At 55.0% G+C, this 57671-nt stretch carries 62 protein-coding genes (2 of these 62 cut by a window edge); 18 read left to right on the forward strand and 44 right to left on the reverse strand.

Annotation, left to right across the window (positions count from 1 at the left end; all coding sequences use genetic code 11):
• The 5 genes from CBW65_RS22160 to CBW65_RS22180 all read right to left on the reverse strand — a co-directional run.
• Positions 1-266: the beginning of a DMT family transporter gene (locus CBW65_RS22160; RefSeq protein ID WP_087458732.1), read on the reverse strand. Its footprint begins 631 nt before the window's first position; the window shows 266 of its 897 coding nt (coding positions 1-266); the start codon lies at positions 264-266; its stop codon lies off the left edge, out of view.
• A 65-nt stretch (positions 267-331) separates the two neighbouring features.
• Positions 332-790 carry a Fur family transcriptional regulator gene (locus tag CBW65_RS22165; protein ID WP_087458733.1) on the reverse strand — a complete coding sequence of 153 codons (459 nt, stop codon included), beginning with the start codon at positions 788-790 and terminating at the stop codon, positions 332-334.
• Between the two features lie 122 nt (positions 791-912).
• Positions 913-1368: a Fur family transcriptional regulator gene (locus tag CBW65_RS22170; RefSeq protein ID WP_087458734.1), complete on the reverse strand. Its 456-nt coding sequence runs from the start codon at positions 1366-1368 to the stop codon at positions 913-915.
• 96 nt (positions 1369-1464) lie between these two features.
• Positions 1465-2868 carry a Na+/H+ antiporter NhaC family protein gene (locus CBW65_RS22175; protein ID WP_087458735.1) on the reverse strand — a complete coding sequence of 468 codons (1404 nt, stop codon included), beginning with the start codon at positions 2866-2868 and terminating at the stop codon, positions 1465-1467.
• The gene (locus CBW65_RS22180) at positions 2865-3440 is read right to left on the reverse strand and encodes a DUF502 domain-containing protein (RefSeq protein ID WP_087458736.1); all 576 of its coding nucleotides are present in this window, start codon (positions 3438-3440) and stop codon (positions 2865-2867) included. Before CBW65_RS22180 ends, CBW65_RS22175 begins: the two co-directional genes overlap by 4 nt.
• 91 nt (positions 3441-3531) lie before the next feature.
• Here CBW65_RS22180 and CBW65_RS25210 point away from each other — a divergent pair, with 91 nt between their 5' ends.
• A complete protein-coding gene (locus tag CBW65_RS25210) occupies positions 3532-4155 on the forward strand; it encodes a lytic transglycosylase domain-containing protein (RefSeq protein ID WP_087458737.1) in 624 nt (207 codons plus the stop codon).
• Positions 4156-4315: 160 nt separating this feature from the next.
• On the forward strand, positions 4316-4444 hold the full coding sequence (locus CBW65_RS25215) for a hypothetical protein (RefSeq protein ID WP_269768027.1): 129 nt from the start codon (positions 4316-4318) through the stop codon (positions 4442-4444).
• A gap of 60 nt (positions 4445-4504) precedes the next feature.
• Here CBW65_RS25215 and cax read toward each other — a convergent pair whose 3' ends face one another.
• Entirely contained in the window at positions 4505-5551 is a 1047-nt protein-coding gene (gene cax / locus CBW65_RS22190) for a calcium/proton exchanger (RefSeq protein WP_087458738.1), read from the reverse strand.
• Between the two features lie 175 nt (positions 5552-5726).
• Here cax and CBW65_RS22195 point away from each other — a divergent pair, with 175 nt between their 5' ends.
• A complete protein-coding gene (locus tag CBW65_RS22195; protein WP_087458739.1) occupies positions 5727-6368 on the forward strand; it encodes a helix-turn-helix transcriptional regulator in 642 nt (213 codons plus the stop codon).
• A gap of 65 nt (positions 6369-6433) precedes the next feature.
• Here CBW65_RS22195 and CBW65_RS22200 read toward each other — a convergent pair whose 3' ends face one another.
• Complete coding sequence (locus CBW65_RS22200; protein WP_087458740.1) at positions 6434-6703, reverse strand: GIY-YIG nuclease family protein; 270 nt, start codon at positions 6701-6703, stop codon at positions 6434-6436.
• Positions 6704-6769: 66 nt separating this feature from the next.
• Between CBW65_RS22200 and CBW65_RS22205 the strand changes: the two genes are divergently transcribed.
• Both CBW65_RS22205 and CBW65_RS22210 read left to right on the forward strand, forming a co-directional pair.
• A complete protein-coding gene (locus CBW65_RS22205; protein ID WP_087458741.1) occupies positions 6770-8527 on the forward strand; it encodes an ABC transporter ATP-binding protein in 1758 nt (585 codons plus the stop codon).
• An 11-nt stretch (positions 8528-8538) separates the two neighbouring features.
• The gene (locus CBW65_RS22210; RefSeq protein WP_087458742.1) at positions 8539-10587 is read left to right on the forward strand and encodes an ABC transporter ATP-binding protein; all 2049 of its coding nucleotides are present in this window, start codon (positions 8539-8541) and stop codon (positions 10585-10587) included.
• A gap of 484 nt (positions 10588-11071) precedes the next feature.
• Here CBW65_RS22210 and CBW65_RS22215 read toward each other — a convergent pair whose 3' ends face one another.
• Positions 11072-11416 (reverse strand): 2Fe-2S iron-sulfur cluster-binding protein, encoded by a 345-nt coding sequence (locus CBW65_RS22215; RefSeq protein WP_087458743.1) that lies wholly within the window; start codon positions 11414-11416, stop codon positions 11072-11074.
• Positions 11409-11843, reverse strand: coding sequence for a DUF309 domain-containing protein (locus tag CBW65_RS22220; protein ID WP_157722124.1), 435 nt, complete (start codon positions 11841-11843; stop codon positions 11409-11411). Before CBW65_RS22220 ends, CBW65_RS22215 begins: the two co-directional genes overlap by 8 nt.
• A 115-nt stretch (positions 11844-11958) precedes the next feature.
• Between CBW65_RS22220 and CBW65_RS22225 the strand changes: the two genes are divergently transcribed.
• Entirely contained in the window at positions 11959-12744 is a 786-nt protein-coding gene (locus tag CBW65_RS22225; protein WP_087458745.1) for a hypothetical protein, read from the forward strand.
• A gap of 42 nt (positions 12745-12786) precedes the next feature.
• On the opposite strand, the gene CBW65_RS22230 is transcribed toward CBW65_RS22225, so the two are convergent.
• Entirely contained in the window at positions 12787-13668 is an 882-nt protein-coding gene (locus tag CBW65_RS22230; RefSeq protein WP_087458746.1) for a GNAT family N-acetyltransferase, read from the reverse strand.
• Between the two features lie 208 nt (positions 13669-13876).
• Between CBW65_RS22230 and CBW65_RS22235 the strand changes: the two genes are divergently transcribed.
• On the forward strand, positions 13877-14872 hold the full coding sequence (locus CBW65_RS22235) for an HD-GYP domain-containing protein (RefSeq protein WP_232463567.1): 996 nt from the start codon (positions 13877-13879) through the stop codon (positions 14870-14872).
• Between the two features lie 77 nt (positions 14873-14949).
• Here the strand turns inward: CBW65_RS22235 and CBW65_RS24435 are convergent, their stop codons facing one another.
• Positions 14950-15123, reverse strand: a complete 174-nt coding sequence (locus CBW65_RS24435) for a hypothetical protein (RefSeq protein ID WP_157722125.1) — start codon at positions 15121-15123, stop codon at positions 14950-14952.
• A gap of 171 nt (positions 15124-15294) precedes the next feature.
• On the opposite strand from CBW65_RS24435, the gene gerPC reads away from it, so the two are divergent.
• On the forward strand, positions 15295-15546 hold the full coding sequence (gerPC, locus tag CBW65_RS24440) for a spore germination protein GerPC (protein ID WP_157722126.1): 252 nt from the start codon (positions 15295-15297) through the stop codon (positions 15544-15546).
• Between the two features lie 49 nt (positions 15547-15595).
• On the opposite strand, the gene CBW65_RS24655 is transcribed toward gerPC, so the two are convergent.
• Entirely contained in the window at positions 15596-16426 is an 831-nt protein-coding gene (locus tag CBW65_RS24655) for a hypothetical protein (protein ID WP_198299695.1), read from the reverse strand.
• Positions 16427-16774: 348 nt separating this feature from the next.
• On the opposite strand from CBW65_RS24655, the gene CBW65_RS22250 reads away from it, so the two are divergent.
• Entirely contained in the window at positions 16775-16969 is a 195-nt protein-coding gene (locus tag CBW65_RS22250; RefSeq protein ID WP_087458749.1) for a 2-hydroxymuconate tautomerase, read from the forward strand.
• Positions 16970-17024: 55 nt separating this feature from the next.
• Here CBW65_RS22250 and corA (CBW65_RS22255) read toward each other — a convergent pair whose 3' ends face one another.
• From corA (CBW65_RS22255) to CBW65_RS22275, 5 genes are all read right to left on the reverse strand, one after another.
• Entirely contained in the window at positions 17025-18008 is a 984-nt protein-coding gene (gene corA, locus CBW65_RS22255; protein ID WP_087458750.1) for a magnesium/cobalt transporter CorA, read from the reverse strand.
• A 144-nt stretch (positions 18009-18152) separates the two neighbouring features.
• Positions 18153-19265: a Ger(x)C family spore germination protein gene (locus CBW65_RS22260; RefSeq protein ID WP_157722127.1), complete on the reverse strand. Its 1113-nt coding sequence runs from the start codon at positions 19263-19265 to the stop codon at positions 18153-18155.
• Positions 19262-20365 carry a GerAB/ArcD/ProY family transporter gene (locus CBW65_RS22265; RefSeq protein WP_087458752.1) on the reverse strand — a complete coding sequence of 368 codons (1104 nt, stop codon included), beginning with the start codon at positions 20363-20365 and terminating at the stop codon, positions 19262-19264. Before CBW65_RS22265 ends, CBW65_RS22260 begins: the two co-directional genes overlap by 4 nt.
• A 10-nt stretch (positions 20366-20375) precedes the next feature.
• Entirely contained in the window at positions 20376-21902 is a 1527-nt protein-coding gene (locus CBW65_RS22270) for a spore germination protein (protein WP_087458753.1), read from the reverse strand.
• 84 nt (positions 21903-21986) lie between these two features.
• A complete protein-coding gene (locus tag CBW65_RS22275) occupies positions 21987-23324 on the reverse strand; it encodes a hemolysin family protein (protein WP_198299696.1) in 1338 nt (445 codons plus the stop codon).
• A gap of 257 nt (positions 23325-23581) precedes the next feature.
• Here CBW65_RS22275 and CBW65_RS22280 point away from each other — a divergent pair, with 257 nt between their 5' ends.
• Positions 23582-24064, forward strand: coding sequence for an inorganic diphosphatase (locus CBW65_RS22280; protein WP_087458754.1), 483 nt, complete (start codon positions 23582-23584; stop codon positions 24062-24064).
• Positions 24065-24118: 54 nt separating this feature from the next.
• Here the strand turns inward: CBW65_RS22280 and CBW65_RS22285 are convergent, their stop codons facing one another.
• Positions 24119-24382, reverse strand: a complete 264-nt coding sequence (locus CBW65_RS22285) for a hypothetical protein (protein WP_087458755.1) — start codon at positions 24380-24382, stop codon at positions 24119-24121.
• A 71-nt stretch (positions 24383-24453) separates the two neighbouring features.
• Between CBW65_RS22285 and CBW65_RS22290 the strand changes: the two genes are divergently transcribed.
• Both CBW65_RS22290 and CBW65_RS22295 read left to right on the forward strand, forming a co-directional pair.
• On the forward strand, positions 24454-25242 hold the full coding sequence (locus tag CBW65_RS22290) for an ABC transporter substrate-binding protein (RefSeq protein WP_087458756.1): 789 nt from the start codon (positions 24454-24456) through the stop codon (positions 25240-25242).
• An 18-nt stretch (positions 25243-25260) separates the two neighbouring features.
• Positions 25261-25743 (forward strand): NUDIX domain-containing protein, encoded by a 483-nt coding sequence (locus CBW65_RS22295; protein WP_087458757.1) that lies wholly within the window; start codon positions 25261-25263, stop codon positions 25741-25743.
• Between the two features lie 136 nt (positions 25744-25879).
• Here the strand turns inward: CBW65_RS22295 and CBW65_RS22300 are convergent, their stop codons facing one another.
• The 3 genes from CBW65_RS22300 to CBW65_RS22310 form a co-directional block, all read right to left on the reverse strand.
• Complete coding sequence (locus CBW65_RS22300; protein ID WP_087458758.1) at positions 25880-27406, reverse strand: long-chain-fatty-acid--CoA ligase; 1527 nt, start codon at positions 27404-27406, stop codon at positions 25880-25882.
• A gap of 95 nt (positions 27407-27501) precedes the next feature.
• On the reverse strand, positions 27502-28284 hold the full coding sequence (locus tag CBW65_RS22305; RefSeq protein ID WP_087458759.1) for an enoyl-CoA hydratase-related protein: 783 nt from the start codon (positions 28282-28284) through the stop codon (positions 27502-27504).
• 106 nt (positions 28285-28390) lie between these two features.
• On the reverse strand, positions 28391-28585 hold the full coding sequence (locus CBW65_RS22310) for a hypothetical protein (RefSeq protein WP_087458760.1): 195 nt from the start codon (positions 28583-28585) through the stop codon (positions 28391-28393).
• 194 nt (positions 28586-28779) lie between these two features.
• Here CBW65_RS22310 and CBW65_RS22315 point away from each other — a divergent pair, with 194 nt between their 5' ends.
• Both CBW65_RS22315 and corA (CBW65_RS22320) read left to right on the forward strand, forming a co-directional pair.
• Positions 28780-30351, forward strand: a complete 1572-nt coding sequence (locus tag CBW65_RS22315) for a nitrite/sulfite reductase (protein ID WP_087458761.1) — start codon at positions 28780-28782, stop codon at positions 30349-30351.
• A gap of 65 nt (positions 30352-30416) precedes the next feature.
• Positions 30417-31367 carry a magnesium/cobalt transporter CorA gene (gene corA / locus CBW65_RS22320; RefSeq protein ID WP_087458762.1) on the forward strand — a complete coding sequence of 317 codons (951 nt, stop codon included), beginning with the start codon at positions 30417-30419 and terminating at the stop codon, positions 31365-31367.
• A 1-nt stretch (position 31368) separates the two neighbouring features.
• Here corA (CBW65_RS22320) and CBW65_RS22325 read toward each other — a convergent pair whose 3' ends face one another.
• The 8 genes from CBW65_RS22325 to CBW65_RS22360 all read right to left on the reverse strand — a co-directional run bounded on the left by CBW65_RS22325 (position 31369) and on the right by CBW65_RS22360 (position 37008).
• Positions 31369-32307 carry a magnesium transporter CorA family protein gene (locus tag CBW65_RS22325; RefSeq protein ID WP_087458763.1) on the reverse strand — a complete coding sequence of 313 codons (939 nt, stop codon included), beginning with the start codon at positions 32305-32307 and terminating at the stop codon, positions 31369-31371.
• A 64-nt stretch (positions 32308-32371) separates the two neighbouring features.
• Entirely contained in the window at positions 32372-32737 is a 366-nt protein-coding gene (locus CBW65_RS22330; RefSeq protein ID WP_087458764.1) for a hypothetical protein, read from the reverse strand.
• 55 nt (positions 32738-32792) lie between these two features.
• Positions 32793-33215, reverse strand: a complete 423-nt coding sequence (gene nifU / locus CBW65_RS22335) for a Fe-S cluster assembly scaffold protein NifU (protein ID WP_332457825.1) — start codon at positions 33213-33215, stop codon at positions 32793-32795.
• Positions 33216-33245: 30 nt separating this feature from the next.
• Positions 33246-34430 (reverse strand): cysteine desulfurase NifS, encoded by a 1185-nt coding sequence (gene nifS / locus CBW65_RS22340; RefSeq protein ID WP_087458766.1) that lies wholly within the window; start codon positions 34428-34430, stop codon positions 33246-33248.
• Between the two features lie 48 nt (positions 34431-34478).
• Positions 34479-34931 carry an RrF2 family transcriptional regulator gene (locus CBW65_RS22345; protein WP_087458767.1) on the reverse strand — a complete coding sequence of 151 codons (453 nt, stop codon included), beginning with the start codon at positions 34929-34931 and terminating at the stop codon, positions 34479-34481.
• A gap of 218 nt (positions 34932-35149) precedes the next feature.
• Entirely contained in the window at positions 35150-35407 is a 258-nt protein-coding gene (locus tag CBW65_RS22350) for a hypothetical protein (RefSeq protein WP_087458768.1), read from the reverse strand.
• 22 nt (positions 35408-35429) lie between these two features.
• Complete coding sequence (locus CBW65_RS22355; protein ID WP_157722128.1) at positions 35430-36290, reverse strand: DUF72 domain-containing protein; 861 nt, start codon at positions 36288-36290, stop codon at positions 35430-35432.
• Positions 36291-36336: 46 nt separating this feature from the next.
• Positions 36337-37008, reverse strand: coding sequence for a DUF2225 domain-containing protein (locus tag CBW65_RS22360; protein ID WP_157722129.1), 672 nt, complete (start codon positions 37006-37008; stop codon positions 36337-36339).
• A 208-nt stretch (positions 37009-37216) separates the two neighbouring features.
• Here CBW65_RS22360 and CBW65_RS22365 point away from each other — a divergent pair, with 208 nt between their 5' ends.
• Entirely contained in the window at positions 37217-37531 is a 315-nt protein-coding gene (locus tag CBW65_RS22365; protein ID WP_087458771.1) for a YolD-like family protein, read from the forward strand.
• A gap of 260 nt (positions 37532-37791) precedes the next feature.
• Here CBW65_RS22365 and CBW65_RS22370 read toward each other — a convergent pair whose 3' ends face one another.
• From CBW65_RS22370 to CBW65_RS22410, 9 genes are all read right to left on the reverse strand, one after another.
• Complete coding sequence (locus CBW65_RS22370) at positions 37792-38178, reverse strand: hypothetical protein (RefSeq protein ID WP_087458772.1); 387 nt, start codon at positions 38176-38178, stop codon at positions 37792-37794.
• Between the two features lie 16 nt (positions 38179-38194).
• Positions 38195-44845, reverse strand: a complete 6651-nt coding sequence (locus tag CBW65_RS22375) for a DNRLRE domain-containing protein (protein WP_087458773.1) — start codon at positions 44843-44845, stop codon at positions 38195-38197.
• A 395-nt stretch (positions 44846-45240) separates the two neighbouring features.
• Entirely contained in the window at positions 45241-45471 is a 231-nt protein-coding gene (locus CBW65_RS24445) for a hypothetical protein (RefSeq protein ID WP_157722130.1), read from the reverse strand.
• Between the two features lie 33 nt (positions 45472-45504).
• Complete coding sequence (locus tag CBW65_RS22385; protein ID WP_087458775.1) at positions 45505-45885, reverse strand: hypothetical protein; 381 nt, start codon at positions 45883-45885, stop codon at positions 45505-45507.
• A gap of 143 nt (positions 45886-46028) precedes the next feature.
• Complete coding sequence (locus CBW65_RS22390; RefSeq protein ID WP_087458776.1) at positions 46029-46415, reverse strand: hypothetical protein; 387 nt, start codon at positions 46413-46415, stop codon at positions 46029-46031.
• Between the two features lie 64 nt (positions 46416-46479).
• Positions 46480-46956, reverse strand: coding sequence for a hypothetical protein (locus tag CBW65_RS22395; protein ID WP_198299698.1), 477 nt, complete (start codon positions 46954-46956; stop codon positions 46480-46482).
• Positions 46957-46960: 4 nt separating this feature from the next.
• On the reverse strand, positions 46961-47338 hold the full coding sequence (locus CBW65_RS22400; protein WP_087458778.1) for a hypothetical protein: 378 nt from the start codon (positions 47336-47338) through the stop codon (positions 46961-46963).
• 86 nt (positions 47339-47424) lie between these two features.
• The gene (locus tag CBW65_RS22405; protein WP_087458779.1) at positions 47425-47799 is read right to left on the reverse strand and encodes a hypothetical protein; all 375 of its coding nucleotides are present in this window, start codon (positions 47797-47799) and stop codon (positions 47425-47427) included.
• A 28-nt stretch (positions 47800-47827) separates the two neighbouring features.
• Positions 47828-48310 carry a hypothetical protein gene (locus CBW65_RS22410; RefSeq protein WP_157722132.1) on the reverse strand — a complete coding sequence of 161 codons (483 nt, stop codon included), beginning with the start codon at positions 48308-48310 and terminating at the stop codon, positions 47828-47830.
• A 214-nt stretch (positions 48311-48524) separates the two neighbouring features.
• Here CBW65_RS22410 and CBW65_RS22415 point away from each other — a divergent pair, with 214 nt between their 5' ends.
• A complete protein-coding gene (locus tag CBW65_RS22415) occupies positions 48525-50198 on the forward strand; it encodes a PhoX family protein (RefSeq protein ID WP_087458781.1) in 1674 nt (557 codons plus the stop codon).
• Between the two features lie 12 nt (positions 50199-50210).
• Positions 50211-50372, forward strand: a complete 162-nt coding sequence (tatA, locus tag CBW65_RS22420) for a twin-arginine translocase TatA/TatE family subunit (protein ID WP_087458782.1) — start codon at positions 50211-50213, stop codon at positions 50370-50372.
• Between the two features lie 42 nt (positions 50373-50414).
• Here the strand turns inward: tatA and CBW65_RS24450 are convergent, their stop codons facing one another.
• The 4 genes from CBW65_RS24450 to CBW65_RS22435 form a co-directional block, all read right to left on the reverse strand.
• Positions 50415-50570: a hypothetical protein gene (locus tag CBW65_RS24450; RefSeq protein ID WP_157722133.1), complete on the reverse strand. Its 156-nt coding sequence runs from the start codon at positions 50568-50570 to the stop codon at positions 50415-50417.
• Positions 50571-50602: 32 nt separating this feature from the next.
• Positions 50603-52102 carry an HD domain-containing phosphohydrolase gene (locus CBW65_RS22425; protein WP_087458783.1) on the reverse strand — a complete coding sequence of 500 codons (1500 nt, stop codon included), beginning with the start codon at positions 52100-52102 and terminating at the stop codon, positions 50603-50605.
• Positions 52103-52190: 88 nt separating this feature from the next.
• A complete protein-coding gene (locus CBW65_RS22430) occupies positions 52191-52874 on the reverse strand; it encodes a sulfite oxidase-like oxidoreductase (RefSeq protein ID WP_087458784.1) in 684 nt (227 codons plus the stop codon).
• 48 nt (positions 52875-52922) lie between these two features.
• Positions 52923-54728 (reverse strand): ABC transporter ATP-binding protein, encoded by a 1806-nt coding sequence (locus CBW65_RS22435; protein WP_087458785.1) that lies wholly within the window; start codon positions 54726-54728, stop codon positions 52923-52925.
• 107 nt (positions 54729-54835) lie between these two features.
• On the opposite strand from CBW65_RS22435, the gene CBW65_RS22440 reads away from it, so the two are divergent.
• Positions 54836-55777 (forward strand): beta-ketoacyl-ACP synthase III, encoded by a 942-nt coding sequence (locus CBW65_RS22440; protein WP_087458786.1) that lies wholly within the window; start codon positions 54836-54838, stop codon positions 55775-55777.
• A 32-nt stretch (positions 55778-55809) separates the two neighbouring features.
• Here the strand turns inward: CBW65_RS22440 and CBW65_RS22445 are convergent, their stop codons facing one another.
• Positions 55810-56364, reverse strand: coding sequence for a GNAT family N-acetyltransferase (locus CBW65_RS22445; RefSeq protein ID WP_087458787.1), 555 nt, complete (start codon positions 56362-56364; stop codon positions 55810-55812).
• A gap of 176 nt (positions 56365-56540) precedes the next feature.
• Positions 56541-57671: the 3' portion of a methionine gamma-lyase gene (megL, locus tag CBW65_RS22450; RefSeq protein WP_087458788.1), read on the reverse strand. The gene runs 60 nt beyond the window's last position; the window shows 1131 of its 1191 coding nt (coding positions 61-1191); its start codon lies beyond the right edge, outside the window; it ends in the stop codon at positions 56541-56543.

Raw genomic sequence — 57671 nt, forward strand, 5'->3', positions numbered from 1 at the left:
GACGTCATCTGCACCGCCTGGAAAAAGAAGATCCAGTTCAGCGCCAACACCACGCCGCCAAACAGCACCCAGCCGTACTGCCCGGCTCCTTCTTGCCACGCGCGGCGCAACCCGCCGCCGCGCACAATTTGATACAGCCCCAAAACGGCAAACGCGGACAGCACGCGGTACAGCACGATCACCGTCGCCGGCTGGTCGGCCCAGCGCCCAAAGATCCCCACGCTGCCCCAGATCAGCATCGCGGCGACCACAAACACGTATCCCATCCTCGCCTGCTCCTTTCTACTCACAAAGCTTTCCGATAAAAAACGCCCCGCACAGACGGGACGCTTTAGTTGAGCTCAGACTCCTGCGGATGCACCTCATGCGCCTGGCAGCTCGGGCAAATGCCGTAAAACTCCAGCCGGTACGATCCGACCGCATAGCCAAGCGCGGCCAGCTCCGGCATCTCCAAGCTTGATTTCGGCGGGCACGGCACGTCGCTGACTTTGCCGCAGCCTTCGCAGACCAGATGGGCGTGCTCCGAGTCGTTGCCGTCATAGCGGCTCGACATGTCGCCATAGGACAGCTCGCGGATCACGCCAAGCTCCTTCAGGCGGTGCAGGGTATTGTAAACGGTCGCCATGCTGATTCCGGAAAACTCCTGGCAGACCTGATGATAAATCTGTTCGGCTGTTGGATGTTCGTGCGTCTCTTTCAAATAACGCAGGATCATCTGCCGCTGCGGAGTCAGACGCACACCGCGAGACTTCAGATCCGCGAGCGATTCGGTAAACGTGCTTCTCTGCATCTCGCTTCACCTCACCAGTATGTGAATTCTTATAATGATTCCATTGTACCAGAAAACGCGCACACAAGAAAAGAGCCTGCACACCCCTGTGCAGGCTCTTTCATGCATATGGAATCATGTGCTTACGAAGCGTGATCCTTTTGGTACGGTGTGCTCTGCACGCACGACCCACAAGTTCCATAGTACTCCAAGCGATATGAAGACACCGTAAATCCGGCTTGTTGTATATTCTGGGTGATGACCGCCTCTTCAGGCGGAGTTGCGATGTCCAGCACTTGGCCGCAGTGTTCGCACACCAGGTGTGCATGCTCCGAATCGTTGCCGTCGTAACGGCTGGAGACATCTCCATACGACAATTCGCGGATTACCCCTAACTCCTTAAGCATGTTCAAGGTGTTGTACACAGTCGCCAGCGAAATGCCTGGGAACTGCTCCCCTATTTTCTGGTACACCTGCTCCGCTGTCGGATGTGCCTCGGTTTCCTTCAGATACTGCAAGATGACTTGTCTCTGAGGTGTCAGACGAATACCGCGGCTTTTCAGATCAGCGAGCGACTGACTGTAGCTTTTCCTTTTCATTTGTACCCCCCTCTTTCTCTCCCTTGCAACAAAAAATTGTCTATTACAAAAGATAACCCCATCCACTTTAAATATTACTAACTCTACAATCGCTTGTCAATTGAGAATCGTCATAATCCTGTTAGAATTCAATCGATTCTTCCAAATGGACAATAAAAGAGTTAAAACCGGGAGGCCCCAGAGATAAAAGGCATACGGAAAATACGTCGTCGTCGCGATCCCCATCGCGGCCGAGCATAAGATGCCATGCAGGTTCCACGGGATCAGCGCCGAAGCGACCACCCCGGAATCGCCAAGCGCGCGCACCAGTTCAGTGGGTGGCACCTGCAGACGGTCATAGACGGGACGCAGCGCACGGCCCGGCACGATGATCGCCAGCGCCTGGTTGCAGGCGAGCAAGGCCATCGACACCGACAAGAGCACCGAGGAGAATATCAGCCCCAGGTAGCGCTGAATGCGTCCGAGCAGCTTTTGCAACAGGGTCTGCATCATGCCGGTCGCTTCCATCACCCCATTGAGCATCCCGGCGCAGAAGATCAGCAGCACCTGGTTCAGCATCGGCCACACCCCGCCGCCGTGCAGCAGCGCCGCTCCGCCTTGTTTCAGCTCATAGCCGAGCCACACCGCGCGCAGCACCGCCGCCCAAGATTCGCCCTGCACCCAAACGGCCAACACAGCGCCGATCAGGATGCCAAGCGACAGGTTCCAGCGGATCGGCACTCGCAGCGCCGCCAAGAGCAGCACGAGCGCCGGCGGGATCAGCACGTACCACGGCAACTCGTATTGACCGGTCAAGGCGCTGACCAGCGGCGTGTTTAACGGATCGGCCGGCGCGCCCGAACCTGCGCCGTGCCCAAGCCAGAAAAAGAGCCCCGTGCAGATCAACAGCATCGGCAGCCCGGTCGACAACAGCGGCTTATAATTGTCTTCCGCCTTCGTCGAGGTCATCGCGGAGAGCAGATGAAACGCGCCCGACACCGGCGACATGCGGTCGCCGACCATCGCCCCGGAGATCAGCGCGCCGCCGATCAGCGCAGGCGAGATGCCAAACACCATCCCAAGACCGGCGATCGCCGCCCCCATCGTGGACAAGGTGCCGACCGACGACCCCAGCACGACCGACGTGCCTGCCGTCAGCAAAAATGCCATCACGACGAGATATTCCGGCCGAATAAACTGCATGCCGTAAAAGATCAGCCCCGGCACCGTCCCGGCGATCAGCCAGGACGAGATCAGTCCGGCGATCAAGAGCAGAATGCCGATGACGATCAGCGTGCTCTTCATGCCCTGCCAGCTGCCGCGCAGCACCATTCGCCACGAAAAGCGGTGGAGCGCAGCGATCGCCACCGCCACACCCCACCCCAGTAACAACGCCAGATACAGCGGCAGCCTCAGCACATAGATGCAGAGCAACAGCCCGGTGATGCTGCACAGAAACGGCAGCGCCGCCATGCCAAACGAAAAACTCCGTCCTGCTGCTTGTGCTTCCCCGGAACTCATGAGCCGGATACACCGCCCGACAGAATAAAGCGCATCGCTTCTTCCGGCGGCACGTCGAGAATCTGTACATGCTCCTTGGGCACGAGGAACGTCACGCCCGCGACCTGGAACGTCTGCGGCACATAGATCGCGATGTGGTCGGCCAGTTTGTCGCTGAGTTTGGCCACGTTTTCGGTGGTGACGAAGCCAAGCATCTTCATCGGGTTGTTCGGCAAGGTGACGAGCGCCACTTTCGAAAACGATTTTTTCTCGCCGACAAACGACTCGATCGTTTCGCGGATCACTTTATAGAGCGTTTTGACAAAGGGAATGCGCTGCAAGATCGATTCGACGATCCCGATCAGCTGCGCGCTGAACCAGTGCGTGGTCAGCCAGCCGACCAGCGTGATCAGCACGAGAGTCAGCAAAATGCCAAATCCCGGCACGTACACATCGCCGATCTTCGCCCGCAGCGTGTTCCCGAGCAGACTGTCCAGAAACTGAAAGCTCTGCACTACTACATAGACCACCAGGCCGATCGGCACGATGGTCAAGATCCCGTTCATGAAAAATTTCAACAAACTACGCCACATGACTTTCTCCTCCTCCGACTGTCTCTGTTTCCAGTTTACCGAAGGGAAGATTTCGAGTAAACTAAAAACAGCAGTGGAAACGAGGTGCACCATGGACGTTAAATTACTCGCTGCCCTGATGCGGTCGCAAATGGCGTCACCGCTCGGCACAACTTCGACAACTACATCTGCCACCGGCACAGATTTCTCCATGCTGTTTGCTGAACTGCTCGGCGGCATGAATGCTTCCGCCACCGATAGCGCGACAGCAACTGATCTCCTCAAGCGTTCGGTCAATCTGCCGTTTTCCTTGGGCACAGCCCAGCAGCTCGGTCATTTCAGCGCCAATTTTGGCGCTTCCGATTATGACGATCTGATTCAGGAGACCGCAGAGCGCCACGGCGTTGATCCGCAGCTCGTGCGCGCCGTCGTGCGCCAGGAGTCCGGCTTCAACCCCTATGCGACATCTCCGGTCGGAGCAGGCGGTCTGATGCAGCTGATGCCAGCTACCGCGAGCGGCCTTGGCGTTGAAAACGTCTATGACCCGGCACAAAACCTCGACGGCGGCGTCCGCTACCTGAAGCAGATGCTCGACCGCTATGACGGCGATGTGGGAACGGCGCTGGCTGCGTACAACGCTGGCCCCGGCAACGTGGACCGCTATGGCGGCATTCCCCCGTATGGCGAGACACAGCGTTATGTCCGCAACATCTTGGGCAGTTTGCAAACCGTATAAGACATCATCCCGCACCCCGTTTGGGGTGCGGTTTTTTCATGCTGCAAATTAGGCGCGCCCGCTAGACGTTTATCCTTTACAAAAACAGCCCCTCTTGCATGTACTATCACTGTAAGACAGCAACACTCAAAAACACAAACACTCAATGGAGGGATGCAACATGTCAGGTCAACAAATGGGCGGTTACGGTTTTGGTGTCTTCGGTGGCTACACCCGTTGGGCGGTCGTGTTTCTGATCATCTTCGTTCTGTTCTTCCTGCTCGTTCCGGGCTTTGAGGGCGGCTACTAAGCCGTAAACAAAAAGGCGCGCACCTGACGGTGCGCGCCTTTTGCTGTCTTACAGGCTATCTTACAGATAATAGAAGCCGATGCCGATGATCACATAAGCGCCCAGCGCCATCGCGCCTTCCAGCCAGTTCGACTCGCCGTCCTGGGCGAGGAAGTTGATCAGGAAGACCGACAAGACCATCGCGGCCAGCTCCGGCCAGGAGAAGACGAGCGTCATCGGGTTGCCGAGGATCAGCGACAGGAAGACGAGCACCGGGGTGACGAACATCGCGATCTGCAGCGACGAGCCGACGGCGATCTCCAGCGCCAGGTCCATCTTGTTGCGCCACGCCATCAGGATCGCCGAGGAGTGCTCGGCCGCGTTGCCGATGATCGCGACGATGATCACGCCGATAAACACTTCCGACCAGCCAAACTGCAGCGACACCGCTTCGATGGTGTGGACGAGCAGTTCCGATTCGAAAGCGACGGCTGCCGTGGCCAGCGCGAGGATGCCGACCGCCTTGCCGACGCTCCACTCCGCTTCCTCTTCATGCATCTCCTCTGTGTAGTTAAAGAGGCTGCGGTGCGTGAAGAGCGAGAAGAACAGGCCCAGCAGATACAAGATCATCACGACGATCGAAACGCCGATCGAGATCTTCAGGTCATCCCCGCCCGGGTTGGACAGGCCAAAGATCGCCGGAATGACCAACGCGATCACCACGCCGAGCAGCATCATCGCCGCGTTGGTGCCGGCGATCGTGCGGTTGAACTTTTGCTGCGGGTGTTTGATGCCGCCGACCAGCATCGACAAGCCGGCGACCAGCAGCAGGTTCCCGATGATCGAACCGGTCAGCGAGGCTTGCACGACCCCGATCAAGCCTTCGCGCAAGGCGAAGAACGCGATGATCAGTTCCACCGCATTGCCGAAGGTCGCGTTCATCAGACCGCCGATCTTTGGACCGCTGTGGATGGCGATGCTTTCGGTCGCGCGCCCCATCACGCCGGCCAGCGGAATAATTGCGGCACAGGCGATCGCAAAGAGGGCGACTTCGCTCCAGTGCATAAATTTGCCGATCACGCTGAGCGGAAGCGTGATCGCAAGCAGGATCAGCATAATTCTCTGCATGTACAATTCCTCCTATTTCAGGTACCAAAAAAGAGTCTAGCATGGAGCCTCTTAAAATGCAAAACCTTCCATTTGCAAGGTGCTTTTCCCATTTTCTAACCTTTTATATATAGAAATTTACTTCGGGCAGGAAAACGTATATACTGTTCATAATAGTTCCGGAAGGGTGACGTTTATGTCCATTCAAGAGACCAACACCCGCAAAACGATCATCACGATCCTGCGGACCGAAGGCCCGATGAGCGCGGGCGATCTGGCCGAACGCATCGGGATCACCGAGATGGCGATTCGCCGTCACATCGCCACGCTGGAGCGCGACAGCCTGATCTATCCGACTACCATTCGCCAGCCGATGGGCCGCCCCGCCAAAGTGTACCAGTTGACGGAAGAAGCGGATGATCTCTTTCCTAAGAATTATCATTCCCTGATGCTGGACATTTTAGAAGACATTGTCCGCGTCGACGGGGAAGACAAGATCAAGGAGATTTTCGACCAGCGCGAAGAACGCCTGTCTGCGCATTTAAACGAATTGCTCGACGGCAAATCGCTGGAAGAAAAGGTGCAGACGCTCGCCGAGATGCAAAACAGCAAGGGCTACCTTGCCAAATGGGAGCGCAAAGACGACGGCTCCTATGAGATCGTCGAGTACAACTGCCCGATCGCGCAAGTGTCAAAAGTTTACCCGGAGACCTGCTCGTGCGAGACCAACGTCTTTCGCCGCGTGCTGGGCACCGATGTGAACCGCTCGCAATGCCTCGCCGAAGGTGGCAGCTGCTGCGTGTTCAAGATTCACGAAATTGAAGAACCACAAGCTTAATCCTGCTGCCAATTCCGATGCGCTCTGCACCTGAGAGCGCATTTTCTCCGGACGTTTATTTCGCTTCACGAACGTTCTGGCGGCGGCAGCAGACAGATCCCGGCAATCAGGAGCTCTTTTTTCGCCCGCGTGAAGCGTTTGATCTGGCGCTCGCGGCGCAAGGCGCTGCCAAGGTCCGGCTGGACCTCCACATAGCGCAGCGTGAGCGGGCCGCGTCCGCGTGTGTACTTGGCGCCTTTGCCCTTTTCGTGGAGGAGAATGCGCTTCCACAGATCGGGTGTAATCCCGGTGTAGAGCGACCCGTCCCCGCATTCTAAAAGATATACGTAGACCATACAATACCTCTGAACTTTGACTTTTTACTCTCAATTGTCCAAATGTTAGCATAAAGGAAGATGATGATGAAAGAATTTATTACACTCAAAGAATTTTTCATCGCGCACAAAAGTTCCTTTCTCCTCGGCATCTTCTGGGTTTTCTTCGTCGACGTGATCGGATTGATTACACCGAAAGTGCTTGGATTGTTCGTCGATGACTTGCGAGAAGGCGGGCTTGACCGCTCCGGGATTCTGACCTATGCAGCGATCATCCTCGGCGCTGCGGTGTTCTCAGCTCTGGCCCGGTACTATTGGCGCATCTACATCATGGGGAACTCCCGCAAAGCGGAAGTCTATCTGCGCGACAAGTTTTATCAGCATCTGCAGTCGCTGTCCCCGAACTACTTCAACCACCACAAGACCGGCGACCTGATGGCGCACGCGACCAACGACTTGGGCGCGATTCGCCAGGCGCTTGGCCCGGGCTTCCTCTCGGCGGTGGACCCGTTTTTCGTCCTGACGTTCACGATCATCATGATGATCTACACCGTCGGCTGGCAGCTGACCTTGGCGGCGCTGGCGCCGATGCCGTTCCTCGCGCTGATCGTCACTTTGTTCGGCCGGGTGATCCACCGCCGTTTCGGGCAGGTGCAGGCGGCCTTCGGGTCGCTGACCGACCGCGTGCAGGAGAACTTCGCCGGCGTGCGCGTCGTCAAGTCGTTTGTGCAGGAAGAGAAAGAGATCCACAAGTTCACGGCGGAAAACACTGAGAACTTCAACGCCAACCTCAACCTGATCAAAGTCAACGGGATCTACAACCCGATCGTGCAGCTGGTCACCGCATTGTCCTTCCTGATCGCGCTGTCCTACGGCGGCATCCTCGTCGTGCGCGGCACGATTACGCTGGGCGAATTCGTTGCTTTTAACACCTATCTCGGCCTGATGACGTGGCCGATGATGGCGATCGGCTGGGTTATCAACATGTGGCAGCGCGGCGCGGCTTCGATGAAACGCATCAATGAAGTGCTGCACACCTTGCCGGAGATCACCGACGGCGAGCACACCACCGACAAAACCGACCTCGACGGCAACATCGAGTTCCGCAACCTCTCCTTCACCTACCCGGGCTCGGTGCAGCCGGTGTTGAAGGACATCAACATCTCGATTCAAGCGGGCAAGACGGTCGCGATCATCGGCCGCACCGGCTCGGGCAAATCAACGCTGATGAACCTGCTGCTGCGCCTGTACAACGCCCCGCAAGGCGCCTTGTACCTCGACGGCGTGGACATCAACCAGGTATCGCTCGCCACCTTGCGCGAGAACATCGGCTATGTGCCGCAGGAGAACTTCCTATTCTCCAAGACGATCCGCGACAACATCGCCTTCTCCGGCGCGGCCAACAGCCACACGCAGGAGCAGGTCGAAGCGGCCGCCGCACTGGCTCAGGTGCACGGCAACATCGTCGAATTTGAACACGGCTATGACACGATGCTCGGCGAGCGCGGCGTCACGCTGTCCGGCGGACAGAAGCAGCGCGTCTCCATCGCCCGCGCCGTGATCAAGAACCCGAAGATCCTGATTCTCGACGACAGCTTGTCTGCCGTTGACACGCATACGGAAGAAGAGATTTTGATGCGACTGAAACAGATCATGCAGGCCCGCACCTCGCTGATCATCGCGCACCGCATCTCGACGATCAAAGACGCGGACGAAATCCTCGTCCTCGACGAAGGCACGATCATCGAACGCGGTACGCACGACCAGCTGCTGGAGCTGGGCGGCCTCTATTTCGAACTCTATCAGAAGCAACTGCTCGAAGACAAAATCGCTGCAAACGACTAGGGGGTGACAGCATGTCGAACATCCATGAAGAAGAAAAATTAGAGAAATCGTATGACGGTCGGCTGATGCGTCGCCTCCTCGGATATGTCAAACCATATAAGTACTGGATGCTGCTTTCGATCATCCTGCTCCTGTTGATCACCGTATCCGACCTGGCGCGCCCGTATCTGATCAAAGTCGCGATCGACGATCACATGAACGTGTTGAACACCACGTTTGTCTCCGCTTCCACTGAAGAACTGCCGGACGAAGAGCATTACACATTCAAAGGCGAAGTGCTGGTGCGGGAGAGCGATTTTGAAACGCCGCCGGCCGACCGCCTGCGTTTCCAGATCGAAAATACGACGCAAGATCAGTATGTGATGGTTGTGGAAAATACAACCGGCACGGAGACGGAACGCATTCCGATGACCGATGCGGAAGTCGACGTGTTCAAAGACACGGAGATTGACGCGCTGATCGGGATCGGGATGCTTTTCCTGGCTTTGATTCTCGGCTCGTTTGTGCTCAACTACATTCAGACGATCGTTCTGCAATGGACGGGGCAGCGGATCATTTTCAACATCCGCCAGCAATTGTTCTCGCATTTGCAAAAGCTGTCTCTCGCATTCTTTGACCGCAACCCGGTCGGGCGGCTCGTCACCCGCGTCATGAATGACACGGAAGCTTTGAACGAGATGTACTCGAACATGCTGGTCACGCTGTTTAAAGACGTGTTCGTTCTGCTCGGCATCATCTTGATCATGTTCCAGACCAATGTGAAGTTGGCGATGATCTCGATGGCCTGTGTGCCGTTTGTGATCATCGTCTCGCAGATCTACCGCCACTACGCCCGCCGCGCTTTCCGCGACACGCGCGTCAAGCTGGCCCAGATCAACGCGACGCTTGCGGAAAACATCTCCGGGATGCGCATCATCCAGATTTTCCGTCAGGAGAAGCGCATGCATCAGGAGTTTGAGCAAACGAACGATGCGTATTTTAAAGCGAGCTGGCAGGAACTGAAGACGTTTGCGGTCTTCCGTCCGTCGATGGAACTGTTCGCTCAGCTCGCCTTGGCGATTCTGATCTGGTACGGCGGCGGCAAGGTGCTCGACAACGCTTTGCAGATCGGTGTGCTCTACATGTTCATCAGCTACACGCAGCAGTTTTTCCAGCCGATCAACGATCTGTCGGAGAAATATAACATTCTGCAGTCGGCGATGGCTTCGTCGGAGCGGTTGTTCCAACTGCTCGACACTGACGATATGATTAAGAACCCGGCACTTCCCAAGCCGTTTGAAAACATCAAGGGCCGCGTGGAGTTCAAAAATGTCTGGTTTGCTTACACTGGTGAAAACTGGGTGCTGCGCGATGTGTCGTTTACGATTGAGCCGGGTGAAACGATCGCCTTTGTTGGTGCGACCGGGGCGGGCAAGAGCTCGATTCTCAACCTGCTCTCCCGCTTCTACGACATCCAGAAAGGCGAGATCCTCATCGACGGCGTGAACATCAAGGACGTGCGCAAGGAAGAGCTGCGCCGCGCGATTTCCGTCGTGCTGCAAGACGTGTTCCTCTTCACCGGCACGATCCGCGACAATATCCGCTTGCAGGAACCGTCGATCACCGACCAGCGGATCGAAGACGCAGTTCGCTTCGTCAATGCCGATAAGTTAATCAACAAATTACCCGGGAAATTAGACGAACCGGTATTGGAGCGCGGCGCCACCTTCTCGGCCGGCGAGCGCCAACTGATCGCGTTTGCCCGCGCCTTGGCTTTTGACCCGACGATCCTCGTGCTCGACGAAGCGACCGCCAACATCGACACCGAGACGGAGAGCCTGATCCAAGACGCCCTGCAAAAGCTGACCCAAGACCGCACCACCATCGTTGTCGCACACCGTCTGTCTACGATCCAAAATGCTGACAAGATCATCGTCATGCATAAAGGGACGATTCGTGAAATGGGCAATCATCAGGCTTTGCTCGCTCAAGGCGGAATGTACTACAACCTGTATCAACTGCAGTACAAAGAAGACTTTGAACACGAGGCTGCGGCGGCTTTATCGCCTGCAGAGGCATAAGAAAATACTGAGATTAGACTGTCGGGTAAACCTCGACAGTCTTTTTTTGTGGCTGTGGGGGGATGGGTGGTCGGGTCCGGGCGGGACATGCTCCGGGTTCACGTTTCATCTCCACCCTTTGATTGAGTAAAACCGTAAAACCTTTTAGTGGAAGGGTAAAGATTCAAAGATCACCACTTCCGCATATCCCGCCCTCCCCCAAAGGTTCAGGCTCCTTATGAGAGAAAAAGAAAAAGACCGCCTGACACATTGGCTGGTTGCCATGGTACAGAGCGGTCATCGATGTCTTAAAGATCTTAAAAAAAGGTGCCAATGGACTCTGGTGGCCCTTGGGGGAGGGGGGGAGGTGCGGAAGTGGTGAGATTGAAAGCTTTTACCCTACCTCTTCACGGTCTTACTCATTCAAAGGGTTAAAGTTTCCCGCGAACCCGGAGTACCTCCCCCCGGACCCGACCACCCAGCCCCCACCGGCCTCCAATAAGCCCTACTCCCCTTTTTCTTCCCCCCGAGCAGCTTCCAACTGCATCCGAATCACCCGACGCAACGGATCTTCCGGAATCGTTACCACCGCATCACCCTTGACCTTTGTCTGGCAGCCAAGGCGGTATCCTTCCTGCACCTGCCGCACTGACAGCATTCGAGTCTCCGTTTTGGTCAGCGGCTCAAGTTTCTCCGTCGATTCCACTTTCAGCTTGCACGTCCCGCATGCCCCGCGACCTCCGCATTTGCTGGGCAGGGCGGCTTTGGCTGCGCGTACGGCCGCCAGGAACAGCACGCCGTCGCGGACTTCTACCGTCTTGTCGTGAGGAAACACTTTGACCTTACTCATCCGCTTCCTCTCCCTCCAGAAACTCCGGCGGCACCTCGTCCGGGATCGGCGTCCCGTCCTCCAGCCACAGCTGGATCGGCTCCACCCCAAGTTTCTGCACCTCGTCACGTTCCATCTCTACCACGTTCGGCACCTTGTGCAGACAGTCGTCCACATAAGCGAGCACCCTGGACACATTCATCGCTCGAAACTCCGGCGCATACGGCGTCAGCAACTGCCGGGCGCGGGTGAGAAGCTGACGAAAGCCCGCCGTGTTGCCCGAATTCAAGTGATAGAGCCCAACGGCCAATTGTATCAGCCCTTTATAAAAATCGATCCGGTCGCTGTGCCAATACCCTTCCAGCACCTCATGCGCTTCAAAATAATCCACTTCATTGACATATTTCAAAAACAGCAAATACTCCATCGGATGTTCATGTGCCGTCATCTGCAAAACTCCAATCTCGTTCCCACGCCGCCAACTTTCGGGCGTTTGACAGGGTTTCCATCGCTCCCCCTGTCCACATATAGTATAACCAATTGACAAACCACAGGAGGTTCCCATGAGACGAAACCCTACTGCCGATCTCTCCACACTTCGCTTCAGGGCCAAAGATCTCCTGCCAACGACCACCCTTTTGCTCTATGGACAAGACAACACACTGCTCAAGAAATCGCTCCAGAGCATCCAGCGCCAGCAAGGCGTCATCCTCGACTGCCTGCTCCTCGCCGATGACCCGCACTTTGAACCGGGAGATCTCCCGCTGAAACATTGGCCCGAACGATTCAATCTGCGCGTGCTCAGACCTTCCATCCCCTGCGGCAAATCCCGCCTCGTCAACCTCGCCCTGCCGCACATCAGCGGTCAGAACGCCCTCGTGCTGCAAGCTGGAGACCGCTTCGAGCGCCGCGAGATCGCCCTGATGGAGAAAAAATTAGCCCAAGCTCCTCCCCGCACCCTTGGTGTCTACGGCAACCTCGAGCTGTGGGACCACACGCCCCAAGGCGACCGCGTCACCCGCACCGTGACCGGCGCCGACACCCGCTCCAAAACGCGCTTTCTCAGCCACTTCAAAAAAGACCACCGCATCGCGCCGCCGCTGCTCCCGGCGAAATTTTTGAAAAAGACCGGCTACCCGACCGAATATCCCAGCGAAGGCTTCCTGCTCGCCGATGCCGCGTTTACACTGTCCCTGCTGCGCAGTGGATCGCTCGCCTACCACCCCGACCTCTGCATCCGCCGCTACACAGACTGTGAGCTCGCCCTGTTTCAAAAGGAAGACGAACGGCGCATCCTCAACGTGCTGCTCCGCAAAACGGCGAAAGACCTCTCCCTGCCCCCGCTCTGATCGTTAAAAACCGCCTGGCTGCTGCCAAGCGGTTTTCTGCCGTTACAAGCGTTTTCCAAACACATAAAACTCATGTTTTTTCACATGCCGCCCGGCAAAGGAGCGCTGAATCGCCCGCGCCAGTTCGCTCGACGCGCCGGCCAGTTGGATCGACACGCGCTCCACCGGCTTCGCTTCCCGCAACGCCCCGGCTGCTGCGGCCAAGCCCCCGGCTGTCGTCGCCGCGACCAGTTGCAGGACGCGCAGTTCCCGCCCCTGCACGGCGTAGAGAGCGGCCGCTTCGATCTCGCCGTTCGACCCGGCCAGCACACAGCCGCCGCGCCGTTTGCCGCGGATCAGCTCTTGGAGCAAGGCGCGGTCGAGCGATACGGTCTTGCGGAAATCATCCGGGCAGGTCACTGCGGCAAAAGACGCCTGGTAGCCAACCTGCCCTTCCAGCCAGGCCAGCACCGCATCCGCATCGTCGGCGTGCGACACCGGACGCAGGCGGGTGAGCCCGGCGGACGGCTTTTGCGCGAGCCGGGTCCATCTCGTCCACCGCGCCCACTCCGTATAGCCGCGTCCGCCGCCCATCATGCCGTGTACGCGCTCATTGCCGAGCATCGTGTTCAGCCGCACCACGTCGGCGCCTTTGGCCTGCACCTGCCGATCCACATAGTCGGCAAACGCGCCGCCAACACCGCTTCCCTGCGCCTTGGGGCCGATCCGCATCCATTGCAGCCAGCAGTCCTTGGGGCGGGGAAACACCGCCTGACAGCAGCCGGCGACCTCGCCGTTGACCAAGGCGACATACCAGCCATCAGGTTCCTCTTCAAAGCGGTTGGTCATCCGCGAGACGCGCTCCTTGGGCGGCCGTTTCGTAAACAGGCCCGCCATCTTCGGCACATCGGCACGGTCCGCTTGGCGAAACGTCAACTCGTCCACAGACTCCCCTCCTTCTCCTCTACCCCTTACAAGCTATGGCAAACAAGAAGCGGTCGTTCCTTATAAAAATTCCACATGGTAATATCAGTTATTCTTACCTGAATTAAAAAATCTGGTTCAAAACTCCTACAAAGTATAGTAAAATAGTCGTACCTTGTCGTTTGTTGTCATTCCGTGAACTATCGTCAGGAGGATTTCAATTGTGAAAATGCTATCCTTATTTGAACTGTCCGAAGCACATAAAATCGCCCGTCCGATCTATGCGCCCGACCAGTCAATTCTGCTGAACCGAGGCGCATCGGTCAAGCTGGCATACAAGAACCGCTTAGAAGCGTTCGGCATCTTGTCCGTCTATGTGGAAGATGAATTTTTAGGCACGATCGAAGACATCGACCCGGTCTCCGATGTGGTGCGCCAAGGCGCGACCCGCATCGTGCAGAAGGCGTTTGATCTGGCGGCGGCCAAGAAGCCGCTGAACATCGACGAACTGGTTCGCGTCGCCAACCAGATCACCGACGACCTGCTCGCCAATCGCGGCTGCATGGTGCAGTTCACCGACATCCGCTCCAGCGGCGCGTACCGCTATGCGCACTCGGTCAATGTCTGCATCCTCGCGACGCTTACCGCCATCGGTCTCGGCTATGATATGCTCCGCGTCAAGCAGGTCGCGATCGGGTCGCTTTTGCATGACATCGGCTATGCGTTGACCGACAACCCGCTCGACCACCCGATGGAAGGCTTTAATCTTCTGCGCCGTTACCCGATGGTGCACACCCTGTCGGCCGCCATCGCCGTCCAGCACCATGAGCGCATCGACGGAGCCGGTTTCCCGCGCAACTTAAAAGGGGATGCCGTCCACGAGTATGCGCAGATCTGCGCGCTGGCCGATATGTATGATCACCTGACCAACGCCGAAGACGGCGAGCACGTGCTGCCCCATTATGCGCTGGAGAAGATCATGTCCGAATACAACGGCTATGACCAGAAGATCATCACCGCGTTCGTCCGCAACATCGCGCCGTACCCGGTCGGCACCTCCGTGCGCCTGAACGACGGCCAGGAAGGCAAAGTCATCGCCGTTCCCAAAGGCCTGCCGTTGCGCCCGGTCGTCAAGCTGTTCGAAACGTCCGAACTCATCCATCTGCTCGATCATTCTACTTTATTCGTTACGGAAGTTATTGAAAAAATCCCGGTTGCCAAATAAAAAAGGGGCGTGCCTATATGGCACGCCCTTGATGCTTTATCCAATGGAGTGTGTAAACGTTTTCATGAAGCGTGCAGTTACGCGCTCAAAAAGTTCAGGCACACATACCAGTCATACTCTTCTTCGGTCCCGTGGGACTCAAGTTCGCGATAGTACATCACAAATTCCGAACTGGACATGCCAAAGCGCTGTTCGCATTCTTGTACATATGAGATCATTTCTTCACGCTTGCGAGCCAAATATTCCTGCATCTCGGTGATCCCCTCCACACATTTCGTTCAATGTCTGAGTTGAGTATATCATATTATATGCGTGGAAGTCGATATATGACATACTATTGGTCAAATCCAAATCCTAACAGTACGATTCGTCACAACTTGCCTGCCGCGCCCATACAATGCACCAAAAGGAGGTCTTGGCGAATGCAGCATCTCCTCCAGGAAAATTATTACCTGCGGCGGCGTGTGGAGGAACTGGAGCGCGAGAACCAGCACATCCGCCTGATGTTGGCGGCGAAGACGCTGGTGATCGACAAGGTCGAGTTCAATTTTGACAAAATCAAAATCGACAATCTGAGCGGAGCCTTGCAGATTGGCATGACGCATTCGGCGGAAGTCAATTCCAGTTCCGTCAACCTGCCCAAGCTGACGCAAGGTCCGATCTTCCGCGTCTAACCCTGGCGCAAAGCAACGGCGGCCCAAGAGGGACCGCCGTTTTTCCGTTCTATTTCTGCAAAAACTGCCCGACCATCCGAGCGATCGAGTCCAGATCCAATCCCGATCCGTCCCCGCTGCCGCCGTCCTCCCCATTCGATTCCCGTTCCACATCCCCCACAGGAGCCTCTTCCACCCGCTGCTGCCCTTGCGAAGGCATCCCCCACATCCCAGGACCGCCTCCATACCCTTGCGGATTTCCGAACCCCTGCGGGCCACCCATACCCGGTGAGCCTCCCATACCCGGTGAGCCTCCCATACCCGGTGAGCCTCCCATACCTTGCGAGCCTCCCATACCTTGCGAGCCTCCCATACCTTGCGAGCCTCCCATACCTTGCGAGCCTCCCATACCTTGCGAGCCTCCGAAGCCCGGCTGACCTCCGTACCCATGCGGCGCACGAGGCGCATGCGGCTGCAGCCCCGGACGCGGACCGTATGGCGAGGGCAGACCTTGAAGCCCCTGCCCCTGCCCTTGACGGCCGTCTGGCCAGGTCCCCCCGCCAGGCAGCCCGCCGCGCGCATCGGAACTTACCGATTTGCTTTTGTTCATCGCGCCGGACAGCATGTTCCGGATCATGCCCTTCAGCATATCCAGCACCATCGGGTTCTGCAGGATCATCGTCAAGAACCCGCCGTCCAGCACCCCTGCAGGCAGGATCGATGTCCGCACCACTTCTGAGAAATGGGCCATCAGCCGCAGATACTCCTCTTCCGACAGCTTCAGCTTCACCGCTTCCTCACGAACCATCTGCCGCACGCCTTCATCGAGCACCCATGGCTTGCGCTGCGACTGCCGAACCGGCTTTTTCCTGACCTTGCTCTTTCCTGTCCGCTTTGGCACCTCTCCCCCTCCCTTCTAACAAAAGAACCGAGAGGCACACCTCTCGGCTCTTGCGTTTCATTTCGAGATGCTTAGTACATTTCCGGCACGAGCAGAATGAACAGCACAAAAATGATCAGGAACACGATCGCCCAGCGAGTAAAGCCGCCAAACATCCCATAACCGCCGTGGCCTGCACCTTTTCCAGACATCGAAATTCCTCCTTTTCAGTTGATACTTCATCCTACTCACCTCCTCCACTTTTTGCAGGAGACAAACACCTATGCCCGTCTAAATTGGGTGCATGCCCTCCCCCCGCAGGTGTATAATGAACAGGACAACCTGACCACTGAAAAAGGAGGCGTCCTCATGCCGTTTGTACATATCGAATGGATGGAAGGCCGCTCGCTCGAGCAAAAGCGCGAACTGACCAAACGCATCTCCGATGCGGTCGCCGAGATCGCCGGCATCCCGCAAGATCGCGTCCACGTCTTTATCAAAGACATGAAAGCTGACGAATACGGCGTCGGCGGCGAACTGCTCATCGACAAGAAGCGCAGCTAACCCACAGCAAAAGCCCCTGCATCTGCAGGGGCTTTTTCCATACCTCTCAAACCGCTCAAATCCATCCGCGTTTGCGGAACAACTTTAACATCCAATACGTCATCCCCATCAAGCCGCCAAAGATGATCATCGTCGAAATATACGAATCGCCAAACGGCATCGGCACGTTCATCCCGAAAAATCCGGTGATAAACGTCAGCGGCAGCATGACCGTCGAGATGACCGTCAGCATGCGGATGGTGTCATTCGTGCGGGAAGTGACAAGCGAATAGTAGGTTTCCAGCGCACCGGAGATCAAGTCGCGATACGACTCCACCCCGTCAGAGATGCGCTCCAGATGGTCCACCAAGTCGATATAATACGGAATGTTCTCTTCATCGATCTCAAACGAATACCGCCCATTCACATTCGCGAAGATCCGCTTCTGCGGCTGAATCACCCGCCGAATCAACACGATGTTGCGCTTCAGGGCCAGGAACTCCTCGGTGATCTCATGCACCGGTTCCACGTAAATTTCATCTTCCAGCTCATCAATCCGCGCCGAAATGCGCTCCAAGATCGGAAAGTATTCATCGGTGATGCCGTCGACCATCGAATACAGCAAAAAGTCAGGACCGCGGTTCATATAATGATGGCTGCGCAGCGATGCGGCGGCGATGCGCCCGATCGTTTGCAGCGGTTTTTTGTGAATCGTGACCAGATAATTTTTGCCGAGGAAGATGTTCAATTCTTCCGTCGTGATCTCAATCTCTTTCTCCTCGTCATAGCGCAGCGCGTGAAAGACGAAGAAATAATATTGATCGTCATCATCTTCATAACGGTCAACTTTTGAGCGCGGACTGTCATGCAGGCAGTCCTCGATCGCCAGAGGGTGAAAGTCAAAAATGTTGCCTACGTGCTTGAGCTCTTCCGCCGTGCAGTTGTAAAGATCTATCCACAGCAAATTTCTCGTATCCTGCAACAGTTCGGCTCTGCGCGTCAAATCGACATCATGGTACATCTTGCCCTCTACATGGTTGTAAAAATAAGTCTTGATCATTGCGCAGCCCTCCCCTCACTTCCGAATCTGAGACAGGAACCGTCTGGATTCTACTACTTTGGATTATAGGTTTCCTGATACAACACGTCAATCTTCCCGTCTATACAATATGTATGGGCGACTGCGGAGGTTCCCAGTCTTGTGCTAATGAATCATCCCGGTCTGCAAAATGCTCACTTTGATCTTCACATCGACCTTCGCCTTCGCATACAGCTCATTCCAGGTTTTCTGATCCAGCTCCGGCGCAAACCCTTTTGACCGGTACATCTCGCCAAGCCCCATCGGGTCGGAGTGATACTCATTTTGCAGCTTGTCGATCACTTTGTCCATCCGCTGCTGCAGCTTTTTTTGCAAGCTCTGCTCAAGCTTTTTCACCACCGGCATCTGCTCCAGATCCTGCGATCCGGAGTACTCGGTGATCGCCCCGCGAATGTTCAGATCATAATGAATCGACGGCACTCCGTCTTTCTTGTTCACATCCACCTTGCGATCGATGTGCATATACATCAGCACCGCATGCGCCTGCTCCCCGCTGGTCGATACCTCCGGCAGTTGCACATCGAGTTCGCCAAGCGACTTCTTCCCTTCCAAATAGGACAGCAGCCGCGCTTCCTCCGCGCTCAGCCGACCGACCATCTTGTCTTCGTGAAACACGGCGACGCCGTCGACGATCACGTCTTCCTTGCCCAGCCGCAGATAAGGCAGGACAGGGTCGACCCCCACGCCGTTCACATCATGAATGAAAATGTGCAGGTTGGACTTCGGGATCGTGTTCTCGTCCATCTCCTTGCGCATCATCCGATACAGGTAGAGATCGATGCTCGGCTTGTCCGGATAGCGCTTATGAAATACCGACTGCGCTTCGCCCTGCACCACCGCCAGATGAATTTGCGACCCGATCTCCGCATCGCGAAACAGCGTGTCGGAGATCGACAACAGCCCCTTTTTCGCCAGATCCTCCCCGTACAGCACAGCGCGAATCTGCCCCGAGACCAACTTCCGCTCCGACTGGCGCGACATGCGAAAGCGCAGTTCCTTTGAAGTATGCCCCATCGCGGACAGCACGTCGATCTTCTCGCCTCCCGTCTCCGTAAAGTTGGGGATGACATACGTGCCCAGCAAGTTGCCGTCGTCCCGCAGATCGTACCCGACCGCCGAAATGACGCCCAGCTTCTCGAGGATGCGCTGCGACGACTGCGACTGACATCCTGTGGCAAACAGCGAGCAGGCCACAAGCAACGCCCCGATTTTCCTCACGGCGCAGCACCCCCTTTTTTGCGAAAGATCACAGCCAACAGCCACAAGAAGGCGGGAAAGACCACCATGATCGCCATCCCCGTCTTGGACAGGATGTTCAGGTAAAAGTTGATCTCGATGCGCCCGGTGATTTGCGTGGACAGATACAGCGCCGCCGCAAAAAACACGAGGTAGAGATACTTCGGCCGGAAGCGAAACACCTTTTCCACCCCTTCCATCCCCGCCCACAAATAGGTGCTGCAGGTATTGACGATCTGCAACAGCCAGACGGCGATGATGATCGTCTCGAACCGTTCGATGAACGGGATCTGCACATGCTTAAACATCGTCAGCAGCGGCCAGATCGTCTTTTTCAACTGCTCTTGGGAGAAAAACATCAGCGTTGCCACCGATGTGAGGGTGTAGAGCAAGACCACGCTCCAAGAGGCGATCGAAGCGGCTGGCAGCACATCCTTCTTGTAGACCACATACGGATAAAACACCAGCAGGAGCTCTGTGCCGAGCAGCGACAGCGCGGAGAGCATGCTGCCTTGCAAAATGCTGCTCAGCCCCGTGCTGCCAAGCGGCAGCAAGTGCGAGAAGGTGCCGTCAGAGATCGGAAAGTAATTCAAAAATAAGATCCAAATGGTGAGGAAAAACGCCGCGGTCGCATAACGGCCAAGCAGTTGCAGCCCTGCATAGCTCGCATAGAGAATCGGCATCAGAAACAGGATGGTCAGCACCCACACCGGCGTCATCGGAAACAGCCAGGTATTGACCAGTTCCACAAACGTGCGCAAGGTCATCACCGAAGCAAACAGGCAATACCCGGCGAACAGGATCGACAGCAAGCTGCCGATCAGCCGTCCAAACAGCTTGCGGTGCACATCATAGACCCCAAACGAATCAAATCGTTTCAACAGCAGCCAGGAAAACAAGATCCCGATCTGCGGATACAGGCCGGAGAACAGGATCGCCAGCGACGCATCATGCCCGCTGCGGTCGGCGACGAAGCGGACCAATCCCAAGATCCCGACCCCGACCGGAACCGTATGCAATAAAAACATCAACTGGATCGAATTGATCCGCTTATGCGGTTCTGCTGAGCCGCCTGCCGCCATGCTTTACCCCTCACTTTCGCTTCATCGATCCCTGCTCTCGCTTGGCGTCCCGCTGCGCCCGCGTCAAGGCCGGGCGGTTGGACAGCATCTGCGTGGGCAGGCGGATCAGCGTATCCTTCAGGTCGGCCAGCCGCAGCGGCGCAAACGGCGTCATATACGGCGCCCCAAGCGATGACAGATTGAGCAGATGGATCAGCAGTATCGTCAAGGCCACCATCATCCCGACGAACCCCCACCACCCGGCAAACAGGATCACCGGGAAGCGAATCACGCGCATCGCATTGCTCATCATGTAAGACGGCGTTACGAAGGAGGCAAGCGCCGACAAAGAGACGATGATGATCATCACGTTCGACGTGAGACCGGCCGTCACCGCGGCCTGCCCGATGACGATACCGCCGACGATGCCCATCGTCTGACCGACTTTGGTTGGCAGCCGCGCCCCCGCCTCGCGCAAGACTTCGAGGGTCAATTCCAGAAATATCGCTTCGTACAGCGGCGGAAACGGCACCCGGGCCCGCGACATCGCGATCGTCTTCAGCATGTTCGCCGGAATGATCTCATAATGAAACGTCAACACCGCCACATAGATCGCCGAGAACGTGATCGAAACAAACACGCCAAACACGCGGAGCAGCCGGACCAGACTCGACGAAGCCCAGCGGTTGAAATAGTCTTCCGGGGAATGAAAAAATTCAATAAAGGCACTTGGCCCCATCAACACGTAAGGCGTGCCGTCGACAAGCACGATCACTTTGCCGTCGATCAGCCCGGACACCACCGTGTCGGGGCGCTCGACCAGATGAAACTGCGGAAAAGGCGACAAAGGCTGGTCGTTGATCAACTGGGCCAGCGTGCCCGAGTCGAGCAGCGAGTCGGTGTCCAGCACCTTGATCCGTTCGCGCATCTCCTCCAGATTTTTTTCGTTCACAATCTCGTTCATCGACACGACAGCCACCGTCGTCTGGGTCAGCGTGCCGATTTTGACAAATTCGATGCGCAGTTGCGGGCTTTTCAGCCGCTTGCGGATCAAAGAGAGATTGTTCTCCAGCGATTCGTTAAACGCTTCCTGCGGACCGATGACGATCGATTGGTTTTCCGCCCGCTCCACGTTGCGGCCGACCACTTCATCCGTCTTGAAGCAGACAAATCCGTCCTTGCCGGGGATGGAGACCAGCGTCCAGCCTTCCAGCAGCAGCGAAGTGGCGTCGGCGAGCTTCTCTGCGCTTTTTTTCTGGCCCATCGCAATCGTCTGGCCGGACTGGGCGATCTGCCGCATCTGCCCAAGCAGGTCGCGCTGCAGGGAATCGTAGTTGGTCATCGTTTTGATATAGAGGATCCGGTAGGTCTGATTCTGGATCCGGAACGATTCGTGGATCAGATCGGGCGGATTCCCGAGCTCCTGTCCCACACGGCGGACGTTTGCCTGTCCGTCGCTGCCAAACGGAACATCGGGCACATCCTGTTCGCCGCGCTGAGCGTTCATGCCTTGACCTTGAATCAATTTCCCAAGCAGCGTCGCCAGAACCTTTTTCATCCAGACCCTCCTTTTCTTTCCCGTTAGTGTTCAACAGAAAAAGCCTGAGCATACGCCCAGGCTTTTCGTTCGTTGAGATGAAGTTTAAGCAAGCTGTAAATCCTCTTCTTCCACCGTTTTTAACCGGCGGACGGCAAGCCTTGTCACGCGCAGCGAATCCATCTCCGTGATCGTAAACTGATAGTTGTCGATCGTGACTTTCCCGCCGACGATCGGAGTCTGGAACTGGGCGTAGATGAAACCGCCGATCGTATCCACCTCATCCGATTCGATGTTGAGGTGGAAATACTCGTTGACCTCATCGATCAGCATGCGCGCGTCGATCGACACGTGATCGCTCTGCTCCTCGATGAACGGACGCTCTTCGTCAAATTCGTCCTGGATCTCGCCGACCAGCTCTTCGAGGATGTCCTCGGTGGTGACGACCCCCGCCGTGCCGCCGTATTCGTCGATGACGATCGCCAGCTCCGAGCGATTCTTCTGCAGGATCTTCAAGACGTCTTTGATCGGCATCGACTCCGGAACGGTCACCGGCTTTCTGGCGATCGTCTCCAGCGAGATGTCGTCGCGGCCGCTCAGCGCCACCGCATAGAGGTCCTTGATGTGGATGATGCCCACGATGTTGTCTTTATCTTCCAGGACGAGCGGGAAGCGGGTGTGCTTCTCCGAATCCGCTTTTGCCAAGTTGTCCTTGAACGGACGGTTGATGTACAGACAGCTCATGTCTGTGCGCGGCACCATGATCTCGCGGGCGACGCGGTTGGAGAAATCAAATATATTATCAAAAAGAGTGCGTTCAGTTTCGTCGATCACACCGCTCTCGTGACTTTGCGTCACGATCATCCGCAGCTCTTCTTCATTGTGCGCCAGTTCCGCGTCAGAAGCGGGACGGATGCCGATCACGCGCAGAAACGCGTTGGCCGTTCCGTTGAGCATCCAGATGAACGGGAACATCAGCTTGTAGAAGAAGATCAGGGGGCCTGCCGTCCACAGCACCGTGCCTTCGGTGCGCTGGATGGCCAGCGACTTCGGCGCGAGTTCGCCCAGGACGATGTGCATGAAGGTGATGATCGAAAACGAGATGATGGCCGATACTGTATGCAGCATCGCATCACTCAGGCCAAAGCCGTCAAACCAGAGGACGAACACTTTCGACAAGGTTCTTTCCCCCACCCAGCCGAGGGCCAGCGACGAGATCGTGATCCCAAGTTGGGTTGCTGACAGGTACGCGTCCAGCTTATCGGTGATGCGTTGGGCAAAACCAGCCCGTTTGTTGCCTTCCAAGACCAGCTGTTCGATCCGGGTTGAGCGCACCTTTACCATCGCGAACTCCGCCGCGACAAAAAATCCGTTCAACAATACCAGAAAGATGATCAACAGAAAGTCAAACACTGTAGTACTGCCGCCAAAAGGGTCTTCCAAAGTTAGGCTCCTGACAATACGCACACGTACGTCAGGAATCCACCTCCCAGATTATAATTTGTCAAGCCTCAGTATAGCACAGACTACCCTTTTCTTCCACCTGCCATATTCCCACCTTATGCGCCATCCTTCTGCAAAAATGCCGATAAATGAAGATCAGAGACTTGTCACGTTGTCAGGTTCGCCCGCACTTGCTATAATTGGAATGGTTTCGTTCTTAGAAAACCAGATATATGAAAAGCAGGAGGTACACAAGCATGGCTATGATCGTTAATGCTTTCATCGAAATTCCGACCGGTTCCCAGAACAAGTACGAATACGACAAAGAAAACAACCGCTTTATGCTCGACCGCGTGCTGTTTTCCCCGATGCACTACCCGACCGAATACGGCTACATTGAAAACACCTTGGCAGAAGACGGCGACCCGCTCGATATCCTCGTTCTGACCACCTTCCCGACTTTCCCGGGCTGCGTGATCGAGTCCCGCGTTCTCGGCGTGCTGATCATGACCGACGACAAAGGCAAAGACGAGAAGCTGCTGGCCGTTCCGACCCAAGACCCGCGCTTCGCAAACGTACATAGCCTCGACGATGTGGCGCCGCACGTGCTGAAAGAGATCTCCCACTTCTTCCAAGTGTACAAAGACCTCGAGAACAAGCAAGTTCAAATCGACGGCTGGGAAGGCGTTGAGACCGCTCAGCGTCTGCTCGACGAAGCAACTGCCCGCAACAGCAAATAAGCTGGCAAACAAAAATCCTGAGTGGGATCACCACTCAGGATTTTTTCTACTCCGTTATGCGCCAAACATTTTAAAGCCACGGGTGACGAGCGTGCGGATCGTCAAGGACGCCGCGAGCGCACCGCCGATCACGCCAACGCACAGGAGAATCTCGCCGCCGCCGACATCGAAGCTGCGGGACACGAGGTAGTAGCCCACCAGCGCGACCGCAATCACCGTGGACGTCCACGGGAATTTCTTCGTAAACATATCGAGGATAAAGGAAATCCCAAACGACGCGATCAGGAACAAAAGCATCAATACGACGAACATCGCCATAAAATATACACCTCATCTACACAGATTGCATGTCTCATTGTATCATTTGGTCAAGAGAGGAGCAATAAGCCATGACCAATCTACGCATCATCTCCATCTGTCCGAGCAACACCGAACTGCTCGACGCGCTCGGTCTGATAGATGCTGTGGTCGGCGTCGATGATTACTCCGACTGGCCGGCCGAAAAAGTGCAACACCTGCCCAAGCTGGGGCCTGACTTGAATATCAACATGGAGCGTCTGGTGGAACTGAAGCCGGACCTCGTGATCGCTTCGCTCTCCGTGCCGGGCATGGAGAAAAATGTGGAGCGCCTGCAGGAGCTGAACATCCCGCACCTCGTGCTCAACCCCAAGACGATCGAAGAGATCTACGGGGACATCGTGACACTGGCTGAAGCATGCGGCGTACCGGAGCGGGCGCAGCGTGTCGTCACCGAACTGCAGGCGAAAGTGCAGCGGGTGCAGGAAAAGGCGGCCGCGCGCAAACATTCGCCCAAGCTGTACTGGGAGTGGTGGCCGCGCCCAATCTTTACGCCAGGGGCGCTCAATTGGCTGACTCCGATCTCCGAGCTGGTCGGCGGGGTCAATCTGTTTGCCGACCAGCCGGGCGATTCCTACACCGCCACGCACGAAGAGGTGATCGAGCGGGCGCCCGACTACATGTTTGCCGTGTGGTGCGGCGTGCATGCCGACAAAGTGAAGACGTCGATGATCACCGATCGCGTTGGGTATGCCGCGATTCCAGCGGTGCAAAACGGTCGTGTGTATGTGCTGGAAGAAGGGTTATACTGCCGGCCGTCCCAGCGCCTGTTTCAAGGTCTGGAGGAGCTGGTCGAGCTCTTGTACCCCGAACTTTCCTAAGAGGAGGAGTGAACAAGCGTGGAAGACAAACGCGGCAACATCTGGCTCGCCGTGTCGGGCCTGGTCATCAACGACGAAGGCAAGTGCCTCGTCGTCAAAAAATCATACAGCGCCACCAAAGGACTGTGGACGCTGCCGAGCGGTTTCGTGCAGGCGGATGAAACGATCGATGCGGCGGTGGCGCGGGAAGTGCGGGAGGAGACGGGCCTGCTCGTCGAGCCCGAGGCGGTCGTAGCGATGCGCTCAGGCGTCCTGCGCAAAGGCAAGCATGATACACTGCTCGTCTTCCGCGCCCGGCTCCTCGGCGGCACCGAGACCCGCTGCGAGCGCGAACTGCTCACCATCGACTGGCTCACCCCGGAAGAGATCGCCGCTTCCCCCGACTCCACCGAGTTCCTCGCCACCCTGATCCGCGACGTGCATCACATCGAAGGCCTCAAGCCCCGCCCCTTTCAGCACACCCGCGACTACGGGTATTCCGAGTTCAAGATCTTCTTCTAGATACAAGAGCCCTTGCTTACGGCAAGGGCTCTCTTCAAGCTCAAGACTGTAGATGCCGAACAGTCTTCGCATGCATCTTCGCATTCATCTGCGCATGCAAAAACCCCGGGTTTCGCCGGGGTTTTTCTGTTGCTCTTTATTTCGAAACAGAGTTGCTCTCGTGCTTCTTCAGTTCGCGGCGCAGAATCTTTCCAGTCGTGTTCTTCGGGAGTTCTTCCAGAATAAACACTTCCTTCGGCACTTTGTAGGCGGTGAGGCCCGCTTCGCAGTGCGCGATCAGGTCGGCTTCGGTCGAGCCGTCTTCCTGCTTCAGCGCGACATAGGCGCGGACTTTCTCGCCGTAGTTCGCATCCGGCACGCCAACAACTGCCGCTTCACGGACGTTCGGGTGACGGAAGAGGATCTCTTCCACCTCGCGCGGATAGACGTTGAAACCGCCGACGATGATCATATCCTTCTTGCGGTCGACGATCGAGAAATAGCCTTCTCCATCCACCGTCGCCATATCGCCCGTATGCAGCCAGCCGTCACGAAGTGCCAGCGCTGTCTCTTCCGGACGCTTCAGGTAGCCGACCATCACGTTGTCGCCGCGGCAGATCAGCTCGCCAACCACGCCCGGCTCCACATCATTGCCGATCTCATCGACCACGCGCGCTTCCACGCCCGGGATCACCACGCCGATCGTGCCCGGCTTGCGCGGACGGTCGAGCGGGTTGAATGTGACGACCGGAGACGCTTCCGACAGGCCGTAGCCTTCCGACACGATCACGCCAAACTTCTGCTCAAACGCTTCCAAGACTGCGACCGGCATCGCAGCGCCGCCGGAGATCGCCAGAGTCAGCGACTTCAGCACTTCAGCCGGCACTTCCGGATGCTGCACGAGGAAGTTGAACATCGTCGGCACACCGGCAAACATCGTCGCCTGATGCACCTGAATCGCTTTCGCCGTCTCGGTCGGCGAGAAGCGCGGCATCACCAGAATCGTCGCCCCGCGATACAGCGGCGCGTTGAGGCAAACGGTCATGCAGAACACGTGGAACATCGGCAGCACCGCCACTACAGTGTCGTCTGCACTCATATTCAGGAAGTCGCCGATGTTGTTTGCGTTCGAGCACAAGTTCTTATGGGAGAGCAAAGCGCCCTTCGGCTGCCCGGTCGTGCCCGACGTGTAGAGAATCACCGCGATATCGTCTGGCGTCGCGTCCACAGCCGGCACATCGCCGCCGCTGTTCAGCACGTTCTCAAATGTCGACACGCCTTCCATTTCCAGTTCCGCACCGACCAGAATCACGCTCTTGCAGGTCGGCAGCATCTTCAGCACCAGCGGAGCCAGCGGCGCCATCTGTCCGACCGCGATGACAGCTTGGACACCGCAGTCGGCGAGGATGAACTGAATCTCACCCGGCGTATACAGCGGGTTGATCGGCACCGCCACCGCGCCCAGACGGACGATTGCATAATACGCAATCACAAATTCAGGCGAGTTGCCCAACAGCAGCGCTACATTCGAACCCTTCTCAATGCCCAGCTTCGCCAGGCCCGCTGCAAAACGGTCGACGTCCGCATTCAGTTCACTGTACGAGATCTTCTGATCCAAATACAGCAGTGCGGTCACATCCGGCGTTTTCTGTGCAGTTTGACGCAAATTCGTACTCAAATTCACAGGGATCACCTCTTTGCCTCAATTTTCCAACCAAACAGTCGGTCGATTCTGGGTACAACCTGCCGCAAAACGAGTGCGGCAGGCACGAGACACGATCAGCGATGTTTAAATTTCGGTTCACGCTTTTCAAAAAACGCATTGCAGCCTTCCACAATATCTTCCGTCTGGAATACCTCATCCAGCAGTTCCGCTTCGTACAGCACTCCGCCCGTCAGGTCCATCTCCAGTCCCTTGTCGACCGCTTTCTTAATCCGTGAAAGCGCTGTCAAGGTCCGCGTCGCCAGCACTTTTGCCATGTCCAGTGCGCTGTTCAGCACTGTCCCGTCCGGGACGACCTTATTGACCAAACCGATCTGCCATGCTTCCTGTGCGGTGATCGGATCGCCCATGAACATCAGTTCCTTGGCTCTCCCTTCCCCGACCAGACGCGGCAACCGCTGTGTTCCGCCCGCGCCCGGAAACAATCCGAGCTTAATCTCCGGCAAGCCCAGCTTCACGCTTTCGCCCGCGATGCGAATGTCGCACGCCATCGCCAGCTCCAGTCCGCCGCCGAGCGTTACGCCATTTAAGGCAGCTATCGTCGGTTTGGGCAAGAAGTCCAGCCGGTTATAGGTGTGGAAATGCTCAAGCGCCATCTTCTTCGCTTCACCGCGCGCCATCTTGGAGGGGAACTCCTTGATGTCCGCGCCGGCCATAAACGCGCGTCCGGCGCCTATGAGGATCAACACCACCACTTCATCGTCATGCTCGACCTCAGTCACGCAGTCGCGGATCTCCAGGCCAACTTTTTCACTGAGCACGTTCAAGGGCGGGTTGTCGATCGTCAAAATGGCAATCCCGTTTTCTTTTGTCAAGCGGGTGAATTCACGAACACTCATCTCGTGCAGTGCCTCCTACACGCCGTCCGCTTCGAACGGCGCTATAATGTCTTCTACACTACCGATATGAGTTCCTTCTGGTTTTTATACTAGACAGTCATATTTTCTAACTTTTCTTTCGATTATTCTTCCAGCGCATGCAATAAATGATAAGAAAGACAAAAGCTGCGAGCACAGCGGCCCCAAAAGATACCTGAACACCCAGATTTACCCCGAACCGACCGTACAACCAGTACGTCAGTTCTCCCAACCCTACGACCGGAACTGCGAGCAGCCAGGTCGGCACCGCCTTTTCATTCATGACACCCTGTCATCCTTTGCAGAAAAAGTATGTGTGTTTCTGCTTATTATTTTCTGACAAATCACGATGGTTGACAAGCCATTTTATAATGAAAGTTCCGTGGAATTGTCTTTACAGGGTATATGATAAGACTTATAATCCTTATATGTATACTAGGAATTGATTCGAGTTGACCGAAGAAGGAGTGAGTCCAGTTGGCACTGAACAAAGAAGAGCAACTGAAACTTGAAAAAGACGGCCTTGATGTCCTTCATGATATTCACCGTTATGCCCAGGAAGGATTCGAAGCGATCGATCCGGGCGACTTTATCCGTTTTAAATGGTACGGCATCTATCAGCAAAAGCCGAAGACCGATCCGTACTTTATGATGCGCGTGAAAATTCCGGGCGGCATGCTCACCAATGAGCAGGCGGTTGTCGTTGCGGAACTTGGCAATAAGTTTGGCCGCGGCCTCGTCGACGTGACCACGCGTCAGGCGATTCAGTACCACTGGCTGCAAATCCAAGACATGCCGGAGATCTTCGACCGTCTGGCCCAAGTCGGCATGTCGCCGATCCAGGCCTGCGGCGACGTCGTCCGCAACGTCATCTCCTCCCCGGTGGCAGGTCTCGATGCGAAAGAGCTGTTTGACGTGCGCGACCTCGTGCAGGCTGTGGAGCAAAAGTTCCTGAGCAACAAGGAATACTCCAACCTGCCGCGCAAGTTCAAAATCTCGATCGCAGCGGACCCGCGTGACCTCGGCCACCCGGAGATCAACGACCTGGCGCTCGTTCCGGCGCGTCTGGGCGATGAAGTTGGCTACCACATCCTCGTCGGCGGCGGTCTGTCTGCCAAGCCGCACATGGCGCAGAACCTGAACATCTTCATTCGTCAGGAAGAAGCGCTTCAAGTGATCGAAGGCGTGGTGAAAGTCTACCGCGACCACGGCTACCGTGAGAAGCGCAACCATGCCCGCGTCAAATACCTCGTCGCCGATTGGGGCGCGGAGAAATTCCGTGAGGTGCTGGAGGAAACGATCGGCAAAACGTACACCCGCGGCGGCGAGCGCGTTCAGGAAGACTGGAACGGCGCGTACCTCTACGGCGTGCACAAGCAGAAGCAGGAAGGCTTGAACTTCGTCGGCCTGTCGCTGCCGGTCGGCCGCATCACCGCCGACATTTTGCTCGAATTCGCCCGCGTGGCGAAGAAATATGGCAACGGCGACCTGCGCACCACCAACACGCAGAACATCATCATCCCGAACGTGCCGGATGCGAATATCGACGCTCTGCTCCAAGAGCCGATCATCGCCCAGTTCACCGCTTCCCCGAAGGCGTTTGTCGGCCATGCGGTTTCCTGCACCGGCAACGAGTTCTGCAACCTGGCGCTCGTCGAGACCAAAGAACGCATGAAAGGCATCGCCGAGTTCCTCGACGCGACCTTCCCGGACTTTGGCGCTCCGATCCGCCTGCATGTCAACGGCTGCCCGAACCAATGCGGCCAGCAGGCGATCGCCGACATCGGCCTCGCAGGCGCTTTGGTGCGCCGCGACGGCAAGATGATCGACGCGTTTGACGTCTCCATCGGCGGCGGCTTGGGCAAAGACGCGCAGTTCAACCGCAAAGTCGTGTTGAAAGTCCCGGGCGACCAAGTCCAGTACACGATCGAGAGCATCGTGCGCTACTACACGGAGCAGCGTACGGAAGGCGAATCGTTCCGCGAGTTTGCAGGCCGCGTGGCGGATGAAGAATTGAAAGCTTTCTTGGAAGAGGCAGCAGCTGTCTAACGCAAACACAGCACCTCCACTGCGGAGGTGCTGTTTTTTTGTTACAATAGCACAGAGGTGAGCACATGATCCGGATCTTAGCTGTAACCAAGCAGCACGAACTGCTGCAAGACCTGGCCCTGCATGACCTGCACCGCGAGGACATCGCCTGGTACTGGGTCGATTTTTCCGCGCCCAATCAAAGCGAAGCGCTTTTGCTGCGCGACCATTTCAAGTTCCACCCCTTAGCGGTGGAAGACTGCTTTCATTTTCTGCAGCGTCCGAAGATTGACCATTATGATGATTATCATTTCTTTGTGCTGCATGCGCTGAATCAAATGACGCTCGACTCGGAGGAGATCGACCTGTTTGTCGGGCCGAATTTTCTCGTGTCGTTTCATCTGACCAACCTGCGCGAGGTGGAAACGGTCTGGGCCCGGGTGCTGACCGATGACAAGACACATCAGCGCGGGCCGACCTTTATCTCTTATTTGATCATCGATACCATTGTGGATAACTACTTCCCGGCCGTGCAGCAGCTGGAGGACCAGTTGGACGTGCTGGAGGACAAGACGCGCCAACAGTCGACCCGCACGCTGATGGATCAGGTGTTTGAGATCCGTACCGACCTGCTGGCGCTGCGCCGGACGATCGTGCCGACGCGCGATCTGCTGTACCGGGTGTTAAATGCCGAGCAGTTGGAGTCCCTGCGCCCGCAGCGGGTGTTTTTTTCCGACATTTACGATCACCTGCTGAAGCTGTCCGAGATGATCGACGCCAACCGCGAGTTGACGGCCGATATCCGCGATTCCTATATGTCGTTATCATCGAACCGGATGAATTCAATCATGATGATCCTCACGGCGATCACGACGATCTTCATGCCGCTGACGCTTTTGACCGGCATCTACGGGATGAATTTCGACTATATGCCGGGCCTGCATGAGCCGCGGGCATTTTTCATCATGATCGCTTCGATGATGGGGATTGGTGTGGGCTTGTTCATGTATTTCCGCAGCAAAGGCTGGTTTGACTGATCTACCACCAGCGGCGCTTTCTGAAATAGAAAATCAGCGAGCCGGCGACGGTCAGCATCACGGCCCACAGGGCGAAGTAGCTGTAGCGCCATTTCAGCTCGGGGAGATATTCAAAATTGGTGCCGTAGATCCCGGTCATAAACGTGAGCGGCAGGAAGATGGCTGCGACGAGGGTCAGCGTTTTCATGATCACGTTCATGTGGTCCGACTTGAGCGACATCTGCAGGTCGAAGATGCTGCTCATCTCGTCTTTCAGCCGGTCGAAAGCATCGACGATCCGCGAGTAAGAGTGGTCGAGGTCTTGAAAGTAAAAAGAAGTCTCCTCCTCCGCATAAGGGAAAGCCGGGTCGCCGAGCGTACGGACGATGCTGTGTTCCTCCTCGACGATGCGGCGCAGCTTGTGCAGGCGGCGTTTCCAGCGGTGCAGGCGATGGCCGATCTCGTTTTCAAACGGGTTGTCGAACACTTTTTTCTCGATGCTCTGCACGTCGAGCACGATGCGGTCGATGTAGGTGAGATGCTGTTCGGCCAGCAGATCCAAGAACGCGTACAGCACCCGTGCCGGGTCGCTCATCTTCTCCGGCACCGCCTCGATGCGCGCCCGCACCTCTTCCAGAAACGGCAGCTTCCGTTCGGCCAGCGTGAGCAGGAAATTCGAGCCGATCAAAATGCCGATCTCCGTGTTGGGCTCCCCTTTGTGATCGAGCGCATAAAACGAGAGATACGCGTGATCCGCAAACATCGAATAGCGCGGCCGGTCACTCCCCTCGCCCACAGCCCGAATCGCCATCTCGTGCGCCCCAAACTCCTTCAATACCGCCTTGACCTTCTCCTCGCTGTCATCCGTCTCCATATGTACCCAGCCGCTCTGTCCATCCTCCGGTTTCGCCAACTTCTCCACCCGACTCAGCTTCCCACTCTGCTTGTCATATAAAAGCACAAAAAAATCCCCCTCACGCACGCTCCTAGTATAGGTAGCGTTTGTCAGGGGGATTTGAACTATTCTACAGCATCCGCTTTTGCGCGAACAGGAAGTCGGTCAGCTGATTTTTCAGCATTTCCAGCTTCTCGTTTTCTTTCTTGGTGGCCTTATACAAATGCTTGTTCTTGCCGACGCCGAGCTTCTCCAGCTCGGTGCCGGTTTCGGACCAGCGCTGGGCTTGGCGCTTGAGTTTGGACATCTCGCGCTGGTTCTCGATGATCGAGTGCTGGAGCGCCGTGTGGATCTGCTGAATCTGGTCGGTCGACAGCTTCAGCGTCCAGTTATCCTCGTCGAGCTGCGTGATTTGCAGGTCAACCACATACTCCTTCTTGCCGTCGGGCAGCAAAGGATTGACCCATTTCTCCTCATTCTTCAGGTCATCAGACATGACAGACACCTCTCTTTTAAAAAACTCCCTCCAAGTTGGAGGGAGTCCTGTGATCTTACTCTTCGTCCCAGTCTTCGAAGTCTTCTTCGTTCAGGCCGAGGTTCTTGCCGGATTTCTTTTGGTAGTCGAGCAGAGCAGCTTTCAGAGCTTCCTCAGCCAGTACCGAGCAGTGCATTTTCACCGGCGGCAGGCCGTCGAGTGCGTCTGCGATCGCACGGTTGGTCAGTTCCAGCGCTTCGGAGATGGTCTTGCCTTTGATCATTTCGGTGGACATCGACGAAGTTGCGATCGCCGCGCCGCAGCCGAAAGTCTTGAAGGTTACATCTTCGATCATGTTGGTTGCATCGTCGATCTTCAGGTACATCTTCATGATGTCCCCGCACTTCATGTTGCCAACTTCACCTACGCCAGATGCATCTTCGATTTCACCTACGTTACGCGGGTTGGTAAAATGCTCGATTACTTTATCGCTGTACATAATGAAATTCCTCCTCAGGTTGTGTTTTTGTTACGCGATCGGCAGACCTTTTTGGAATTTCTCCCAAACAGGCGACATCGCGCGCAGTCGATCAGCAATCGGCTTGAGCTGCTCGATTACATAATCAACATCTTCTTCGCTGGTCGACTTGCCCAGGGACAGGCGCAGCGAACCGTGTGCGGTGGTGTGGGTCAGCCCCATCGCCATCAGCACGTGAGACGGATCGAGCGAGCCGGAGGTGCAAGCAGAACCAGAAGATGCTGCAAAGCCCTTCATGTCGCAGGAGAGCAGGAGCGCTTCCCCTTCGATGTACTCGATCGAAACGTTGACGTTATGCGGCAGACGACCTTCACGCGGACCGTTCAGGCGGGTCTCTTCGATGTTGTTCAAGATGCCGTCGATCAGCTTGTCGCGCAGAACGGTCAGACGAGCGGACTCTTCTGCCATCTCAGCAACTGCCAGCTCGATTGCAACGGACAGGCCAACGATGTTTGCCACGTTTTCCGTGCCCGGGCGCAGTTTGCGCTCTTGGCCGCCGCCGTAGTACAGCGGCTGGGTGCGAACGCCGCGGCGCATGTACAGCACGCCGATGCCTTTCGGACCGTAGATCTTATGACCGGACAGCGCCAGGAAGTCGCAGTTGAGAGCTTTCACGTCAACCGGGATCTTGCCGACCGTCTGCACGGCATCGGTGTGGAACAGGATCTTGCGCTCGCGGCAGATCGCGCCGATTTCTTCGACCGGCATGATCGTGCCGACTTCGTTGTTGCCGTGCATGATCGAGACCAGCACAGTGTCGTCACGCAGCGCGTTTTTGAAATCTTCTACCGACACGCGGCCATCCGCGTCAACCGGCAGATACGTAACTTCGAAGCCTTCCTTCTCCAGCGCTTTGAAAGCATCCAGCACCGCGTGATGCTCAACGACGGAGGTGATCAGGTGGTTACCCTTTTTCTTGTTCGCGCGGGCGCCGCCTACGATCGCCAGGTTGTCAGCTTCTGTGCCGGAACCGGTGAAGACGATCTCTTTCGGGTCTGCGTTGATCGCTTTCGCTACCTTTTCACGCGCTTCTTCCATCAGCTTGCGCGCCGGGCGGCCAAATTGGTGGATGGACGACGGGTTGCCGTACACCTCTTTGAAAACATGCATCATCGCATCGAGAACTTCTTGGCGGACCGGGGTGGTCGCCGCATGGTCCAGATAGACTTTACGCAAAACTGTCATCTCCTTCACGACTATGTGTTACTGTGGTTGCTGTTTCTCTTACTCTGCAGATTGCTTCTGCGTATAGAGTTTGGCGCTGCCTGTGACGATATCATGAAGCGTGATGTCATCCAGCACGGCAACCATCGTATCTCGTAATTTCTCCCAGACGACCTTGGTCGTGCAGTAATCGGTCTTGGAGCAGCAAAGCTCCGCGTCCTCTTCGGAGGAGTGCAGGCACTCAACCGGCGCTATTTCGCCTTCCAGCACCTTCACAACCTGGCCGACGTTGATCTCCTCGGGGGCCCGGCCAAGCCGGTAACCTCCGCGGGCACCGCGTACACTGGTGACAAGCCCCGCCTTGCGAAGTTCTACGAAGATCTGTTCCAGATACTGTTCCGGAATCTCTTCCGCAGAAGCGATCTGCTTAATCGGCGTAGGACCTCCGTCCGCTTTTTGCGCGAGGTAGGTCATGGCCATCAAGCCGTAGTGACCGCGCGAAGAAAGCTTCAATGTACGCACCTCCTTAGACAAGCAGATATTCCGCTAACGCATTCCATCTCTAATCTTGACTGTTTAAGTCAGGAATATGTGCAAAAACAAATCAGGACTTCGACATGCGAATCCTGATTGATTTGATCAACTTTATTATAGGCTTCATTCCAGCTCGATGTCAAGGCTTCCCAAGCCCATTTTCCAGTTTGTCAAGATGTTCACCGGAAGAATTTCGACTATTTTGACTGATCTTTCTTGCGGTTGTCAATGATGACAGGAGCAGCCACGACGGGCGTTTGCCCGGTGCGGTTTTCATAGCGCATCAGCTTCTCCACCGCCGGTTCGGCGAGCAGGTCGATCTCGCGCTGAATCTTGCGCGCCAGATCAAAACGCCCTTCCCCTTCCAGAAACTTGCCGATTTCCCACAGGTCGTTGTAGCGCTCGATCTCCTCGCGCCCCAAGAGCCCGCGCACTTGCACGCTGATCGGTCTCATCCTGCAATCCCACCTTTGAGCTTTATTCAAACGAAAACAGATCGAGCTGGTCGGTCACGAGCGGCGCCCGCTCCACCGGCTGCCCGAGCAGTTCCATCATATCAAACGCGTTTTGCACCGCATAGTTGGAAAAGTTGTTGTTCATCAGCACATGCACGCGCTGCACCTGCCCGGACAGCTCCTGAATCTTCGGCACCCATGCGGACAGCTCATCCTTTTGATAATGGTAGCGAAACCGCTCGCCGGCATGCTTGGCGTCTTTGATGTACCACGTATCCTCATTGCGCCCGTGAAAGCGGAGCAGGGCGAGCGACTTTTCCGTCACTTCCGCCACCGCCGGGATCGAAGCATCTCCTACCTGCGGCTCATCGACGATCGTGTTGACGATCTCTTCCCCGCGCAGAAACTGCAGCGTCTTCGCCCGCATCTCCCCTTGAAACCACGAGCGATGGCGAAACTCCACCGCCAGGGTCACGTCGTGGAAAAATTCACGGCAGACGCGCAGATAATCCACATTTTCCCGATTCAGCACAAACCACGGCGGCAGTTGAAACAACAGCGCGCCGAGCTTCCCGGATTCGACCATCGGCTGGATCGCGTGGCGAAAATGCGGAAACAGCTCGGCCCGCTGCCTGGGGTCTAAAGAGCGCTCATGTCCGGTCATGCCTTTGAAGGCCTTCATATTAAAGGTAAAGCCGGGCCCGGTCGTCGCAGCCCAGCGCTCCACATATTTGGGGTTGGGAATGGCGTAAAAGCTGGAATCCACTTCGACCAGCGGGAAATACCGCGCATAGTATTCCAGCCGTTCATTCGGTTTGACCCGCTTCGGATAAAAATCCTCATGGTCGCCCCACGCACATGTCCCGCACAGCACGGTGGCCACAGCGTTCACCTCCCTGCCTGCATTATAGTGGAAAGGGCGCGGCCGCTCAACCCGACATCTGCTGCAGCTCGCGCATCAGCGACCACTGATCGCGGGCCATCCGCACATATTTGGGCAGGGCCTGCTTGTCGCTGATCACCAGATTGAAATACTGGATCGCTTCCTTCTGCTCGCCCATGCGGCGGTGCAGTTCGCCGAGCAGATAAGTCATCCGCCCGTCCGTGTCGATCGAGCGGTCGTTTTCATAGGCGTAGGTGTAGAAATCGAGCGAGTCGCGCAAAAAGCGCTCTTCCTGCTCGAAATCCCCCAGCTCCCGATACAGCCACGCCACCTGCAGGCAAAGGCCGCCGACGGTGCGCTCCGGCTCTTCCATGAACTGCGCGCAGAACACGGCGAGCTTGAACGACACCAGGGCTTCCATGATCGAGCGCAGGCTGCCGTACTCGCGCGGCGCCCAGCGCGAACCGACATGCTGGCGGTAGCGTTCGCGCTTATACGCCGTAATTTTCGGCTGGGTCTTGTCCAGAAACGCATATCCGCACTCGCCGCAGACATTGACGGCATAGTAATTTGGATTCACGTCTTTATAGATCGCGTAGAAGTCGCCTTCCACTTTATGGGTTTTAATGTATTTAGATAGGACTTTTTTCGTAGTATAAACGTGTGAACACAGCGGGCACGTAATCTTCCGGTCATAGAACGCATCTGTCAAATACATGACGATATCATCCCCACTCATAAAAAATTAGGACTTATGTCCCTATAGTCTCATGAATGGCAGGTTTCGACAATATACTCTTCACGTTGACGTGCGACGGGGAATTGTTTTCTGCTCAGGGATCGCGTATAATGAGAACAAATGTTCGTTACAGTAATACTACAATCGTACGCAGTCACACTTTACGTATAGGGAGCGATCGAATCGTATGAACCGTGGAAACAAGCTTTGGGAAGGTCACCGCATGATTTTGCCTGAACACCGCACCCGTCTGTTGGAACGGGAGACCGTGCCGTACTCCGCGCCGGCCCTGGCCGAAGACATGCAGGAAGAGATCGAATATCGGGTTCAGGAAGCGATGGTGCACCGCAAAGCGCTGCGATTTGTCGTCGGCGAATCGGACGGCGAGCACACCGTAGAAGGCCGCGTCGTCGCTTACAAGCCGGATACGCAAAGCTTGCAGATCAGCAACGAATGGGGCAAGTTTCTGCTCCCGATTCAGAACATCGTGCGCGTTTTATAACCGTACACATACCAAGCGGCCTGCCGAACGCCCGGCAGGCCGCTTTTTCGTTGTCCGCTCACATGTTATAGTAGTATACTAGCAATGATAGATTGTGAAAGGAGTAGATTTCCGATGAACCAAAAGCTCGTCCGCACCGTCTCCATCGTTCTCGCCGTCGCGATGGTTGTCTCGCTCCTCTATTCGATCACCTTCAGCCTGCTGTAATGGCAGTGTGATAAAAATAAAACCGCCTGTCCCGATGTGGGACAGGCGGTTTTTTACTTCATGAGGCGGGCTGCCAACACGACTAACCCTAGAAACAAGATGGTGCCTCCTGCCAAGTATAAAACCATCACGAATGCAACTCGCATCCGTTCTTTTTGCAGACGCGGCCCCCGCAAATAAGCAACTGCGATACCGGCCACAAACAACGCCGGAGAGATGATCAGCGCCATGATTAACAGCATCCCATAATACGCAACCAGAACATCAAAATGCTTGCAAAACATCAAAAAAGAAAGCACATAGCAGCCAAACGTCACCGAAAAAATAGTCAATCGGTTGTACTTTTCAGTACGAATTAACAATACGTAGAGACAGATGCTCCCAGACGCAAACATCAACAGCGCTTGCCAAATATGAGGTATTACTTTAAACACTGTCACAGACACTGACCCCCTGTTAGTAAAGTCCAGTTCTGCGGAGTAGTTTAGACGCAGTATATTTCCCGTCCTTATACTCCGATAACGCTGTGTACCCGACCCCAATCCCCAGAACCACACCGCCCACTAGGAGCAGCGGTGCGCCAATCGACCCAAGGAAAAAGCCGACACCTATACCTAATGCTGTTTGTACTCCATTATCGACAAGACTGTCAATAAAATTATATCCTGGGTCTAATCCCGCACTGTACAGGCCAAGGTCTCCCAGAACCCCTATCCCAAAACCGATTCCCCCGATTCTGCCAAGAGTTTTAACAGCAAGCTTGGTATAGCTTGTTTTCCAACCAGAGAGGGTGAAATCGCCGTACCACCGGGCCTTATGCTTGATCGCCTTCGCTGCATCATCAGCTTGACCGCCTACAAGACCTGTTTCGATCGAATTCACATACTTGGCAATGGAAGACCCTTCGGAAGTGCCGCCTCCGGAACTTTTGTTACTGCTGCTGCCTGAACCTGTACCGCTGCTTTTCTTCCCACCCCCGCTATCTGTTCCATGATAAGGACCAGAAGTAGGGCCATCCGGATTACGGGTATTTTTTACAGTCCCATTAAAAGGATCGTAGTCGTTGCTAAACTGTTGCATATCTTGATGGAAAATTGTTGTACCGGTCGGGTCACTAAATTGCACAGGGTCATTCCCTGCATAAGCGTAAGAATTTAAGCCAACCGGTTCAGACACATGAACAGCAACAGGATCTTTTGAAAGAAAGCGTCCAATCGCAGGATCATAATAGCGCGCTTCCAGATAATACTTTTCAAAATCTTCGTCATACCAATAGCCATTAAACCGATACGGATTTAAGGCGGCAATCTGGGCAGTGTCGAGGACCGTTTTCGTGTTGCCAAATGCATCGTATTCATAGGCAGCCACTTTTTGTCCTGCCTCATCGGTCAAAAAGATAACGCTGCCAATCTTATCAAAGTGATACCAATACTGCTTCCCGTTAAATGTCATGAAAACAGGTTTACCACTGTGATCGTAAGCAAAACGGACGGTAGAAGTTAGAGCGTCTGCACTGTTTCTGTATTCCACGTACGAGACGAGTCCTCCATCATAATGGAATTCTTTGCTTCCTCCATCCAGGGTAGTCACAAAGGAACGCTTGCCCAGTACATCGTAGCCAATGGACAGCTTTTTCCCGTCTTTTGTAGTTGCTGAGCTCATTTTGTTCAGTGTACCCCACTCGTAGGAGCGGACGCCGTCACTGGTCACATTTCCATCGAGGTCATACTGATACTGGTTACTTCCGACAGAAAGCAGTCGGTTGCTTTCCGTGTTATACGTGTAGTCGACGACATCGCCATTCTTTTGAACTACTTGCACACGGTTCCCCAATGCATCATAACGGTACTCCAGCGACCCGGAATCGGAGTACGTTTCTTTTAACAATTGCCCCGATGTGTCGTATTCGTATTGCACGGATCTCGCAGAACCGTCTGACACGGTATTCATTTTGATGATACTGCTGTTGTCATCATACTCGTAACGCGCTTCATAGATTGGCAGACCGTCACGTTCGATGAGAACAGACTTCATATTATCTGCTTCATCGCGAGCATAGTACGAGCTCGTTCCATTGCTGTTATATACCTTTACTTGTTGCCCCGATTCATTGTACAGATACCATGATTCACGGCCGCTGTCTTTAAAGCCTTTTGGTTGTCCAACACTGTCATAGATATATTCAGACTCCCACTGTATCGGGTAACTAGGGTCCTTCATGATCTGCACAGTGCTTTTTGTCGTTAGTCCTGCGTCATTGTAGGCATAAGACACCGTGCGTGTTTTGTCAGCTTCCGTTACCTTGAGCGGTCTGTTCATATTATCGTACGATATCGTGGTGTCATCGTATTGGATCAAGTTACCATTGTAATCATAGGCGAAATCAATGTGGAAAGGCATCGCACTCTGCGAAAAATTGCCAAACGTAAGTCTTGTCACCCTTCCGGCGTTGTCATAGACGTAGCCTGTGAATCTGCCTGATGGACTGCGGGAAGTGCTGATACGGCCAAGTCCGTCATACAAGTAGGACCAGCTTTTTTCCGCAGGCTGTCCAGATAATGTCGAAGTCTCAGTCAATTCTTCAATCTGGTTAAAGTCATTGTAGCGAAAGCCAATCGTCGACTTTCCGTTCGGATCAACAACCGAAGTCATTTTTCCGCCGAGATCATACTTGTACTCAACCGTTTTATTGGTGGCGGTTGCGCCGACCGCCCCTTGAAATGGATACGTGTACGAGGTAAGGCGGCCTGCCAAATTATAATCGTAGAAAAATTCTTGTTCAATTGGATTCTTTATCGATTTTACATAACCGGTCAACGGGTCCGCGTCAAACCATGTTGTGTTCCCCAGCGGATCGTCAAGATTATAGGCATGATTGCCTCCGGTTGCATAACGGAAGACGGTCTTGAAGTTGCCCTCCTGCACTCGAATGTTATCCAAATAAACTGTGCCTGCGCCACCTTTTGCAACCTTGATTCCAAGTCGGAACTTCACAGCCGGTTCAAACATGGAGAAGTAGCCGACTGGATCTACAACCAGCGAGACGCGGGTCCAGTCTTTGCTTCCTTTCGGAATCGTGATTTCCTCGCTCCCCAGAACCGTTCCTGTCTTTTCAAAACCATCAACATAAATTGTAGCATTCGCTGTGAGATTGGATGTTTTCACATATCCAACGATCGTATAAGGTTTGCCGTTGAAAGGATAAGTTTCGCCTTTGCGGTTAATCTCGACATCGGTGGTTGACTGCGCGTTAATCTGCAGCGCTTTCTCCCCCGTGTATACCTGACCGTCCGCAAGTCCGACCCACTTCACCGAGTCCCCTTTTGTACCGCTGACAATGTTCCAACCATCCGGCCATTTCTCCTCCGCGCCAGCCGTGTCATAGTCAAACTCGAATGACGTGTTTCCGATGTAGTTATATTTCGAAATCGTAGATGATGTGGTATTGAGCATGTTTAATTTCACATCATCGAACAGTGCGTAAGATCCGCTTGGCATCTTGTTATAGCTCAGTTTGATCCCGATATATTTAAAATCTACCGGCGCCTCGATCACCTTCGACGCTTGTTGCCAGCCTGCTGTCGTTTTGTTAAAAGAAATTGGCACCTCCTGGGTTGTCCCATCTTGCTTATAGAAGACGAGACGCATATCCCAAACTCCAGTCGAAGAAGCGCCCACTTGTTTGCCGAATCCGGACAAGGAGAACTTCATGCCTTGTGTACCGGTATATTCGATCGTCTGCTCGACATGTTTATCAACAGCAGGATCACCATTGATACGCTCAGACGCCACCCCTGAATTTTTATCATTGTAATAAATCATGACATCGGTTGGCTTCTCCACATAGGGAACCCAGCCATCCGCCAATTTAGTTTGATCAAGGTCGTGTTCGAACCCATAGTTGACATTGACCATGTTTCCGGTTCTGCCTGTACCGCCTTCAAAAATGAGATTGTCAAACCACGCCTCGCCAACACCGTTTACCGCAACTTCCAGTTCTGCTTTTGCAGCGCCGATCGGAGCCTCGATGAGCGTCGATTTATTCATCCAATCCCCGGATACAGCACCTGCCTTCGTGTTTATTAGTCCAGTAACGGTAGAGAGTTCAGTACCTGATGCCGAACGGAACGTCACACGCATTTCAGCCGACGAGTTTGCACCTGCTTTGATTCCCGCGCTCAGATTGTAAGATAGCTTCTGTGTAACGGGTACCGTGTACTTCATCTTGCCTGCGAGTCCACTCGTAGTTGCCGATTTGATGTGCAAAGAATTGTAACCGCCAACTCGGGTGCTCGAGTCGGTCACAAAAAGGCTGCCTGTTCCCGTAACAGCGGACCAACCTGTTGGGCTTCCGTTAACAGCCTCTTCAAACCCGCTGTTGTACACGTAATTCTCTGCTAAGTTCATCGGGTCGGTTTGGCCGATCAAATTGCCATAACTGTCATAATCGAGCATGATCGTATTCCCGACACCATCTGTTATGTCAACAGGATTGTTACGGCTGTCATAACTTGTTCCTTTTACATTGCTCATCGCATCTTTGACTGCGATCAAGTTATTGCTGGTGTCATAGTTGAGCAGCATGCTTTTGCCATCAGGTGTTGTGACCTTTTGCGGCTCACCGTTTTCAGCGTACTCAATCTGCGTAGTATGCTTGTACGTCTCCCCGGACTTCTTATGATTCGGGACTCGCACATCGACAATCCAGTTATTTGGAGCCCAGGTATAAACGGTAGTGGCCGTTTCTTCCACCCCGTTTACAACGTTCAACAACACATCTTTCATCACAATATTGCCATTGTCATTTGTCTTATAAACGACTCGTTCACACTCGTAGGGAGCTTTCTCCGCGCCGCAAAGTTCACTTTGCACCGTTACTTCCCGCTGAGCATTTTCGGTGTTGTACGTGTATGTCTTCACAACATCAACACCGTTAAACGTTCGAATCACTCGCTCCACACGGTCGTAAATGTCATGCTCATAGGAAACTTTATGACCTTTTGCATCGATAACTGACGTGAGCAGATAATTACCTGGAGCCGCTTGAGAGGCTTTGTACGTGTACTGGGTCGAAATCGACTCCGCCCCTTCGGTCAAGGTAACGCTCTTTAACGTTCCTTGCTCAACATCATACGTATAAGTTACAGCACGTCCTTTCGCGTCAACAGCAGATACGATCTTGCCGTTCTGGCGAGTAACAGTTGTAACTCTTCCCGAGGGGTCTTTGATGGTAATGGTTTTCCAGTTGCGATCGTTTGTATCATAGGTGTAAGAAGTAGTTTGATTGTTAGAATCGGTAACCTTCCGCAACAGCGAGTGCGTTCGGTCGAAATAATACACTGTATTGTCCGGCTCCGTAATCTCCCAAAATTCTGTCCCGCGTTTTAACGACAGCGTAACGCCGGGAGGAGGAGTGTACGCATCTTGCGGATAATGACTGCGATTAAACACATGACGAGTACCTGTTCCGTCAAGATAAGCTACTGAACCAAATAATTCCCATACACGCATGTCAAGAATCGAGAGCCAATTCGGTCCAAACACTCCGCTTTTAGTGGTTTGACGGCTGTTATAATTGCGATTGACTGAAACATCCACCCCGCGGCCCGGCGTGGTAAGATCGGTCGCACTCAGCGTCAAATTGCCCTTAAACGGCATAACGCCGTCCGATGTATACTCCCAGAAATGGTTGGTACCTTCCGGGTCCACCCAATACTCCAGCGTCAACACTGGACGGTACGCAGCACTTGTATTGTCATTTGCCGTAAAGCCTATGTCTTCCGCAGTCCCTGCCGTCAGTTGCAGACCCCAGTTGTCCAATTTGCCTTCGTACCATTTTTTCGCAGCGGTCGTGATGTTAAACTCCGTCCACCCGGCAGCGGCCACACCTTTTGTGGTCACTTTTTGCCCGACGGTCGGGCGGGTATTCCAGGTGATCGCGGAAGCCGGCCACCAGCCGGAGGTCACTTCGTAGACATCGACGTTGGTCGTCGTGGTCTTGGTCAGGTAGTTATACAGTTTCATCTTCGCGTCGGTCACGCGCGACCCGTCCGGCAAGCCCGGCAGCGGGAAGAGAATGTAGGACTGCGACTCGCCGTAGGAGGTCGAGTTGCCGACATACATGTGCGACGCGGTGTTGTAGGCGGTCGTCGGGTTGGTGCGGGATGCAAACGTGTCGGAGATGCGTGTCTCATCCACCATCGTCATGTCGGCGGTCGGGTCGATTACGACCGGGAACTCGCGCTCCGGCGCTTGCAGCCATGCCTGATCCGCTTTGAGTTCGAGCAGCAGTTTGCCGCCTTCCTCGCGAATCGTCTGCGTGACTTTGTCGGAATGTTCTTTGACATCATCACTTTGCGGCAGATCACCGCCTTCAAACATAAACGGCTTCGGGAAATCAAAAGCAAACTTCGAAGTGTCTGCATATTGGAATTCGATCGAACCGTCTTCTTTTGCGATATATTTCAAGTTGTTTAGCTTCAGCTCAAACAGATAAACTGCAGACGCATCCGCTTTTTTCAGGACAATTTCTTCTTTGACCGAGTCCGATTCAACCGTATATTCAAGGTCGGTGTTCTTAAACGCGTTGGCGTAGGTGATCTTGTTGTTTTTCACCGCGCCCGCTCCATTGCCGATTCCGAGCGGAAGCAGGTCCATCGACGCGTTTTCCAAGTTCAACTGCATGATCGAGCCCGTGTTGGCGCCGCCTGCGAACTGTGCGTCAAAACGATTGGCTTTATTTTTGTACCCAAAGCCTTTTTTATTGGAAGCGACAAGTGAATTGTCAATGTCCATCCATTTTCTCGTGCCTTTGTCTTGATAAAACATGCTGTTCTTGCTAACTTCGACTTCGAAGTAGCCGTCATCTTTGAGGAAATGTTTAGAATTTGCAGAACGCCATTCGGGGATTTCCACCTTCTGCCCTTTTGCCGGACGGTCGGGAAATTTTTTCTTCGGCGTTTCTTTCGGCATCGCTGCTTCTGCAGAATGCAGGCCTGTAAAAAGGCTCAAGACTGAGTAAGGCGCGATCGGTGCCAGGAGAAGTGCAAGTGAAAGAAGTGGAATGAGGACAAAACGAATCATACGCAACTTATAAATTAGATTCACAAAAATCTCCTTCCCAAAACGATTGTTTGAAAAACCTTCACAATCATAGCGAAAAAATTGTGAAGATTAAACGAACGCATTTTGGGAAGACAGGAGATAAATTCAAAACTCTAATTGAAACCGCCCCAATAAACGACAGAAGACTCTATATCTCTTTGATAGGAGAATTGGCTGTCCTCAGCAAGTTCTGCCCACTCGTGATCAACAGGAGAAGACTGATAGACTAACGAGAAGATCGAATAATTTCCCCTCAATCGCGTCTCCCATCACAAACTTGACGATCGTCCTCGCCGTCGCGGTGGTTGTCTCGCTCCTCAATTCGATCACCTTCAGCCTGCTGTAATGGCAGTGTGATAAAAGCAACCCGCCTGCCCCGATGTGGGACAGGCGGTTTTTTAGCTTTTGCTTCCTTTCAAATATACTCTTGCCATCATGATCGCCATCGTGCAAAACAGATAGAGGCCACCGAGGCTTCCAACAAATTCACTGGGAGTTGGCCATCCTTGAACAATAAAAACTGCCGGGAAGACAATGAACATGATGACCACACATAGAACGATAATGGAGTAACACATCACGCGCAGAGCTTTAGTCGCAGAATTATTTGGAAATCTGCTAGGATCCATTTATTTCTTCCTCCCTTTTCTGTACACCGCAACCTAACTAAAAATCAGCTTGTACAACCAGTCCACTAAAATCAAAATGAGGATTATGCCTATATGCACAAGCAGACCCACAAGTCCCTTTCGGAGTTTAGCGCGGAGCTCCGCCTTTTGATAACGCGAGGATTTTACATAGCCAATCACATATCCAATAGGGGCAAGAACTCCAAATACACCTAACGAGCCAAAACCCACAGTACGAATTGACTCCATCGGAAACTCAAGATACATCATCCAAAACGTAGCCGCCAGTCCGAAAAATACGATCACCGCTGCCAACATGCTCACAAAGTGATGCGAATCTACCGTAAACATTTTGTACAACATATAGATCCCGCACAGGACACAAGACCCGATCATGAAAACCGCAGCGATCATGCTTCTGCTACCCGCTGTGAAATCTGCAACTCTCTTCTCATTTCACAGAACCCTCCGATCTAACAGAACTACTCCCCACGATCATATCCAAAATCCCCCTAGCCTCCCAGCCACACTATTTTCCAAGCTTCACAATCTTCCAACTAAATCACATCCAAAATCGTGAGCAGAGCCAAGAGTCCAATACCTGCTGCCCCGATGATCAGCATGATCCAAAACGGGTAAAACAACGCTTTCGTCCGCTCCCGTTGCGCAGGAGGAGCAGACCTGTAGGACCTGATAAAGCCAATCGTCATAAGCACTGCAAATGCGATCAGAATCAACGTTATGATCATGCCGTGAAGCTCCTCAAAGATATGAAGCACGTTGAACAAAAGTAGAATTGCGAAACCGATACATAGAAAAGCGACAGAGAAAATCCCCAATCGATTGCGCTGCTCCACACGAATCATTAGGAAGAGCATACCGATTCCAAGCAGGAGCATGATAACAGCCAGTACTTCGTAAGGTATCAACTTAAACGCAGACAATCTTGCACCCCTCCTGTTTCGTTATTCTTCTTACAAGCAGGCGTTACTTGCGGCTTCACAGCCTTTATTCCAGAATACCGCTGCGAGCGGCCAAAACGACAAGAACCAAAAACAAAACAGTCATCCCCGCCAAGTAAAACAGCAAAACAAACGCAACACGCATCCGTTCCCGAATGAGCCTCGGACCCTTGAGATAGGCAATCACAATTCCAATTACGAAGAAAACAGCATACAGCAGGAGTGTCGAAATCAACAACAGCCCGTAATACGCTTCGAATATGTTGTATTGCTTAAAAACCAAAACGGCAGATAATCCATAACTGCCACATACGATCGAGAAATAGACGAAACGACTATATGATTCTGACCAAAAGACTAGCAGGAATAGCGTAATGCTGCCACCCACAAACAACAAGAGCGCCGGCCATAATAGGAGCAATTCATGGAAGATCATCATCTCCGTCCACCTTCCGAACTTCTCCAATGTGATTAAAAGCAAAACGGCCTTCCCCGATGAGGGACAGGCCGTTCTTTGATCCAAGCTGTCACGTCCTATACAACAGCTTGAGCAGCAAGCAGAGCACCAAAAAGCCCCCGATCGCCCAGCCGCAAAGCTGCAGGAAATCTCGAAACTCCGCTCGTTTTTGTGAGGAGAACCCTCGATACTTGACAACCATTGTAACCAGAAGCGCGACAAATGCCCCCGCCAACAACCATAGCAAAAGCGTAAACATCAGGTCCTCGAACCCGTCAAAGATGGTTAACAGCATCCCGACCCCGGCTAGAAAAGAAAAGCCAATTATAACCCAAGCTGCCTTGCGCCCCTCCGGTTTTTGCTGAGGCATAAGAGAAACCATGAAGCCAGCCAAAATGAGCACGATGATTCCTAACACCCAAATGGGCGCTTGTCCTAAAGCCATCATTTCCAGAACGTCTCCTTATAGTCCAAAGATGTGCCGAACAAAACGGCTACTGCTCCGCCAACTGACATGCCAGTCCACAGCAGTTATCAGATCAACCGAAAGAGTTTGCCCACAAAAATAATGACGAGAATTAAACCTGCATATAAAAAAAGAGTCGCAGTTGCTTCCCAAAGCTGCCTCCGCAACCTCTCCCTTTGATAACGGGAGGACAATCTGTACTGGACGACATACCCAATCGGCGCCAGAACGCCAAACACACCCAGCGATCCATACAGAACCAATCCTACTTCATCCCTCGGAAACTCCAGATACATCATCCACATCGTCGCCGACAGTCCAAAACACAAAAGCACCACAGAAAACATCTGCAAATAGTACTTCGACTCACCCGTGATCAGCTTGTACAGCAAATAGAGGCCAAGGAGGACATTAGACCCAATCATAAAAACAGCTCCCAGCATCCGTCAGCCCTCCCGTTTCACAGTTTTCTTACCCTTGCTCCTCCTCGTCCGGAGCATTTGCCTGTCGCAGCAAACTCCGTCCATGCATGATGAGTACTGCGGTTATCACAACTAATGTCAGGAGGATATCGATCGCTCCCCTCAGCGGAACTTCGATTTGAAGAAACTTGACCAGAAAGAAAATCCATGCTGCCGGAATCATCGCAAAAACAAGATAGGCAAGCGATTTAAGCAAGGTTCTCATGCTTGGTGTAAGCCAACTGACTCCGGCCACAAGAGCTTTATACTTCTTCCACAATATAAAAGATAAGAAGTACAAGGCAACTAAAGTAATCAGATACACGACAAACGAAAACTTTTCTCCGGCAAATATCGGCGTACCATACCGAGTCAGAATAAACACGAATGCACCAGTAAGTGCAAGAGAAAGAATAACGAGGATATAAACAGATATCCGATACTGCTTCGTTTTGTTTTCCTGTTCCTTCATGAACTCATCCATGTCACTCACTTTTTCACTCGCTCTCCTTTCCTCCTCAGCCAATTGCCTCGCTTTTCTGCTCCCCCGATCATACCCAAAATCCCCTCCCCCTCCCAGCCACACTATTTTCCAATCTTCACAATCTCCCAACGCTTTTTTACAAGACTTTGACCCGCCCTCCAAAACACAAAACTGCTAATCCAGTACGCTAGAGAAGACAAAACATTGGAGGGGATGGACCCACATGGAAAACATGAACCGTCGTAAATTCTTATCCTATCTTGGCACCGGCACCGTTGCGCTGGCTGCGGCTTCTTCCGGCCTTAGCGTGTTGACCGGGCAAAAGGCACAGGCGGCGACGGCCGACCATCTGTTTGGATTTAAAACGAACAAAGTATCCGGCTACTTCAATCCGATCCAGCACTCCACCGAAGACAAACTGCTCCTCCCGAAAGGCTTCCAATACAACGTCGTCGCCGCATATGGCGATGTGATCAACGCGGCCGGCGACACATTTGGCTACAACAACGACTACACCGCCTTCTTCCCGCTCAACGGACGCAACTCCGACAAAGGCCTGCTCTGGGTCAACCACGAATACACCAACCCGCTCTGGGTCGAAGGCGCGGCCGGCAAAAGCGGCTACAGCGCCGACCAGCTCAATAAGCTGCTCTACAACCAAGGCGGCTCGATCATCGAAATCTACCGTGATGGAGACGGCGCTTGGAAAATGGACAAGAACTCCCAATACGCCCGCCGCATCACCGGCCTCACCCCGTTCCAGCTGACCGGCCCGGCCAAAGGCTCGAAAGCGGTCGGCGGCGCTTCCACCGTCCAAGGCACCTTCGCCAACTGCTCCGGCGGCATCACGCTTTGGAACACCGTGCTGTCCTGTGAAGAGAACTACGAAAACACCGCCGAAGCGGCCAAGCTCAACTCGACCCACTACGGCTGGGTGATCGAAGTCGACCTCTTCAATCCGCAATGGGCGGTTCGCAAACACACCGCGCTCGGCCGCTTCCATCACGAGAACTCCGCGATGGGCCTCGCTGCCGACGGCCGTGTCGTCGTCTACATGGGTGATGATGAAAAAGACGCCTGCGTCTACAAGTTCATCTCCAAAGGCAAATTCGACGCCGCCAAAGAAAAGGCCAACTCCCTCCTGCTCGAAGACGGCACCCTCTACGCCGCCAACTTCAAAAAAGGCACCTGGGTCGCCCTGACCATCGACGCGGTGAAAAAAGCGGTCAACACACCGGGCTTCAAAGCGCCATCCCTGATCGGCAAAACGGCCGACCGGCTCAAAGCCCAGTTCCAAAGCCAAGCGGACGTCGTCGTCTATGCCAGCGAAGCAGCCCTGATCCTCGGCGCGACCCCGACCGACCGCCCCGAGGATGTGGAGATCTCGCCGTTTGACAACACGATTTTCATCGCGCACACCAACAACGACAACCACGGCAACATCCACGGGCACATCACCCGCTTTTTCGAAAAAGACAACGACCTGGGAGCACTGGAATTTGACTTCGAGATCTTTGCGGCAGGCGGACGCCAATCCGGCTTCTCCGCGCCGGACAACCTGACCTTCGACAGCAACGGCAACCTCTGGACGGTGACCGACATCTCCGGCTCCTCGATCAACAAAGGCGTGCACGCCCACTTCGGCAACAACGGGCTATATGTCATCCCAACCACTGGCAAAAACGCAGGCGAAGCGCTGCAGTTCGCCTCCGCGCCGACCGACGCCGAGCTGACCGGCCCGTCCTTTACGCCGGACGAGACTACCTTGTTCCTTTCCGTCCAGCATCCGGGCGAGCAGACCAAAGAGATCAACAAACCGACCTCCCTGTGGCCGCACCGCCCAGGCGATTCCCAACCGCGCCCGGCTGTCGTCGCGATCACCGGGTTCAAACTGTAGGAGGCGACCACTATGCTCACCAACATCGGTATCCCCGGCCTGATCTTGATCCTCATCCTCGCCCTGATTGTCTTTGGCCCGTCCAAGCTCCCCGAGCTCGGCCGTGCCGTCGGCAAAACGCTCTCCGAATTCAAAACGGCCACCCGCAGTCTCGTCGGCGGCGAAAAAGACTAACACAAAAACACAAAAAGACCCTGTCTTCCGACAGGGTCTTTCTTATTTGTACAAAGCGCCAATCGACAGCCCGATCAATACGCCAAATCCCACGACGTCGACGACGCCCGTTCCGTATGTTTTCAAGATGACCAGCAGAACAGCAATCGCCGGGACAGCGAGGATCAGACTGAGACCGGCTTTTTCTTTGAACTTCACTGCTGTCCACCCCTCCGCTTTTGGCGTTCTTTTTATAGGGTGTCCAACGTCTTGCGAATCTGCTCCACAAAAATCCGCACAAACTGCGGGTCCCACTGCGTCCCGCTGCCTTCCTCCAAAATCGACAGCGCCTTCGCGACCGGCATGCCTTGGCGGTAAGGACGGTCGGACGTCATCGCATCAAATGCGTCGGCCACCGCCATGATCCGGCCAAACAGCGGAATCTCAAGGCCAGCCAATCCGTCCGGATAGCCTCGCCCGTCATACCGCTCATGGTGCGAGCGCACGCCCGGCAGCAGCGGCGCCATCGCTTCGGGCGGCTGAATCTGCTTGAGGATCGCTTCCCCCAGCACCGGGTGCTGTTTGATCTGGTCGAATTCCTCATCGGTCAGCTTGCCTTCTTTCAACAGCACATCATCCCTGATGCCGATCTTCCCGATATCATGCAGGAGCGCCGACTTGTTCAGCAGATCCACTTGCTCCACCGGCAAGCCCGCCCCGCGCCCGATCTGCACCGAATACTGCGCCACTCGCATCGAATGCCCCGCCGTATACGGGTCGCGCGCATCGAGCGCCGCCGCCAGCGTCGTGAAGTAGCTTTCGATCAGCTGATTGTTCGTCTCCTCCCGCCGCCTGAGCCCTTCCACCATGTGGTTAAACCCGGCCACCAGCCCGGAGAATTCATCCGAGTTGTTGTCGGCCGCCCGCACATCCAGCCGGCCGCCCTGCACCTGCTGCATCAAACCCTGCAGTTCCCGCATCGGCGTCACCACCGCGCGCGACAACAGCCAGGCGCTCCCTGCCGCGAAGATCACGCCAACCAGCAAAATCCCGCCCGCCCAGCGCGAATACTCATTCACCGCCGACAGCGCAGCATTTCCCAGCCGCACTTCTGTCGCCAGCGAGAACAGCACCAAGGGCACCGTCCCGACCAGCAGGCCGCTCCATAGCGCCTTTTTCCGGAACGACAGCAAGACTTCCCCTGCCAGAGTCAGATCCATCGCATGCCGCTCCCGTGCCGCCTCCTGCATCTGGCGCAGCAGCGGACGAATCGCTTCGGTGGTCAAATAAAACTCAAAGATCGCATGCATCCCTGCCACCAGCAAGGCCCCGACCACCGCCAAGCCCACATACGCGAGCGGCAGTGCCAGCCAGCCCTGCAAGATCGCCGCCAGCGAGATCACCAGCCCCGGAATCATAAAGCCCAACAAATGCGGCCCCATCGTCCGCCTTACTGCCAGCGCCGGAAGACGGTGCACCTGTCGATACGCCGTCCGCAGCTGTTCACGGGAAGGAGTCTCTTCCCGATAATAGTCCGCGATCGGCTGCAAATGCCGCCGCGCCGCCAGAAACTCCACCAGCACCATGATCGATACCGAGACCAACAGCGTCACGGCGATCATCCTCATATCACGATCTGACAAACGCAACGTCGAAAAAATAAAAACGCCGCCCACTCCAAATACGGCCACAGTCGAACCAAGCACGTAGTTGCGAATGGCGGTGCGCAAAAAAGTCCGGTAGGTATGCATCGCGAAGCCTGCCTTTTATCAGTTTCTCCCCTTCTTCTTCGACAAAAAAGACCCTGTCACCTTCCGACAGGGTCTTGCGATGCAGGAACTACTCCGGCTTGCCTTCCTGCGCCTTCTTCTTCTCATGCAGCCGAATCCGGCGCGCGACCTGCTCATAATACTCATCCGTATTTTTCACGCCGTCTTCCCACTCCGGGTCATCCCGGTAGCGCTGTTCCAGCCACGGATCGGCATAGAGGTGGTACCCGCGCTCTTCCCAGAAGCCCGGCACATCGTCGGCCACAAATTCGATCCCGCGCACCCACTTCGCGCTTTTCCAGAAATACAGATGCGGCACGACCAGGCGCAGCGGCCAGCCATGGTTGGGCGTCAGCGGCTCGCCGTCATGAGAATGGGCAAACAGCACATCGTCCATCAACAGGTCGGTCAGCGGCAGGTTGGTCGTCCAGTCTTCCTCAGCATGAATCACCACAAACTTCGCTTCCGGCTTGACCTTCGCCACGTTCATCACATCGCGAAACGACACGCCATCCCACGTGTTGTCCAAACGCGACCATGTCGTCACGCAGTGGATATCCGATTTCGAACGGTACCCTGGGAGCGCGTTAAACTCGTCCCACGTCAGCACCTTCTCCTCTTCCACAAGACCAAAAATGCGAAAATCCCACGTATCCAAATCAATCCGCGGCACCGTCCCCGCATGCAGCACCGGCCATTTTTCGGTCAGCGTCTGCCCCGGCGGCACCCGGTCCTTAGCGTCTTTTGCATTCATCCGTATCACACTCCTTACCTCTCTTGCCTAGTCTTTCCTTTCAGCCTATCACAATTCACTGTCGCCCTCAAACTGCTGGCGGTACAAGCTCGCATACAGCCCGCCCTGCGCCAACAGCTCCTCATGCCGTCCCGCTTCCACGAGACGCCCGTCTTCCAGCACCAAAATCTTATCGGCTGCCAAAATCGTCGACAAGCGGTGCGCGATCACCAGCGAGGTGCGTGACTTTTGGCTCATCAGCTCTTCTAATGCCTGCTGAATCTCATGCTCCGAATGCGAATCGAGCGCCGACGTCGCTTCATCGAGGATCAAAATCTTCGGCGCCTTCAATATTACCCGGGCAATTGCCATCCGCTGCTTCTCCCCGCCGGACAACTTATGCCCCCGCTCGCCGACAATCGTGTCATATCCCTCGGGCAGCGACTGGATCAGCTCATGGATATAAGCCGCCTTCGCCGCCGCGATCACTTCCTCATCGCTCGCATCCGGCCGCCCATAGCGCAGGTTGTCCCGTATCGACGCATGGAACAAAAACGTCTCCTGCGTCACCATCCCGATCTGCTCTCCGATTGACTTCAGCTCCAGATCGCGCAGATCATGCCCGTCGAGCAGCACGCGCCCTTCCGTCGGGTCGTACAAACGCGGAATCAGGCTCGACACCGTCGTCTTCCCCGATCCGCTTGGCCCGACCAGCGCCACCACCTGTCCTGGCTCGATGACAAACGACAGGTCACGCAACACCTCGCGCTCCGTCTGATAGCGGAACGTCACGTCTTGAAACTCCACCCGTCCCTGCACATTCTGCAGCTGCAAAGCGCCCGGCTTCTCCTTGATCTCAATGGGCAGATCCAAATACTCAAACAAACGCTCAAACAGCGCCACCGAGCCCAAGATGTTGACCTGAATGTTCGCCAGCGACGCCACCGGCCCGTACAACCGGTTCAAAAACGCCGTAAACGCGATCACCGTGCCGATCGTGATGTCCTGATCGATCACCAGATGCCCGCCGTACCAATAAATGATCGCCGGGCCCGCCGTCGAGATGATCGAGACAAACATAAAGAACCAGCGTCCGATCATGCTTTGTCTGATCTGCAGCTTCATCAGCTCGCGATTGATCCCTTCGAACTTGCGCAGCTCGTCCTCCTGCCGCACAAACGCTTTGACCAAAAGTGCCCCCGACACCGACAACGTTTCCTGCATCAGCGAAGACAGGTCACTGATCCGCTTCTGTGTCTGTTTTTTCGCATCATAATTCAGCTTGCCCACCCGCCGCGTCGGCAAAATGAACAAAGGCAGCAGCAAAATCGACACCAGCGCCAGTCGCCAATCGAGCAGAAACATCGTGAACAGCGTGGTCACCGAGATCAGCAGATTGTTCAGCGACTGCGCGATCGTGTCGGTCACGACCTGCTGCAGCCCGTTGACATCGTTGTTCACCCGCGACATGATATCGCCCGTCTTGGTCGAAGTGAAAAAGCGAATCGACATCTGATGCAGATGGCGATACATCTGATTGCGAATGTCAAACATCACGCCCTGGCCGATCCGCGAGTTCAGAAAGGTCTGCATCACGCCGATCAAACCTTGCAGGATCGCCGCCAGCACCATCCCAATCGCCAGCATGTTCAACAGCGACAGATTGCCGTCCGGAATCGCCGTGTCGACGATCCATTTAATGAACAAAGGCTGCAACAGCGCCAGCCCCGCCGCCGCCAAAATGCACAACACAACGCCGGCGAGCAGTCTCCAGTATGGCAGGAAATACCGATAGATCCGCACCAGCGACTCTTTTTTCAGTTCCGGTTTCTTTCCGTTTTGTCCCCAATCGTAGTTCGAATAAAAACGTCCCATGATCTGTACCTCCAGTACTCACCATATTATAACAAAAGACTTAGTACTAGGTGCTAATAACAAGTGATATAATGAGGGTACAAAATCTACTTAAGAGGTGATCCCCTATGTACAGAACGCGAATTGCAGGCGTCGGCTCCTATATCCCGGAAGGCAGGCTGACCAACCGCGACTTGGAACAGATGGTCGAGACGAGCGACGAATGGATCGTCACCCGCACCGGCATTTCCTCGCGCAGCATCGCCGCACCCGACCAGAACACGTCCGATCTTGCCTTCCATGCTGCGGAACGGGCACTGGTCGATGCCGGGCTGAACGCGGAAGACCTCGACATGATCCTCGTCGGCACCGAAACGCCCGACCATCCGTTTCCTTCGGTCGCCTGCCAGCTCCAGCACCGTTTAGGCTGCCGCGCCATCTCCGCCGTCGATTTGCATGTGACCTGCGTCGGCTTCCTCTCCGCGCTGCAGACGGCCGATGCGTTCCTCCGCACGGGCAATTTCCGCCACATCCTCGTCGTCGGCGCCGACACCTTGTCCCGCATCACCGATTACACCGACCGCACGACCTGCATTCTCTTCTCGGACGGAGCAGGCGCTTTTGTCGTCTCGCGGACGGATGACCCGGCACACCCCGGCATTCTGCACACCGCGACGCATGCCGGCGGCGAGCATTACTACAGCCTCTATCAAGAGCGGGGCGGTTCGATCAAAATGGACGGGCGCAAGATCTTCAAGCTCGCCGTCAACGCCATGACCGAGACCGCCAAGCAAACGCTGGCCGCAGCGGGGATGACCACCGACGATCTGGACTGGCTGATCCCGCACCAGGCCAACCAGCGCATCATCGATGCCGTAGCGGAGCACTGCGGGCTGCCGCAGGAGAAAGTCATCTCCACGATCAAGCACCTCGGCAACAACTCGTCGGCCACCATTCCGATCGCCTTCGACCTTGCCCGTAACGACGGCCGGATCAAGCGCGGCGACACCTTGCTCTTCACCGCATTTGGCGGCGGACTGGTCTGGGGTTCGGCGCTGCTCCGCTATTAAAAAAAGGTGGCGCGCAGCCACCTTTTCCCGTTCTATTCCAAATAATACGGCATGTCCTTTTGCCTTTTCAGCCAGTCCTCGCGCAGCAGGCCCATCATGACCTGATCGCGATGCCCGTTCATCGTCCACATCGCCTCGCGCCGTACCCCTTCGATCTGGAAGCCGCATTTTTCATAGCTGCGAATGGCGCGTTTGTTGTCGGCAAACGTGTCCAGCGAGATGCGGTGTGCCCCGTAGCGGGTGAACAGCATGCGAAGAAACAGTTCCAGAGCTGCCGTCCCGTAGCCTTTGCCCCAGTAGTCGCGTTCGCCGATAAACATCCCGATCGTCACGTTGCGATTGATGCGCTGATAGTCCCGAAACGAGATCTGCCCAATGACGACCTGCGCCCCGTCCTTCTCCACCTCAATCACAAACACGCGCCCCGAGTCGGACGCCTTCTGAGATTTCACGAATTCCTCAATCTGCGCCTGCGAAAGCATCGCCTCCGCAAACCCTCCGGCCGACCAAAACATCACTTCCTCATCCATCCGAAACCGATACAGCGTATCCACATCCCGCATTTCAATAGGCCGCAAAGTCACCATGTAAGCACATCCCCCTTTCAATTAGCCTTTATATGGTAATCAAACTTCGCAAGCTTGTCAAACAGCTTGTCAAATTCGCCAAATAAAAAAAGCCAGTGACCCCAGCACCGGCTTATCAAACAGCAGAATCCATTTTTACCAAACAAGCGCCAGCTTCAGTCACCCCGGCGGCAGCCCTAAATCTTTTCAAGCGCCTGCTCTAGATCCTTAATCACATCCTCCACATCCTCCAGCCCCACCGACAGACGAATCAAGCCATCAGCAATCCCCATCTCCCCCTGCCGAACTTCTGCCGGAATCACCGAGTGCGTCATCGTCGCCGGGTGCTGAATCAGCGTTGTCGTTTCCCCCAGACTCACCGCCAGCTTGGCGACCCGCACATGATCCATCACCTTGCGCCCCGCCTCCAGCGACTCCACTTCAAACGAGATCATCCCGCCCGGCCCCTCCATCTGTTTCGCCGCCAACTCCCCCTGCGGAAAATCATCCAGCCCCGGGAACCGCACCCGCTGCACCTTCGGATGCCCTTGCAAAAACGCCGCCACCTGCCTCGCATTCTCACAGTGCCGCTCCATCCGCAGCGACAGCGTCTTCAGCCCCCGCAAAATCAGCCATGCATCCATCGGCGACAATACCGCCCCGATATCCTTCAGCGTCGACATCCGCACCTCATCCAAAAACGCCTTCCGCCCCACCGCCACCCCGGCGATCAGATCCCCATGACCGCCCAGATACTTCGTCGCCGAATGCACCACCACATCACACCCGTGCTCCAACGGTCGCTGCAGATAAGGCGTCATAAACGTATTGTCCACCACCACCTGTGCCCCACACTCATGCGCCACCCGCGCCACCATCTCCAGATCGACCAGCTTCATCGTCGGATTGATCGGCGTCTCCACATACACCACCTTCGTCTCTGCCCGCATCGCCTTTCTCACCGCCGCCTCATCGCTCAGATCGGCCAGCGAAAAGTCCACCCGAAACTTCCGCTTCATCATCGACAAAAACCCAAACGTACATCCATACAAACCATCCGAACACAGCACATGATCCCCCGACTCCACCAGCGCCATCAAAACGGCCGAGATCGCCCCCATCCCCGACCCAAACGCCAGCCCCGCTTCGCCGCCTTCAAGCCCGGCCACCGCATGTTCCAACGCATCCACCGTCGGATTGCCCAGCCGCGAATAGATCATCCCCCGCTCTTCCCCGGCAAAACGCGCCCCGCCCGCCTCCGCCGACGGAAACACAAACGTCGAGCTCATATAAATCGGCGGAACCAGCGCACCATGCCCATCCTGCTC

The sequence above is a fragment of the Tumebacillus avium genome (assembly GCF_002162355.1).
Taxonomy (GTDB): domain Bacteria; phylum Bacillota; class Bacilli; order Tumebacillales; family Tumebacillaceae; genus Tumebacillus_A; species Tumebacillus_A avium.

Coding starts and splice junctions, on each gene's coding strand:
- CBW65_RS22165 (WP_087458733.1), bottom strand. CDS start 790: ATGCAGAGAAGCACGTTTACCGAATCGCTCGCGGATCTGAAGTCTCGC.
- CBW65_RS22170 (WP_087458734.1), bottom strand. CDS start 1,368: ATGAAAAGGAAAAGCTACAGTCAGTCGCTCGCTGATCTGAAAAGCCGC.
- CBW65_RS22175 (WP_087458735.1), bottom strand. CDS start 2,868: ATGAGTTCCGGGGAAGCACAAGCAGCAGGACGGAGTTTTTCGTTTGGC.
- CBW65_RS22180 (WP_087458736.1), bottom strand. CDS start 3,440: ATGTGGCGTAGTTTGTTGAAATTTTTCATGAACGGGATCTTGACCATC.
- CBW65_RS25210 (WP_087458737.1), top strand. CDS start 3,532: ATGGACGTTAAATTACTCGCTGCCCTGATGCGGTCGCAAATGGCGTCA.
- CBW65_RS25215 (WP_269768027.1), top strand. CDS start 4,316: ATGTCAGGTCAACAAATGGGCGGTTACGGTTTTGGTGTCTTCGGTGGC.
- cax (WP_087458738.1), bottom strand. CDS start 5,551: ATGCAGAGAATTATGCTGATCCTGCTTGCGATCACGCTTCCGCTCAGC.
- CBW65_RS22195 (WP_087458739.1), top strand. CDS start 5,727: ATGTCCATTCAAGAGACCAACACCCGCAAAACGATCATCACGATCCTG.
- CBW65_RS22200 (WP_087458740.1), bottom strand. CDS start 6,703: ATGGTCTACGTATATCTTTTAGAATGCGGGGACGGGTCGCTCTACACC.
- CBW65_RS22205 (WP_087458741.1), top strand. CDS start 6,770: ATGAAAGAATTTATTACACTCAAAGAATTTTTCATCGCGCACAAAAGT.
- CBW65_RS22210 (WP_087458742.1), top strand. CDS start 8,539: ATGTCGAACATCCATGAAGAAGAAAAATTAGAGAAATCGTATGACGGT.
- CBW65_RS22215 (WP_087458743.1), bottom strand. CDS start 11,416: ATGAGTAAGGTCAAAGTGTTTCCTCACGACAAGACGGTAGAAGTCCGC.
- CBW65_RS22220 (WP_157722124.1), bottom strand. CDS start 11,843: ATGACGGCACATGAACATCCGATGGAGTATTTGCTGTTTTTGAAATAT.
- CBW65_RS22225 (WP_087458745.1), top strand. CDS start 11,959: ATGAGACGAAACCCTACTGCCGATCTCTCCACACTTCGCTTCAGGGCC.
- CBW65_RS22235 (WP_232463567.1), top strand. CDS start 13,877: ATGCTATCCTTATTTGAACTGTCCGAAGCACATAAAATCGCCCGTCCG.
- CBW65_RS24435 (WP_157722125.1), bottom strand. CDS start 15,123: ATGCAGGAATATTTGGCTCGCAAGCGTGAAGAAATGATCTCATATGTA.
- gerPC (WP_157722126.1), top strand. CDS start 15,295: ATGCAGCATCTCCTCCAGGAAAATTATTACCTGCGGCGGCGTGTGGAG.
- CBW65_RS22250 (WP_087458749.1), top strand. CDS start 16,775: ATGCCGTTTGTACATATCGAATGGATGGAAGGCCGCTCGCTCGAGCAA.
- corA (WP_087458750.1), bottom strand. CDS start 18,008: ATGATCAAGACTTATTTTTACAACCATGTAGAGGGCAAGATGTACCAT.
- CBW65_RS22265 (WP_087458752.1), bottom strand. CDS start 20,365: ATGGCGGCAGGCGGCTCAGCAGAACCGCATAAGCGGATCAATTCGATC.
- CBW65_RS22270 (WP_087458753.1), bottom strand. CDS start 21,902: ATGAAAAAGGTTCTGGCGACGCTGCTTGGGAAATTGATTCAAGGTCAA.
- CBW65_RS22280 (WP_087458754.1), top strand. CDS start 23,582: ATGGCTATGATCGTTAATGCTTTCATCGAAATTCCGACCGGTTCCCAG.
- CBW65_RS22285 (WP_087458755.1), bottom strand. CDS start 24,382: ATGGCGATGTTCGTCGTATTGATGCTTTTGTTCCTGATCGCGTCGTTT.
- CBW65_RS22290 (WP_087458756.1), top strand. CDS start 24,454: ATGACCAATCTACGCATCATCTCCATCTGTCCGAGCAACACCGAACTG.
- CBW65_RS22305 (WP_087458759.1), bottom strand. CDS start 28,284: ATGAGTGTTCGTGAATTCACCCGCTTGACAAAAGAAAACGGGATTGCC.
- CBW65_RS22310 (WP_087458760.1), bottom strand. CDS start 28,585: ATGAATGAAAAGGCGGTGCCGACCTGGCTGCTCGCAGTTCCGGTCGTA.
- corA (WP_087458762.1), top strand. CDS start 30,417: ATGATCCGGATCTTAGCTGTAACCAAGCAGCACGAACTGCTGCAAGAC.
- CBW65_RS22330 (WP_087458764.1), bottom strand. CDS start 32,737: ATGTCTGATGACCTGAAGAATGAGGAGAAATGGGTCAATCCTTTGCTG.
- nifU (WP_332457825.1), bottom strand. CDS start 33,215: ATGTACAGCGATAAAGTAATCGAGCATTTTACCAACCCGCGTAACGTA.
- CBW65_RS22350 (WP_087458768.1), bottom strand. CDS start 35,407: ATGAGACCGATCAGCGTGCAAGTGCGCGGGCTCTTGGGGCGCGAGGAG.
- CBW65_RS22360 (WP_157722129.1), bottom strand. CDS start 37,008: ATGTATTTGACAGATGCGTTCTATGACCGGAAGATTACGTGCCCGCTG.
- CBW65_RS22365 (WP_087458771.1), top strand. CDS start 37,217: ATGAACCGTGGAAACAAGCTTTGGGAAGGTCACCGCATGATTTTGCCT.
- CBW65_RS24445 (WP_157722130.1), bottom strand. CDS start 45,471: ATGGATCCTAGCAGATTTCCAAATAATTCTGCGACTAAAGCTCTGCGC.
- CBW65_RS22385 (WP_087458775.1), bottom strand. CDS start 45,885: ATGATCGCTGCGGTTTTCATGATCGGGTCTTGTGTCCTGTGCGGGATC.
- CBW65_RS22400 (WP_087458778.1), bottom strand. CDS start 47,338: ATGATGGCTTTAGGACAAGCGCCCATTTGGGTGTTAGGAATCATCGTG.
- CBW65_RS22405 (WP_087458779.1), bottom strand. CDS start 47,799: ATGCTGGGAGCTGTTTTTATGATTGGGTCTAATGTCCTCCTTGGCCTC.
- CBW65_RS22415 (WP_087458781.1), top strand. CDS start 48,525: ATGGAAAACATGAACCGTCGTAAATTCTTATCCTATCTTGGCACCGGC.
- tatA (WP_087458782.1), top strand. CDS start 50,211: ATGCTCACCAACATCGGTATCCCCGGCCTGATCTTGATCCTCATCCTC.
- CBW65_RS22425 (WP_087458783.1), bottom strand. CDS start 52,102: ATGCATACCTACCGGACTTTTTTGCGCACCGCCATTCGCAACTACGTG.
- CBW65_RS22430 (WP_087458784.1), bottom strand. CDS start 52,874: ATGAATGCAAAAGACGCTAAGGACCGGGTGCCGCCGGGGCAGACGCTG.
- CBW65_RS22435 (WP_087458785.1), bottom strand. CDS start 54,728: ATGGGACGTTTTTATTCGAACTACGATTGGGGACAAAACGGAAAGAAA.
- CBW65_RS22440 (WP_087458786.1), top strand. CDS start 54,836: ATGTACAGAACGCGAATTGCAGGCGTCGGCTCCTATATCCCGGAAGGC.
- CBW65_RS22445 (WP_087458787.1), bottom strand. CDS start 56,364: ATGGTGACTTTGCGGCCTATTGAAATGCGGGATGTGGATACGCTGTAT.